This is a genomic window from Terriglobia bacterium (assembly GCA_020072845.1).
In the GTDB taxonomy this organism is placed as follows: domain Bacteria; phylum Acidobacteriota; class Terriglobia; order Terriglobales; family Acidobacteriaceae; genus JAIQGF01.
The window spans coordinates 230,687-288,357 of record JAIQGF010000009.1; the positions used below are offsets into that span (position 1 = coordinate 230,687).

General features: G+C 62.2%; 48 protein-coding genes and 1 pseudogene (2 of these 49 running past the window's edge). 35 read left to right on the forward strand and 14 right to left on the reverse strand.

Annotated elements, in window-relative coordinates; all coding sequences use genetic code 11:
• Window positions 1-868 carry the 5' portion of a bifunctional UDP-N-acetylglucosamine diphosphorylase/glucosamine-1-phosphate N-acetyltransferase GlmU gene (gene glmU, locus LAN70_10140; GenBank protein ID MBZ5511515.1) on the reverse strand. It extends 587 nt beyond the left edge of the window, so 868 of the gene's 1,455 nt are visible here — the first part of the coding sequence; its start codon is at window positions 866-868; the stop codon falls past the left edge of the window.
• A 386-nt stretch (window positions 869-1,254) separates the two neighbouring features.
• On the opposite strand from glmU, the gene LAN70_10145 reads away from it, so the two are divergent.
• Complete coding sequence (locus LAN70_10145; GenBank protein MBZ5511516.1) at window positions 1,255-2,007, forward strand: hypothetical protein; 753 nt, start codon at window positions 1,255-1,257, stop codon at window positions 2,005-2,007.
• A 653-nt stretch (window positions 2,008-2,660) separates the two neighbouring features.
• Here the strand turns inward: LAN70_10145 and LAN70_10150 are convergent.
• The 5 genes from LAN70_10150 to LAN70_10170 all read right to left on the reverse strand — a co-directional run bounded on the left by LAN70_10150 (window position 2,661) and on the right by LAN70_10170 (window position 5,834).
• Window positions 2,661-2,861, reverse strand: coding sequence for a hypothetical protein (locus LAN70_10150; GenBank protein ID MBZ5511517.1), 201 nt, complete (start codon window positions 2,859-2,861; stop codon window positions 2,661-2,663).
• Window positions 2,862-2,866: 5 nt separating this feature from the next.
• Complete coding sequence (locus LAN70_10155) at window positions 2,867-3,445, reverse strand: Zeta toxin family protein (protein ID MBZ5511518.1); 579 nt, start codon at window positions 3,443-3,445, stop codon at window positions 2,867-2,869.
• Window positions 3,446-3,530: 85 nt separating this feature from the next.
• Window positions 3,531-4,595 carry a uridine diphosphate-N-acetylglucosamine-binding protein YvcK gene (yvcK, locus tag LAN70_10160; GenBank protein MBZ5511519.1) on the reverse strand — a complete coding sequence of 355 codons (1,065 nt, stop codon included), beginning with the start codon at window positions 4,593-4,595 and terminating at the stop codon, window positions 3,531-3,533.
• A 6-nt stretch (window positions 4,596-4,601) separates the two neighbouring features.
• Window positions 4,602-5,186 carry a hypothetical protein gene (locus LAN70_10165; GenBank protein MBZ5511520.1) on the reverse strand — a complete coding sequence of 195 codons (585 nt, stop codon included), beginning with the start codon at window positions 5,184-5,186 and terminating at the stop codon, window positions 4,602-4,604.
• A gap of 213 nt (window positions 5,187-5,399) precedes the next feature.
• On the reverse strand, window positions 5,400-5,834 hold the full coding sequence (locus tag LAN70_10170; protein ID MBZ5511521.1) for a hypothetical protein: 435 nt from the start codon (window positions 5,832-5,834) through the stop codon (window positions 5,400-5,402).
• 174 nt (window positions 5,835-6,008) lie between these two features.
• Between LAN70_10170 and lepB the strand changes: the two genes are divergently transcribed.
• The 20 genes and pseudogenes from lepB to LAN70_10270 all read left to right on the forward strand — a co-directional run bounded on the left by lepB (window position 6,009) and on the right by LAN70_10270 (window position 29,534).
• Window positions 6,009-6,569 carry a signal peptidase I gene (lepB, locus tag LAN70_10175; GenBank protein MBZ5511522.1) on the forward strand — a complete coding sequence of 187 codons (561 nt, stop codon included), beginning with the start codon at window positions 6,009-6,011 and terminating at the stop codon, window positions 6,567-6,569.
• A 56-nt stretch (window positions 6,570-6,625) separates the two neighbouring features.
• Window positions 6,626-7,243, forward strand: coding sequence for a nuclear transport factor 2 family protein (locus LAN70_10180; protein ID MBZ5511523.1), 618 nt, complete (start codon window positions 6,626-6,628; stop codon window positions 7,241-7,243).
• A gap of 126 nt (window positions 7,244-7,369) precedes the next feature.
• On the forward strand, window positions 7,370-8,503 hold the full coding sequence (gene carA, locus LAN70_10185; protein ID MBZ5511524.1) for a glutamine-hydrolyzing carbamoyl-phosphate synthase small subunit: 1,134 nt from the start codon (window positions 7,370-7,372) through the stop codon (window positions 8,501-8,503).
• Window positions 8,504-9,820 (forward strand): hypothetical protein, encoded by a 1,317-nt coding sequence (locus LAN70_10190; GenBank protein MBZ5511525.1) that lies wholly within the window; start codon window positions 8,504-8,506, stop codon window positions 9,818-9,820.
• A gap of 6 nt (window positions 9,821-9,826) precedes the next feature.
• A pseudogene (carB, locus tag LAN70_10195) lies at window positions 9,827-13,114 on the forward strand (carbamoyl-phosphate synthase large subunit).
• A gap of 103 nt (window positions 13,115-13,217) precedes the next feature.
• Window positions 13,218-14,312, forward strand: coding sequence for a DUF1028 domain-containing protein (locus LAN70_10200; protein MBZ5511526.1), 1,095 nt, complete (start codon window positions 13,218-13,220; stop codon window positions 14,310-14,312).
• Between the two features lie 378 nt (window positions 14,313-14,690).
• Entirely contained in the window at window positions 14,691-15,734 is a 1,044-nt protein-coding gene (locus LAN70_10205) for a dihydrodipicolinate synthase family protein (protein MBZ5511527.1), read from the forward strand.
• Between the two features lie 119 nt (window positions 15,735-15,853).
• Complete coding sequence (locus LAN70_10210) at window positions 15,854-16,624, forward strand: TetR/AcrR family transcriptional regulator (protein MBZ5511528.1); 771 nt, start codon at window positions 15,854-15,856, stop codon at window positions 16,622-16,624.
• Between the two features lie 29 nt (window positions 16,625-16,653).
• Window positions 16,654-17,469, forward strand: a complete 816-nt coding sequence (locus LAN70_10215) for an enoyl-CoA hydratase/isomerase family protein (GenBank protein ID MBZ5511529.1) — start codon at window positions 16,654-16,656, stop codon at window positions 17,467-17,469.
• 140 nt (window positions 17,470-17,609) lie between these two features.
• Complete coding sequence (locus LAN70_10220; GenBank protein MBZ5511530.1) at window positions 17,610-19,079, forward strand: aldehyde dehydrogenase family protein; 1,470 nt, start codon at window positions 17,610-17,612, stop codon at window positions 19,077-19,079.
• Between the two features lie 123 nt (window positions 19,080-19,202).
• Window positions 19,203-20,378 carry a phenylacetate-CoA oxygenase subunit PaaI gene (locus tag LAN70_10225; GenBank protein ID MBZ5511531.1) on the forward strand — a complete coding sequence of 392 codons (1,176 nt, stop codon included), beginning with the start codon at window positions 19,203-19,205 and terminating at the stop codon, window positions 20,376-20,378.
• A gap of 89 nt (window positions 20,379-20,467) precedes the next feature.
• Window positions 20,468-21,256 carry a CoA-transferase gene (locus LAN70_10230; protein ID MBZ5511532.1) on the forward strand — a complete coding sequence of 263 codons (789 nt, stop codon included), beginning with the start codon at window positions 20,468-20,470 and terminating at the stop codon, window positions 21,254-21,256.
• Between the two features lie 13 nt (window positions 21,257-21,269).
• Window positions 21,270-22,058, forward strand: coding sequence for an enoyl-CoA hydratase/isomerase family protein (locus tag LAN70_10235; protein MBZ5511533.1), 789 nt, complete (start codon window positions 21,270-21,272; stop codon window positions 22,056-22,058).
• 82 nt (window positions 22,059-22,140) lie between these two features.
• Window positions 22,141-23,046 (forward strand): CoA transferase subunit A, encoded by a 906-nt coding sequence (locus tag LAN70_10240; protein ID MBZ5511534.1) that lies wholly within the window; start codon window positions 22,141-22,143, stop codon window positions 23,044-23,046.
• Window positions 23,047-23,094: 48 nt separating this feature from the next.
• Entirely contained in the window at window positions 23,095-23,418 is a 324-nt protein-coding gene (locus LAN70_10245; protein MBZ5511535.1) for a sulfurtransferase, read from the forward strand.
• A 78-nt stretch (window positions 23,419-23,496) separates the two neighbouring features.
• Entirely contained in the window at window positions 23,497-23,994 is a 498-nt protein-coding gene (locus LAN70_10250) for a (2Fe-2S)-binding protein (GenBank protein MBZ5511536.1), read from the forward strand.
• The gene (locus LAN70_10255) at window positions 23,991-26,636 is read left to right on the forward strand and encodes a molybdopterin-dependent oxidoreductase (GenBank protein ID MBZ5511537.1); all 2,646 of its coding nucleotides are present in this window, start codon (window positions 23,991-23,993) and stop codon (window positions 26,634-26,636) included. Before LAN70_10250 ends, LAN70_10255 begins: the two co-directional genes overlap by 4 nt.
• On the forward strand, window positions 26,636-27,613 hold the full coding sequence (locus LAN70_10260) for an FAD binding domain-containing protein (protein MBZ5511538.1): 978 nt from the start codon (window positions 26,636-26,638) through the stop codon (window positions 27,611-27,613). The genes LAN70_10255 and LAN70_10260 overlap by 1 nt, the downstream gene beginning before the upstream one ends.
• 157 nt (window positions 27,614-27,770) lie before the next feature.
• Complete coding sequence (locus LAN70_10265; protein ID MBZ5511539.1) at window positions 27,771-28,613, forward strand: amidohydrolase family protein; 843 nt, start codon at window positions 27,771-27,773, stop codon at window positions 28,611-28,613.
• Window positions 28,614-28,691: 78 nt separating this feature from the next.
• Complete coding sequence (locus LAN70_10270; GenBank protein ID MBZ5511540.1) at window positions 28,692-29,534, forward strand: amidohydrolase family protein; 843 nt, start codon at window positions 28,692-28,694, stop codon at window positions 29,532-29,534.
• A gap of 96 nt (window positions 29,535-29,630) precedes the next feature.
• Here LAN70_10270 and LAN70_10275 read toward each other — a convergent pair whose 3' ends face one another.
• The gene (locus tag LAN70_10275; GenBank protein ID MBZ5511541.1) at window positions 29,631-31,736 is read right to left on the reverse strand and encodes a S46 family peptidase; all 2,106 of its coding nucleotides are present in this window, start codon (window positions 31,734-31,736) and stop codon (window positions 29,631-29,633) included.
• A 287-nt stretch (window positions 31,737-32,023) separates the two neighbouring features.
• Between LAN70_10275 and LAN70_10280 the strand changes: the two genes are divergently transcribed.
• The 3 genes from LAN70_10280 (at window position 32,024) to mnmA (ending at window position 35,793) form a co-directional block, all read left to right on the forward strand.
• The gene (locus tag LAN70_10280) at window positions 32,024-33,160 is read left to right on the forward strand and encodes a citrate synthase (GenBank protein ID MBZ5511542.1); all 1,137 of its coding nucleotides are present in this window, start codon (window positions 32,024-32,026) and stop codon (window positions 33,158-33,160) included.
• A gap of 264 nt (window positions 33,161-33,424) precedes the next feature.
• On the forward strand, window positions 33,425-34,594 hold the full coding sequence (locus LAN70_10285) for a cysteine desulfurase (protein ID MBZ5511543.1): 1,170 nt from the start codon (window positions 33,425-33,427) through the stop codon (window positions 34,592-34,594).
• Between the two features lie 86 nt (window positions 34,595-34,680).
• Window positions 34,681-35,793, forward strand: a complete 1,113-nt coding sequence (gene mnmA, locus LAN70_10290; GenBank protein MBZ5511544.1) for a tRNA 2-thiouridine(34) synthase MnmA — start codon at window positions 34,681-34,683, stop codon at window positions 35,791-35,793.
• 9 nt (window positions 35,794-35,802) lie between these two features.
• On the opposite strand, the gene LAN70_10295 is transcribed toward mnmA, so the two are convergent.
• Together LAN70_10295 and LAN70_10300 are read right to left on the reverse strand one after the other, a co-directional pair.
• The gene (locus tag LAN70_10295; protein ID MBZ5511545.1) at window positions 35,803-36,087 is read right to left on the reverse strand and encodes a type II toxin-antitoxin system RelE/ParE family toxin; all 285 of its coding nucleotides are present in this window, start codon (window positions 36,085-36,087) and stop codon (window positions 35,803-35,805) included.
• Window positions 36,077-36,328, reverse strand: coding sequence for a ribbon-helix-helix protein, CopG family (locus LAN70_10300; protein MBZ5511546.1), 252 nt, complete (start codon window positions 36,326-36,328; stop codon window positions 36,077-36,079). The genes LAN70_10295 and LAN70_10300 overlap by 11 nt, the downstream gene beginning before the upstream one ends.
• A gap of 134 nt (window positions 36,329-36,462) precedes the next feature.
• Between LAN70_10300 and LAN70_10305 the strand changes: the two genes are divergently transcribed.
• The 6 genes from LAN70_10305 (at window position 36,463) to LAN70_10330 (ending at window position 45,029) form a co-directional block, all read left to right on the forward strand.
• Window positions 36,463-36,813 (forward strand): hypothetical protein, encoded by a 351-nt coding sequence (locus LAN70_10305; GenBank protein ID MBZ5511547.1) that lies wholly within the window; start codon window positions 36,463-36,465, stop codon window positions 36,811-36,813.
• A 233-nt stretch (window positions 36,814-37,046) separates the two neighbouring features.
• Window positions 37,047-38,450, forward strand: a complete 1,404-nt coding sequence (locus LAN70_10310; GenBank protein ID MBZ5511548.1) for a dipeptidase — start codon at window positions 37,047-37,049, stop codon at window positions 38,448-38,450.
• A 446-nt stretch (window positions 38,451-38,896) separates the two neighbouring features.
• Window positions 38,897-42,862, forward strand: coding sequence for a chromosome segregation protein SMC (gene smc, locus LAN70_10315; GenBank protein ID MBZ5511549.1), 3,966 nt, complete (start codon window positions 38,897-38,899; stop codon window positions 42,860-42,862).
• Window positions 42,863-43,138: 276 nt separating this feature from the next.
• Window positions 43,139-44,056 carry a phosphoribosylaminoimidazolesuccinocarboxamide synthase gene (locus LAN70_10320; protein ID MBZ5511550.1) on the forward strand — a complete coding sequence of 306 codons (918 nt, stop codon included), beginning with the start codon at window positions 43,139-43,141 and terminating at the stop codon, window positions 44,054-44,056.
• A gap of 72 nt (window positions 44,057-44,128) precedes the next feature.
• Window positions 44,129-44,704: a CvpA family protein gene (locus tag LAN70_10325; GenBank protein MBZ5511551.1), complete on the forward strand. Its 576-nt coding sequence runs from the start codon at window positions 44,129-44,131 to the stop codon at window positions 44,702-44,704.
• A gap of 79 nt (window positions 44,705-44,783) precedes the next feature.
• On the forward strand, window positions 44,784-45,029 hold the full coding sequence (locus LAN70_10330; GenBank protein MBZ5511552.1) for a histidine kinase: 246 nt from the start codon (window positions 44,784-44,786) through the stop codon (window positions 45,027-45,029).
• A gap of 215 nt (window positions 45,030-45,244) precedes the next feature.
• Here LAN70_10330 and LAN70_10335 read toward each other — a convergent pair whose 3' ends face one another.
• On the reverse strand, window positions 45,245-46,525 hold the full coding sequence (locus LAN70_10335) for a hypothetical protein (GenBank protein ID MBZ5511553.1): 1,281 nt from the start codon (window positions 46,523-46,525) through the stop codon (window positions 45,245-45,247).
• A 350-nt stretch (window positions 46,526-46,875) separates the two neighbouring features.
• Here LAN70_10335 and LAN70_10340 point away from each other — a divergent pair, with 350 nt between their 5' ends.
• The 5 genes from LAN70_10340 (at window position 46,876) to LAN70_10360 (ending at window position 50,339) form a co-directional block, all read left to right on the forward strand.
• On the forward strand, window positions 46,876-47,601 hold the full coding sequence (locus LAN70_10340) for an SDR family NAD(P)-dependent oxidoreductase (protein MBZ5511554.1): 726 nt from the start codon (window positions 46,876-46,878) through the stop codon (window positions 47,599-47,601).
• A 176-nt stretch (window positions 47,602-47,777) separates the two neighbouring features.
• Complete coding sequence (locus LAN70_10345; GenBank protein MBZ5511555.1) at window positions 47,778-48,080, forward strand: YtxH domain-containing protein; 303 nt, start codon at window positions 47,778-47,780, stop codon at window positions 48,078-48,080.
• Between the two features lie 17 nt (window positions 48,081-48,097).
• Window positions 48,098-48,598 carry a hypothetical protein gene (locus LAN70_10350; protein MBZ5511556.1) on the forward strand — a complete coding sequence of 167 codons (501 nt, stop codon included), beginning with the start codon at window positions 48,098-48,100 and terminating at the stop codon, window positions 48,596-48,598.
• Window positions 48,599-48,809: 211 nt separating this feature from the next.
• Window positions 48,810-49,643, forward strand: coding sequence for a hypothetical protein (locus LAN70_10355; GenBank protein MBZ5511557.1), 834 nt, complete (start codon window positions 48,810-48,812; stop codon window positions 49,641-49,643).
• A gap of 174 nt (window positions 49,644-49,817) precedes the next feature.
• Window positions 49,818-50,339 carry a DUF421 domain-containing protein gene (locus tag LAN70_10360; protein MBZ5511558.1) on the forward strand — a complete coding sequence of 174 codons (522 nt, stop codon included), beginning with the start codon at window positions 49,818-49,820 and terminating at the stop codon, window positions 50,337-50,339.
• A gap of 6 nt (window positions 50,340-50,345) precedes the next feature.
• On the opposite strand, the gene LAN70_10365 is transcribed toward LAN70_10360, so the two are convergent.
• The 4 genes from LAN70_10365 to LAN70_10380 form a co-directional block, all read right to left on the reverse strand.
• A complete protein-coding gene (locus LAN70_10365) occupies window positions 50,346-53,735 on the reverse strand; it encodes a CPBP family intramembrane metalloprotease (protein ID MBZ5511559.1) in 3,390 nt (1,129 codons plus the stop codon).
• A 133-nt stretch (window positions 53,736-53,868) separates the two neighbouring features.
• Window positions 53,869-56,184 (reverse strand): response regulator, encoded by a 2,316-nt coding sequence (locus LAN70_10370; GenBank protein ID MBZ5511560.1) that lies wholly within the window; start codon window positions 56,182-56,184, stop codon window positions 53,869-53,871.
• Between the two features lie 3 nt (window positions 56,185-56,187).
• The gene (locus LAN70_10375; GenBank protein ID MBZ5511561.1) at window positions 56,188-56,778 is read right to left on the reverse strand and encodes a YfiR family protein; all 591 of its coding nucleotides are present in this window, start codon (window positions 56,776-56,778) and stop codon (window positions 56,188-56,190) included.
• A gap of 8 nt (window positions 56,779-56,786) precedes the next feature.
• A protein-coding gene (locus tag LAN70_10380; protein ID MBZ5511562.1) for a TonB-dependent receptor crosses the window boundary here: on the reverse strand, window positions 56,787-57,671 show its 3' end. The gene runs 1,107 nt beyond the window's last position; the window shows 885 of its 1,992 coding nt (coding positions 1,108-1,992); its start codon lies beyond the right edge, outside the window; its stop codon occupies window positions 56,787-56,789.

The window sequence follows — 57,671 nt, forward strand, 5'->3', positions numbered from 1 at the left end:
CTCCGACCTCGACCTCGGCATCAATCACGCAAGTTTCCGGCCGGAAAATGGTCACGCCCGCGGCCATAAGCTGGGCGCACTTGCGCGCCCGTATCTCGGCGTCCAATTGCGCCAATTCCGCGCGGTTGTTTGCCCCCGCGACTTCATGCTGATCGGCGGCCTTTTTCGCCAGCACCTTGGCACGCTTGCCGGCCAGAATACCGGCGGTATCGGTCAGGTAATACTCGCGATGCGGATTGTCGGTACGCAATTCGTCGAGGTGCTCGAACAGCGGCTGGGTGGCGAAGGCGTAGATCCCGGAATTGGATTCGCGGATCTTTTGCTGCTGCGGCGTGAGCTTCTTCTGCTCGACAATGGCTTCGACCTCGTCCACCGAGCGCCCCGCCTTTTTCTTGCGGACAATGCGTCCGTAGCCGGTCGGGTCAGGGAAGTCGGCGGTCAGAATGGTCATGGCCGCTTTATTCTTGCGGTGAAAGTCGAGGATTCCGGCAATGGTCTCGGGGCGGAGCAGGGGAACGTCGCCGGAGAGCACCAGCACGTCGTCGTACCCGGCCAGCGCCTGGCGCGCCGACATGATCGCGTGCCCGGTGCCAAGCTGTTCCGCCTGCAACACGAACTGCACGCCGGTGCCCGCCATGGATTCGCGCACGCGTTCCGCCTCGTGCCCGATGATGACGAAAATATCCTGCGCCGGCAGCACTGCCTTGGCCGCCTCCACCACGTAGTGCAGCAGAGGCCGTCCGCCGATCTGGTGGAGGACCTTGGGATGCCTGGACTTCAGCCGCGTGCCCTTGCCAGCGGCCATGATGGCGATGGCGAAGCGCGGCGCGGCTTGCGGCTTGCGGGAAGATTGCTTGCGCGAAACCATGGCACCCATCTTATCGCGAGCGATTGGATTTAGGAGTGGGGAATTGGCCGAAGTTCTGCCTCAAGTTCAATTGTTAGCCGTTTGACCGACAAGGGCAGAGGAAGCGAACAATGGTTTCCGAGTCGCCGAAGCGATTCCATTTGGTCTTTGCCGCTGAGGTAGTGTCGGGCATAATCTGATCAACTAGAGGGTTGTCACGTCGCGTGGCTAGGAGGCGCGTCTAGGTAATGCCGGAGCTTCAATGTGCGGGTTGCGGGCGAGCACTCACAGTCCAACAAGAATTGTCGCCGGGAGCAACGTTTTGGTGCGCGGGGTGCAGCAGTTCACCGATCGGAAGACGCCGGCTGAAGGGAAACGTCAATTCCGCCAAGAATGCAGCACTGCGTGTGCGCCTGCGGCCATTCCTGACTCTGGCGTTGAAGGGAAATGAGGCGGAATGGTTCGGCCTGGCACGGGATCTGGGCATTGATGGCGCTGCCATTGAAGCACTCGTCACTGTGGTGCAGGCCGGCAGATGGCGAACCTCGACCGCCCCGACGTGGTATCTAAAGACTAATGTATCGCGCCTGGCGCGCGACGTGGAAGATCCATTTGATACGGATGGTCGCCGGCGGCCCCACGGTCGGCAAGTTGCATTTTCGGAGTTGCTTTCGCCGGATGCCCCGCAAAGCGCCAGCGCAGAAGATGCGGCACTTGCTGCGGCATCTCCTGCAGGCCAATTAGTTGCGGTTTCGCTCGATGACCGACGCATGGGCAAGATTTGGACAGAGATCCGCGAGCAGGCGGCGCTTCTAAGACCTGACGAAATTCCTGCAGCGAACGAAGCCTTGGCCCAGATCCAAGACGTGGGGGTACGTGAGGTGCTGTGCGCCAAGGCTCTGGGGCTAACCCGGGAGGAATTCTTATCTGACGTCTGCGGTTCAGAGCGGAAGCGAAGACAGGCAGCGTGGAGGCGAGCGAGCCGAAAGGGACCGCCGGACGCGCTGAGGACGTCATTGCGTCGTCGTTCCCGTGGGCGCGTTGAGGCCTCACCCGAATTTGAGGATCGTGCCTGGGAAGAGCGCCAATCGGAGTCGATCGATGACAGCACAGGCTGCGGTGGCGGCTATCGGATCCCCCCTCATTCGCGTTCAGAATGAGTTTTCGCCATTGGGAAAATAAATTTCCGGAAAAATGTCCCCAAACAAGCTGATTGCTTGTGTAGATAGTGAGAAGAAGCAGAGAAGGGCACACCACATGGTGTGCCCTTTGCTTTGGTCTGGTAGAAAATCATCCGAGTAGCTGCCGGGAAGTCAGGTTCGGCGGCTCTTCTTCTGCTCAACGCAACCCAACCCATGGCTCAAGTGTTGAAGATCATCAGAGACTTTGAGCAAATCGCCATCGCCCTTTGCCTAACATTCTGCACGGTCAGCCTAGTGGCCCGTCTGGCGTGGAGTGAGTATAAGCGGTGGCGGTCTCTGAATAATTCCCGGAAATCCAAGCGGAATATTTCCCTGTAAGCACATGTTGACTCTTTAAGGGGGAGAGTTCCGTCCCCCGCGACAAGTGTCTCTAGGCGCTGGGTCCGCGTAAACGACTCACTGCCAGTAACTTAGCGAAATGGGAAGCCGAGTTTCCCGCCTGTACCCGAATTGATGCGCGATTTACCCTCTTGACCTTGCGCTTTCCGGCCGCCTTACCTGCCCGCTTGCGTGTCACCAGTCGCAGAAGGTCCGCCGCGATGGTGTGGTAGGCGTGCCGGGCGACGGAACGGTTAGTGGACTGCGAATGGACCAAGAGACTAGCGCGCTTTTCAGGCGCGACCTGGGCGTTTGGAGGTGCGCCGTGAGCGGGCGCGCAAAGTCGTGGCCGACAGTTCGACGACTTTGCCCCCGGACCAGATGTAAACCGGCAGACCCTCGCGGGTGCGTTCGGCAATGGCCTTCTTGACCGCCGCCTTCAATGCCAATAGCGCACGCTGTTCGAGCGGCAGTGCCAAGACGTTGTGAGGCAAGTTACTCACCTTCCTTCGTAACGCGAAATCAGGTCGCGGTAAAGCTCCTTCCGCATTATACGGAGCTTTCCCCGCTTCTCAAGCGCGATGATGTCTGGTGCGGCGCCCGAGTTGTCAAACAGAATCCAGGAGTCGGCCAGGACTCGATAGTGCTGGAAGAAATTCCTCATGGAGCGCTCGAATCGCCGGCGAACGACTGCCGCCGGCACATCATGACCGCCCTTCATCACGCGGCCTCTCACTCTTGACAACGCCAGTTCAACTGTAGGCACCCACAAAAAGAACAAATGCGCAGCGTAGCGACGCTTCTTGAGATCACGGATCAGGTTGAGATGGGTTCGGCCTGAGAGCGTCGTCTCAAAACCAAGGTCTACGGACCGCGTGGCCAGCAACTCGATCTCGCCGAGCATCAGCCGCCCGGCCCGGAACGCCGCTGCCTCCGGCGAAAACGGCGACACGCCCTCGGCGATCAGATCGGCATTGACGAAGTTCCTGCAGTTGGCATAGAGCGGTAGGAATTCGCGCGCGAAGGTCGTCTTGCCGGCACCGTTTGGACCAGCGATGATGTAAACGTTGAAACTCACAGCGGTTTTCCAGACTGCAATCCAATGCTACTCGGTGCGCGAAACACGTTCGCGGGTCTGCCTGTCCCGCCATGAAAGCGTTGGCCTAAAGCCTGACTATGCGCGTTCTGGCCGCCGTACCCTTCCGCTTGCGCGTTCCCACTTGCAGAAGGTCTGCCGCGATGGTGTGGTAGGCGTGCCGGGCGACGCCGTATTCCTCGAACAGGTAATCGCCAAAGATGGGCCGCACCCCGAGCTTCTCCAACTCCTCGGCGTCGACGTGGATTTGTGAAGCCCCTTCCAGCGCGTACTTGGCTTTCATCGCGCGTGACGCCGACGTGCGGTTCACGAGCGCGTAATCGAAGATGGCGCACCCGGCGTGATGGTAGATAGCGCGAACGTGCTCGGCCGCCGACAGCCCCAGGCTTTCGTTGGCCTGCGTCATCAGGTTGCAGACGAAGATCTTCACCGCGCGCGAATGGGTGATCGCTTCCGGAATCCCGTGGACCAGCACGTTGGGAATCAGGCTGGTGAACAACGAGCCCGGCCCGATGCTGATCACGTCGGCCTGCGCCAGCGCGTCCAGGGTTTGCGGCATCGGCTTGACGTCAGCGGGCACCAGTTCCAGGCGGACAATGCGCTTCTGGCTGCGCGTGATGCTGGTCTCACCTTGCACGCGCGAGCCATCGTCCATGACGGCTTCCAGTTCAACATTCGAGGTGGTGGCAGGGAAAATGTGTCCGCGGGTGGTCAGAATGGCCGACGAAACTCTGACCGCCTCGGCGAAGTCGCCGGTGACCCCGGCCAGCGCCGCCAGGAACAGGTTGCCGAAGCTGTGTCCGTCCAGCGCCGATTCGCCGTGGAACCTGTACTGGAACAGACGCGAGAGCAGCGCCTGGTCCTCCGAAAGTGCCACGATGCAGTTGCGGATGTCGCCCGGCGGCAGGATGTTGAATTCCTTGCGCAACCGCCCGCTGGAGCCGCCGTCGTCGGTGACCGTGACCACCGCGGTCAACTCCGTGATCGCGGTGCCCCGCCGCGGTTGGCCGGGACGCTGGACGTACTCGCGCAGTCCTTTGAGCAGGGTGGAAAGGCCGGTTCCGCCGCCGATGGCGACCACCTTCAACTCGCGGTTGCGTGCGGAAGTTGTTCTCGTGGCCGGGGTCTTCATCACTACCTAGCGCCGCCCGTTTCCTTGGGGAGCTTCGTCCACCTCAGGATAGATCAATTCGGTGAAACGGGGGTCGTCGGCGAGGTTCTGAAAATCGGAGTCGTTGCGCGCCTGGAAACGGTTGCCGGGATTGAGGCGGATGGCCTCCGCCAGCCCGCGCAGCGAATCTTCAAAATGTCCGGTGAGGCAATTCAGCACCGACAGCCCGTACACCGCATAGTCGGCCTTGGAATTCTGCTTGAGAATTTTTTCCAGGTGCTCGCGCGCCCCAACGTAGTCCCCGATATTCATCAGCGACACGGAATAGTCGTAATGTTCCTCCGGGGTCTTGAAGGTGGTCGCGTTGCGCGCCATGCGCTGATTGCAGGTGTTCAAATGCACCGCGGTGCGGTCGGCCAGTTCCCGGGGGCCGGAGGCCATGACCTTCTGAAACAGGGCCTTGGCCTTCTCGAATTTATGCTCCTGCATGGCCTTCAGGGCGACCTGGTAGTTTTCCACAGCCTGTGCAAAACGTGGATCGGCCATGGGCGAGGTTTTCGCCTGGACCGGGATACTCATCTTGACAACGCGCCCACCCTTAGTCGATTTCACGTTCTTCTTCTTGAGGTTAGGGGAAGAACGCTTAACCTTAGCTGCGGGTTTTTTCTTCATCGAGTTGCACCTGCGCAACTGCCGACGTGGACCGCTATGGTATAGCCTGTGGAAAAGGCTAAGCCAAGAGAGCAGGTTTATATACGAGAAAAGGCGGTGCGCGTCAACTCGCTCCGGCCACTAGCCGCTGGCCTCGACATTTGCGACCGGCCACTACCGGATGGAAGCCGCCGTTTCCAGGTCAATTCTCTCCCACTCGCCGCGGATGATGCCGTCACGGATTTGCGCCGGCGTCTTGTTTTGCCGGCTCATCCCGTAGGCGTAGAAAGCCTCTTTCATGCAGGCATCGCAATGGGCGGCATGGGTGGATTCGAAGCAGCTATGCAGGCTGGTGTGACCGACCGAGCGGTCGCAATGGCAATAACACGGCTGCTGGTAGAGGACATTGGGGATCTTCTCCGCCACCTCGTAGGCGCGGACCTGAACCGGGTACTTGAAACTCGGTCCCCAGCGTTCGGGAGCGGGCAGGATCGGCGGCAGCTTGGCGCCCTTGGCGGGCGGGGCCGTGTGATGCGCCGGAACATCGCCTTGCGCGAACATCGCCATGGCTATCAGGGCGACCAAGGGGAGGGACCAAACTCGTTTCATCGCACCATCCTCGCTCAGAATTGTACTTCAGATGCTCGAAATCGCGCACCGGCTTCAAGCCTCTAATCCGCATTGGTTTGTCAGAAGAGCTAAGAGCCAAGAGCTAAGAGCTTAAGGGCGGTTTTCGTGCAACTTTTCCTCTCCGGCAGCACTCCGTATAGACTTACCAGGAGCATGGAACCATCTTCTCAATCCGTGGTGCGCAGCGGCCGGCCCGCCCGAAGCACGCTCTCGCTGCTGATGTGGGGGCGCGACCTGTTCGTATCGCTCATCATCTCTGCCTTCATCATCGTCTTCCTCTACCAGCCGGTGAAGGTGGAGGGCACCAGCATGCTCCCCGGCCTCGACGACCAGGAGCGCATCTTCATCAACAAGTTCGTGTATAACTTCGAGCCCATCGAGCGCGGCGATGTGGTGGTGTTTCGCTATCCCCGCGATCCCTCCAAGAGTTACATCAAGCGCGTGATTGCCGTTCCCGGTGACAGCGTCCGCATCGAAGACGGCCAGGTGTACGTCAACGGGCGCCGGCTGCGCGAGCCTTACGTACCCGCCGAATTCGCCGACGACCGCTCGGTATCTGACACCGCGGTCCCGCGCGGCTCCTATTACCTGCTCGGCGACCACCGCAGCTCGTCCAGCGACAGCCGCGACTTTGGCCCGGTCAGCCGCCGCGATATCTACGGCAAAGCCGTCTTCGGCTACTGGCCCGTGGATCGCATGGGAGTGGTGAAATAGATTTTAGCCACAGAGGGCACAGAGGAAGGACCGGCAGAAACATTGCCGATTGTCGATTGCAAGACCGGACCGCTGAAAAATCGGCAATCGACAATCTGCAATCAAAAATGATTTTGCTTTTTGCTTCCTCTGTGCCCTTTGTGGCTAAAATTGCCATTCGACAATCGGCAATCGTTCAGGTACGCTCCGACGCCATGAAACGCGTGCTCCTCGCTCTACTTGCACTCACCCTATTCGCCACCGCGCAAACCTCTGCGAAGCCGCAGCCGCAAGCAAAAGCTCCCGCCAAGCTGTCGGGGCAACAGCTTCTCCTGAAGGCCGACCGCGCCTTTGCCCGCGACACTGCGGTGAAACGCCTCGAAGGCTGGATGGCTTACATGGCAGACGACGCCGTGCTGTTCTCCGACAAGCCGGTGGTCGGCAAGGACGCCATCCGCGCCTTTTACCAGTCTGCCTTCGCCAACCCGGACTTCGTCCTTTCCTGGCAGCCCACACGCGCTGAAATGTTTCGCTCCGGCGACACGGGGTACACCACGGGGCGTTACGAATTGCACGCCAAAGACGGCAAGGGCAACAAGGTGGTGCGCCACGGCTCGTACCTGACGATCTGGAAAAAACAGTCGGACGGGAGCTGGAAGGTGATTGCCGACGGCGGCGCCCCGGACAAGCATTGAAAACTTTTCGCGCTCGGTGATCCTCGGTGATCTCTGTGTCTCGGTGTTGAGATAAGCTGCAATTTCACAACCCCCGTTACGCCGCAAACCTGCTAAACTTGCGAAAATCCACTCCCCGGAGAGCTAATGCAGGCGATTTTGGCCCTGGAAGATGGCAGGATCTTCAAGGGCAAAGGCTTCGGTGCGCAGGGCGAATGTTACGGCGAAGTCGTTTTTAATACTTCCATCACCGGCTACCAGGAAATTTTCACCGACCCCTCTTACGCCGGCCAGATCGTGGTGCTCACCAATCCCGAGATCGGCAACTACGGCACCAACGACGACGACAACGAGGCCACTCGCCCCTATATCGAGGGCCTGATCGTGCGCGAGTTCTCGCGCATCAGCTCCAACTGGCGCTCGCAGCAGGTTGCCGACGAATACTTGGAGCGCTACCGCATCCCGGTGCTGGCTGACATTGACACGCGCGCCCTGGTCCGCCACCTGCGCGACCATGGCGTCATGCGCGGCGTCATCTCCACCATCGAAACCGACGTGGACAAGCTGATCGCCAAGGCCCGCTCCATCCCCAAGATGGACGGCACCGACCTGGCGAAGGTGGTTTCCACCAAGCAGCGCTACATTTGGGACACTGGCGAGCGCTCCATCGAGCCCACCGAAGTTGTCGGGGTGAAGGACGCCGAGCCGCAGCACCACGTTGTCGCTTACGACTTCGGCATCAAGCACAATATCCTGCGCAAGCTGGTGAGCGGCTGCTGCCGCGTCACCGTCGTGCCCGCAGAAACCAACGCCGAAGACGTGTTGGCGCTCAAGCCCGACGGCGTCTTTCTCTCCAACGGCCCCGGCGATCCCGAGCCCTGCACCTACGCCCAGGAAAATATCCGGCGGCTGATGGGTCGTGTTCCGATATTTGGAATTTGTTTGGGTCACCAGTTGGTAGGACTCGCCCTCGGCGGCAAGACCTACAAGCTGAAGTTCGGCCACCACGGCGGGAATCATCCGGTGAAGCAGTTGCAGAGCGGCAAGGTGGAGATCACGGCGCACAACCACAACTTCGCCGTCGATCCAGATTCGCTGCCTATGAGCGAAGTCGAGTTGACGCACATGGACCTGAACGACAACACGCTGGAGGGCCTGCGCCACCGCAACCTGCCGCTGTTCTCGGTGCAGTACCACCCCGAAGCCTCGCCCGGCCCGCACGATTCGCACTACCTGTTCAACGATTTCGTGGCGATGATGGAGGAGTGGAAGGGACGCTAAATGGGGTCGTATTCCGAGTTTCGGATCGCGTGTTATAACCTGATCTCCAACAAGAGCGAGGTTGTTCCTGTACTCATGACTGTATTCCGGGAATCCGACAAGGTCGTCGTCCCGGAGCGCGAAGATGAAGTGGGCGACTTGGTTCCCGGTGAGTGTCGTTACGTGACATCGGCGAAAATCGCTAAGCAGCGACTCGACATAATGGGCTTCTCGCTCAGAAACACGCGACAGGACTTTGAAGCGGAGAAGTTGGACGCCATTGCTGCCCTCGAAGAGGAGGTCCTCGACTACCAAAAGTGGGAAACTGATTCCGGCGAGCGGCACCCAGACGACGCCGTACCTCAACTCGTCCAGCGCCCCCAAAAGCAGTTGGAGGTTCTGCATTCACTGGGTTTCGCTGATTTTGTATCTGCCTTTCAATACATAAAGAGCCGGCCTGAATTGCTTGCGCCAGTAGCGCGTGTGAAGATTCCACCTGACGCACCGGCAGCTGCCAGGTATGTGCTCACAAGCGAGGACGACGGGTTCATCTACAATTATCCGTGCAGTGACATCAGGTATCTCGTCCGTACGTTCCTGGAAGGCTGCGACGATGCTGAGCAAGTAGTTCAGGATATTTCCGAACTGGTCAGTGGCGGGTACTACGATGTCGCCGACCGAGTTGCCGACAATGCGGTTCAGGCCCTTCTCTCCGAGTTCCCCATAAGCGGCACGATCATAGTGCTGACCGAGGGTTCAAGCGACAGTCAGGCACTCGAAAAAACCTTGCGCCTGCTGTATCCCCAGCTCGCTGATTACTACACGTTCATGGATTTTTTCGGATCCAATGCACAAGGGAGTGCAGGTACTCTCGTGAACACAGTTAAGGCTTTCGTCGGTGCTCGCATTAGCAACCGCGTCGTCGCACTCTTCGACAACGATGCAGCCGCCGAAGATGCACTCCGAGGGCTTTCGAAGACCACCATGCCAGAAAACATTCGTGTGCTGCAGTATCCCGATATTGATCTCGGCGATAAGTACCCGACGATTGGACCCAGTGGTTCGATCACTCTGATGAACGTGAATGGGTCCGGATGCAGCCTTGAGTTGTACTTTGGCGCGGACGTTCTGACGCAAGGAGGTGCGCTGGTGCCAGTTAGGTGGACTGCGTCGAAGGATGCCATTCGTAAGTACCAAGGTGAGATCGGCGACAAGCGCCGTCTGCAAGACCTCTATGCCGAAAAGCTGCGCCGTTGCGGCGATCCGGAGTATTTCGCGAATGCGGATTTCACTGCCATGAAAAAACTTCTCGAGCACCTGCTTGCTGTGTACCAGTAATTTCAAATGCCACGCCGCACCGACATCTCGAAGATCCTCATCATCGGTTCCGGGCCGATCGTCATTGGCCAGTCCGCCGAGTTCGATTATTCCGGCACGCAGGCCTGCAAGGCGCTGAAGGCGGAAGGCTACGAGGTGGTGCTCGCCAACTCCAACCCGGCGACCATCATGACCGACCCCGAAATCGCCGACCGCACCTACATCGAGCCGCTCACTCGGCCCTACCTGGAAGAAATCATCCGCGTCGAGTCCGAATTGTCTGGCGGGCGCGGCTTCGCCTTGTTGCCCACGGTCGGCGGCCAGACCGCGCTGAACCTCGCCGTCGAATTGGCAGACGCGCAGGTGCTCGAGAAATACAACGTCCAACTCATCGGCGCGCAGCTTACCGCCATCAAGAAGGCCGAAGACCGCCTGATGTTCAAGGACGCCATGACGCGCATCGGCCTCGACGTGCCGAAATCCGCGCTGGTCAACAATCTTCGCGACGGCCTGGAATTTTCCGGCAAAATCGGTTTCCCGGTGATCCTGCGCCCATCGTTCACCCTCGGCGGCACCGGCGGCGGCATCGCCTACAACCGCGAAGAGCTGGTGGACCTGCTGGCGCGCGGCCTCGACCTCTCGCCCGTGCATGAGGTCCTGATCGAAGAATCCGTCCTCGGCTGGAAGGAATTCGAGCTGGAGGTCATGCGCGACCTGCGCGACAACGTCATCATCATCTGCTCAATCGAAAATTTCGATCCCATGGGCGTGCACACCGGCGATTCCATCACGGTTGCGCCTGCGCAGACTCTGACCGACCGCGAGTACCAGCGCATGCGCGACGCTGCCATCCGCGTCATCCGCGAGATCGGCGTCGAAACCGGCGGCTCAAACATCCAGTTCGCCGTCAATCCGAGCAACGGGCGCATGGTGGTGATCGAGATGAACCCGCGCGTCTCGCGCTCCTCGGCCTTGGCCAGTAAAGCCACCGGCTTCCCGATCGCCAAGATTGCCGCCAAGCTCGCCGTCGGCTACACCCTCGACGAGATTCCCAACGACATCACGCGCAAGACGCCCGCCTGCTTCGAACCCACGCTCGATTACGTGGTCGTCAAGATTCCCAAGTGGCAGTTCGAAAAATTTCCCGGCGCGGATGAAAGCCTGGGGCCGCAGATGAAGTCGGTCGGCGAGGTGATGGCGATCGGGCGCACCTTCAAGGAAGCGCTGCTCAAGGCGGTGCGTTCGCTGGAAACCGGCAAGAAACCCGGCACCGAAGACATTGAGCCCAAGATCCTGATCCAGCGCCTGGTCACGCCGCATCCCGAGCGCCTCTCCTACCTGCGCTACGCGCTGCGCCAGGGCCACACCGTGAAAGAGCTGGCGAAGATGACCTCGATTGACCCGTGGTTCCTCTACCAGCTCAAGGAAATCACGGACGTGCAGCTTGAAGTCGAGAAGCACCCCATCGAATCTGTGCCGACGGGCGTGATTCGCGAAGCCAAGCGTGCCGGCATCTCCGACAACCGCCTGGCGAGCGCGTGGCGCGTTTCCAACGGGCGCGGCGCGGCGGAGAAAATCCGCTACCTGCGCAAATCACGCGGCGTCTTCCCCGTGTACAAGCACGTGGACACCTGCGCCGCCGAGTTTGAGAGCTACACGCCGTACCTGTACTCGACATTCGAGGACGAGGACGAGGCCGCGCCGACGGAGAAGAAGAAGGTCATCATTCTCGGCGCCGGCCCGAACCGCATCGGCCAGGGAATCGAATTCGATTACTGCTGCTGCCATGCGGCCTTCGCGCTGCGCGACGACGGTTACGAAACCATCATGGTGAACTGCAACCCGGAAACGGTTTCCACCGACTACGACACCAGCGACCGCCTCTACTTCGAGCCGCTCACGCTCGAAGACGTCATGGCCGTGTATGAGCACGAAGCGCAGAGCGGCGCGCCCATCGGCGTGATCGTGCAGTTCGGCGGGCAGACGCCTTTGAACTTGGCGCTGCCGCTGAAAGCCGCGGGTGTCCCCATCATCGGGACCTCGCCGGAGTCCATCGATCTCGCGGAAGACCGCAAGCGCTTCGGAAAATTGCTGGACGAGCTGCAAATCCCGCAGCCGCCGGGCGCGATGGCAACCTCCATCGAAGAAGCGGTGGCGGGGGCGAACAAAGTCGGCTATCCGGTGCTGGTGCGGCCGTCGTACGTGCTCGGCGGGCGCGCCATGGTGATTGCTTACGACGACGAGTCCGTCATCAAGTACATGAAGGAAGCGGTCGAGTACTCGCAGGAACGCCCGGTGCTGGTTGACCACTTCCTGGAAGCCGCCGTCGAGGTGGACGTGGACGCGCTCTCCGACGGCGAAGACGTGGTCATCGGCGGCATCATGCAGCACATCGAGGAAGCGGGCATCCACAGCGGCGATTCGTCCTGCGTGCTGCCTTCCGTGGATCTTTCCGCGGACGTGCTCGCCACCATGCGCGAGTACACCTTCCGCCTGGCGCGCGCGCTCAAGGTCATCGGATTGATGAACGTGCAGTACGCCATCCAGCGCCATGACGGCGACTCGAAAGTTTTCGTGCTCGAGGTCAACCCGCGCGCCTCGCGCACCGTGCCGTATGTGTCGAAAGCAACGGGCGTGCCGCTGGCCAAGATCGCCTCGCGGCTGATGACCGGCCGCAAGCTGCGCGAGTTCCTGCCCGACAACATCGAGCGCGCCGCCGACCTCGACACCGGGCCCTATTCCTACGTCAAGTCGCCGGTATTTCCGTGGTCCAAGTTCCCCGGCGTGGATACCGTGCTCGGCCCGTAGATGAAATCCACCGGCGAAGTCATGGGCATCGCCGACAATTTCGGCGAGGCCTTCGCCAAGGCGCAGATCGCCGCCGGCAACCGCCTGCCCACGCACGGCGCGGTGTTCATCAGCGTTACCGATCGTGACAAGCCGCAGGCTGTGCCCATCGCCAGGCGGTTCGTGGATCTCGGATTCAAGTTGTTTGCCACCAGCGGCACCGCGCGGGTGCTGGAAGAAGCGAAGTTGACGGTGGAGCGCGTGTACAAAGTCAAGGAAGGGCGCCCCAACGTCGTGGACCTGATCAAGGGCGACCGCATCCAGCTCATCATCAACACGCCGCATGGCGCCGAGCCCTGGTTCGACGAAAAATCCATTCGCCGCGCCGCCGTCACCCACCACGTCCAGACCATCACCACCCTGGCCGCCGCGCGCGCCGCCGCCGACGGCATCGCCGCCCTGCAACAGGGCCACACCAGCGTTCGCGCCCTCCAGGCCCTGCACGCGCAACGAGCGGCCGTGCGCTGAAACCGGGAGCTTAACCACAGAGGACACGGAGGAAAGGGAGGCGAATCACCCTTTTCGAGGGCTTGTCTCGCAAGTACAATCGGCTGTCTCCTAGGTGCTCCGAATGAAGAATCTTGTCTGTGTTCTCTTTGTTCTCTGTGGTTCCGCGTTTGGGCAGACTGTGTCCGCACAGCCGAGGGCGGCTGTGCCACACCGTCCGGTCCACACCTTCTCCATCGTTGCCCGCGATCCCGCCAGCGGACAGATCGGTGTCGCCGTGCAGTCGCATTGGTTCTCCGTCGGCCAGATTGTGCCATGGGCGGAAGCGGGCGTCGGCGCGGTGGCGACACAGTCGTTCGTTGACCCGAGCTACGGACCGCTGGGGCTGGACCTAATGCGCGCGGGAAAGAGCGCGCGAGAGGCCTTGCAAGCGCTGATGCACGCTGATAAGGCCTACGATGTTCGACAAGTTGCCATGATCGATGCCCAGGGTCGTGTTGCAGCGATGACTGGGTGCAAGGACATTCAAGCGGCCGGCCACGTCGTTAACGGGTCGACTACGCCGGCTGTGTACAGAGTCGAGGGGTCGCCATGCACGACGCATTGGGGTTTTGGCCGGGATTTCTCCACCGAAGCCAACCTCATGTCGAACGACAAGGTCTGGCCCGCCATGGCGAAGGCCTACCAGGAAGCCAAGGGAGATCTCGCCGACCGCATGCTCGCCGCGCTCGATGCGGCGCAGGCGGTCGGCGGAGACATTCGTGGCAGGCAATCCGCCGCGCTGATCGTGGTGGAAGGGAAGCGGCAGAATGCGCCGTGGGAAGGGCGCGTTTTCGATCTGCGCGTGGACGACGCTGCGGAACCGCTGAAGGAGTTGCGGCGCCTTGTCGTGCTGCAGCGCGCCTACAACCACATGAATGCCGGCGACCTGGCGGTGGGGCACAAGGACAACGAAGCCGCCCTACGCGAGTACGCCGAGGCGGAAAAAATCGCGTCTGACACGCCCGGCATCCTCCCCAGCCGGTTGGCGGAGATGATCTACTGGCACGCCGTGGCGCTGGTGAACATGAATCGCGTGGAAGACTCGCTGCCGCTGTTCAAGAAATGTTTTTCGATCCAAAAAAGCTGGGCGGAGCTGACCCCGCGCCTGCCCGCCAGCGGCCTATTGCCGAACGATCCCGCGTTAATCGAGCGGATTGTACAGCAGCAAAACCGTTAACCACGGATCGCCACGGATGAACACGGATCAGAACAAGGTCAAGCAGCCGATTACTGTTGCGCAGCAATGAGGCATTTGGTCTCCTATGCACACGACAGAACGCAGTAAAGAGAAGAAGAGGAATCTGAGATCACGGAGGAAGCCCGCAGAGGAACTCGATGTATTTCTCTCGCTTCGCGGAATTGCGGGGGACGTATTTGCCGAGCTTGGCGGAGGAGAAGCGTTCATCCGGGCAGAGAGGGAAGCTTTCTCGTCCGCTTGTGACGCAAACGAAGAACTTGCGGAGCAAAGCCGTAAACAAAAGTCCTAATAGATCGCGGAAGGCTACAATATTCAATCGAAGGCGTTCATACTGAACTCTTAGACGAGACCCCATTTATGCTGCTCCACGGAATTTTTCCTCCCATCACTACGCCGTTCTATCCCGACGGCGATATTTACTACAAAAAGCTCGAAGCCAATGTCGACCGGTACTCGAAGTCGCCGGTCGCGGGCCTGGTGGTGCAAGGCTCGACCGGCGAGGCGATCCTGCTCAGCGATCAGGAGCGGCGCGACGTGCTGAAGGCGGCCATGGAAGCGGCCGCGCCCCACAAGGTGATGATCGCCGGCACGGGCATCGAGTCGGCCATCGAGACGTTACGGCTGACCGAGTACGCCGCCTCGCTCGGGTACGACGCCGCCATGGTGCGCACGCCGCATTACTATCGTAGCCAGATCAACAAGCCGCAAAACATGCTGGCGTTTTATCGCACCGTGGCCGACCATTCGCCGCTCCCGCTGATCATTTACAACTTCCCGCAAGCCACCGGCTACGACATGCCCGCCGACGTCGTCATGCAATTGGCGGAGCACCAGAACATCATTGCCATCAAGGAATCCAGTGGCTCCGTCGAGAAGGTGCAGACGATGGTGGCGCACACGCGGCACATCAAGCGCGCCGTCGCCGTCACCGAAGTCCAGGAAGCGGTAACCGGACGGATGAAGAAGGCCGCCGGAACATCATCGGGAAGGCTGCCGATTGCGGGGCAGCCGTCGTCCGCCGCCGTGGCCGTGATGGGCGGGCTCAGGACGCGGCAGAAGGAAGTCGGGTTCCAGGTGATAGTCGGCGCGGCGCAGAAATTGGAGCCGTCGCTGGCCGTGGGCGCGGTGGGCGCAATCCTGGCGTTCGCCTGCGCGGCTCCGACCGCGTGCTTCGAGATCTTTGCCGCCTGGAAAGAGATGAATGAAAAGGTCGCGCAGGAGAAGCAGGCGCGCATTGCCGAGGCGGCGGCGAAGGTCGTCAGCGAGATGAGCATCCCCGGCGTGAAGTACGCCATGGACCTGAACGGCTACTACGGCGGCCTGGTGCGCCTGCCGCTGCTGCCGCTGACGGCGGAGGAGAAAGCCGAGGTCGAAAGGTTGATGGCGAATATTAAGAATTAGCGATTAGCAATTAGCAATCAGCTATCCCATCCTCCAACTGCTAATGGCTGCACATCTTGCGCCTGCCTCCGGGATCGAATAGTATTGAAACGAACGTCCGTTCGAGTCCGGAGAAGAGCATGGCAGGCCGGAAGAACAGCGGCGCGGGCCGCAAGCTCGAGCAGAATGGCGAAAGCAAGTTCGATCGCCGCCTGGGAGAAATTCTCGGACACGGGACGGAAGTTTTCTACACCAAAGGCTACGCCGGCGCCTCGATGCGCGACCTGTCGCGCAGCAGCGGCATGTCCCTTGCCGGCCTCTATTACTACTTCGAATCCAAGGAAAAGCTGCTCTACCTGATTCAGAAGCACACCTTTTCCACCATCATGGGCCAGTTGCAGGAGCGGCTCCGGGAGGTGAACGATCCCGAAGAGCGCGTCCGCGTGTTCATCCGCAACCACCTGGAGTATTTCCTCGCCAACCTGAAGGCGATGAAAGTGCTGTCGCATGAAGACGAGGCGCTCTCCGGGCCGCTCGCCGCCGAGATCGCGGCGATGAAGCGCGACTACTACCGCATCATCCGCGGCCTGGTGGAAGACCTGCGGCGCCAGAAGGGCAAAGGATTCAACGGCGAGGTCCCGTCGCGCGTGGCGGCGCTAAGCCTGTTCGGGATGATGAACTGGATTTATACGTGGCACAACCCGCGCCGGGACGCAGGCGCGCCGGAATTGGCGGGCGAGATGGCCGACATTTTCCTGCGCGGGCTACTGCAAGAAAAACCCCACCCTGTCTCGCCAAAACCGGGCGAGACAAGGGTGGGGCAACCTTCTTCGAAGCCGGGCTCTGTGGGGGGCGCGGCGGGGCAGAAATCCACTGGGCGCGGACAACGCTCCGCGTCATCCAATATCTGAGCGATCGAGAGCCGACAAAGGAGCTTAGGATGGCGAGCACCACTGAGACGGTTGCAGGCGCCAAACCGCTTGTGCAGTACCGCACCGACCGCGGCGTGGGGATCATCACCATGGACGATCCGCCGGCCAACACCTACACCTATGAAATGAACCGCCAGTTGGACGAGGCGATCCTGAAGGCGCGCATGGACAACGACGTGTACGTCATAGTCCTGACCGGCGCCGGGGACAAATTTTTCTCCGCCGGCGCCAACATCAAGATGCTGGCGAGCGTGGACCCGACCTTCAAGTATTACTTCTGCCTGCACGCCAACGAGACCCTGTTGCGGCTGGAGCACACGCCGAAGCTGGTGATTGCGGCGCTGAACGGGCACACCGTGGGCGGCGGGCTGGAGATCGCCATGGCGGCCGACCTGCGCATCGCGCGCCAGGATGCGGGCAAGATCGGCCTGCCGGAGGTCAACCTCGGAGTGCTGCCCGGCACCGGCGGCACCCAACGTCTGTCGCGGATGGTGGGGAAGTCGAAAGCCATCGAGCTGATCGTGACCGGAAACACGTTTTCGTTCGAAGAGGCCAAGGAGATGGGGATCATCAACGACATCTTCGAGCGCGAAAACTTCATGGAGAACGTGCTGGAGTATGCGCGGCAGTTCTGCCCGCCGAACAAGGCGTCGAAGGCGGTGGGGAACATCAAGCGCTCCATCCAGACCGGCTGGGAAATTCCCATGGAGTCGGCGCTGGCGGTGGAGCGCGAACTGCAAGCGCTGCTCTTCAACAGCCAGGACGCGAAAGAAGGTCTGGCGGCGTACGTGGAGAAGCGTCCGGCGGAGTTCAAGGCGAAATAGCGGTCGACGGTCGATAGTCGACGGTCGATGGCCAAAACAAGAGCAAAACCGAAGGCGGGCTCAGCCACAGAGGACACGGAGGATGTCTTGAAAGAAAAATCCTCCGCGCTTGCCTCTGTGACCCCGGTGGTTGAGGTGTTATGGCAACTGCGACGCAAGCGAAGATTGAGCCAGGGAAGCTGCTGATTGGCGGCGAGTGGCGGGAGGCGACGGGCGGAAAGACGTTTGAGACCGTCAATCCCGCGACCGCGGAAGTGCTGACCACGGCTGCGGAAGCGAGTGCGGCCGATGTGGATGCGGCGGTGCAGGCGGCGCGCAAGGCGTTCGACGACGCCAGCGGACCGTGGCGCAAAATGTCGGCCAGCGAGCGCGGGCGCCTGCTCTGGAAAATTGCAGACCTGGTGGAGCAGCACATTGACGAGCTTGCCGAGTTGGAGACGCTCGACAACGGGAAACCAATTTTCGAGTCGCGCTACGTTGACATGCCGATGGTGGCGGACGTCTTCCGCTACTACGCCGGGTGGGCGACCAAGCTCCACGGCGAGACAGTCAACATCAACGAGAGCGCGTTCACCTACACACTGCGCGAGCCGGTAGGGGTGGTGGGCGCGATTGTGGCGTGGAATTTTCCGCTGCTGCTGGCGAGCTGGAAGCTGGGCCCGGCGCTGGCTTGCGGCAACACCGTGGTGCTGAAGCCGGCCGAACAGACGCCGCTTACGGCGTTGCGCTTCGGCGAATTGTGCCGCCAGGCGGGATTGCCGGCGGGCGTGCTGAACATCGTGACCGGCGGGCCGGAGACGGGCAAGGCGCTGGTGCAGCACGCGCAAGTGGACAAGGTGGCGTTCACCGGGTCAACCGTGGTCGGCAAGGAGATCATGCGGTCGGCGGCGGACACGCTGAAGCGCGTGACGCTGGAGCTGGGCGGCAAGTCGCCCAACATCGTGTTTGCCGATTCCGATCTCGACAACGCCGTCAAGGGCGCGATCAATGGGATTTTCTTTGGCAAGGGCGAGGTGTGCTGCGCCGGGTCGCGCCTGTTCGTCGAGAAGAAAGTTGAAGACGAGTTCCTGACCAAGCTGGTGGAGAGAGCGAAAAAGCTGCGGCCCGGCGATCCTCTGGACCCCAAGACCAAGCTGGGCGCGATTGTCAGCGAGCAGCAGATGAAGACCGTTCTGGGGTATATCGAGGCCGGCAAGAGCGAGGGCGCGCAGGTGGTGATCGGCGGCAATCGCGTGCAGATCGGCAACGGCAAGGGGTACTTCATCGAGCCGACGATCTTCGGCGGTGTGCGTAACGACATGAAGATCGCGCAGGAAGAAATTTTCGGGCCGGTGCTGGCCACGCTCGCGTTCGACGACGTCGAGCAGGTGGCGGAGCAAGCGAATCGCAACCCGTACGGGCTGGCGGCGGCGATCTGGACGCGCGACATCAAGAAGGCGCACGCGCTGTCGCGGCGGCTGAAGGCAGGCACCGTCTGGATCAATACCTACGGGCTGATGGATGCGGCGCTGCCCTTTGGCGGTTTCAAGCAGTCGGGCTTCGGAAGGGAACTGGGCCAGGCCGCGCTGGAGAGTTATACGGAAGTGAAGAGCGTGTGGCTGAGCCTATAGTCGACGGTCCCCTCGACTGCGCTCGGGGCAGGCTTTGGTCGATGGCACAAGCAGATTCCTCGCTACGCTCGGAATGACAAGAGCAGAGAGAGCACTGCGAATGACAAGAGGTGAAGGGTTTTCATGCCGGGAAAAGTTTTGAAGATCGGGACGTTCAGCGACTGGGTTGGACTGTTTGACGAGTGGCGCAAAGACATTGGCGTCAACCAGGCCGAGGTTGCCGATTTCAAGTTCGACACGCTCTACGGCGCCATCGAGACCGACGAGATCCAGTTCGGACATTACATGGGCCGGCGCAAGTGGGAGAACCTGCGCCAGATCCCGACGCAGCAGATGCGCGACGCGCTGATGAACCTGATCGTGTACCAGGGCGACACGGAGTTCGCCAGCGTGGAGCAGCAGCGCTGGCTGTACGAGACCGCGCCCACCGATTACGACCGCAAGGCGCTGCTGCGGGTGTGGATCGAGGAGATGCGGCACGGCTGGCAGATGTGCGCGCTGCTGGTGGACCACTTCGGCCACTCGGGCAAGGTGGAGGCGCAAAAGATGCTGGAGCGGCGGGCGTTCGAAAACAAGCGCCTGCTGGGCGCGTTCAACGTGGACGTGGACAACTGGATGGATTTTTTCACCTACACGGATTTCGTGGACCGCGACGGCAAGTTCCAGTTGCAGATGCTGAAGTATTCGGCGTTCGCGCCGCTCGGACGCTCGATGTCGTACATGCTGCGCGAAGAGGCGTTCCACATGGGCACGGGCAACGACGGCCTGGCGCGCGTGGTCAAGGCCGGAAAAGTCCCGGCATGGCTGATACAGAAGTATCTGAACAAGTGGATTTCGGGATCGTACGACCTGTTCGGCACCGACCACTCGTCGTCGGCGCACTGGGCTTACGTGTGGGGCATCAAGGGGCGGTACGACGAGCTGAAGAATGCGCAGCAGCCGGACATGGAAGATCTGAACGACTACAACCGCAACCTGTACCGCGACGAGGTGGCGGGGCTGATCGAGCGGCTGAACAAGTATCTGCCGGCGGGCACGGAGCCGCTGCACGCGCCCAACATCAAATTCAACCGCGCCATCGGGCGCTGGGCGGGACAGAAATTCCATCCGAAGACGGGCGAGCCGATGGACGACAAGGCGTACGAGCAGCAACTCGATGAATTCCTGCCGACCGCCGCCGACAAACAATTGCTGGTGGACATCATCAAGAACGAGAAAAACTGGATTGCCGAAAAAACCGGCGCGCGCGACCCGCTGGAGACTATCGGGGAAGTGAGAAAGTCGGCGATAAATCTCTAGCAGTTATCGGTTGTCGGTTCTCGGTTATCGGTACCGGAGCCAAGAAACCGAGAACCGAAAACCGATAACCGATATCCGATACCCTCACGATGACTACTCCCGCTCACATTTCGGAGAGCGCCGGCTGCACGCTGGGCGAGTTGATGGTCGCCAGCGCAGCGCGCGAGATCCGCGATGGCGAAGTAGTGTTTGTGGGCATGCGGCTGCCGCTCATTGCGTTTGTGGTGGCGAAACGCACGCATGCGCCGAACGCAGTGGGGTTGTTCGAGAATGGCGTGATCCGCGCGACGCCGGCCCTGGAACTGATTTACACCATGGCCGATCCGCCCAATATCCTGGGCGCGACGCAATGCCTGGACATGCTCAGCGTGATGAGCCTGCTGCAATCGGGCAGAGTGGATTTGGGATTCCTGGGAGCGGCCGAGGTGGATCGGTTCGGAAACTTGAATTCTACTCGAGTCGGAGACCCGAGCCACACACGCGTTACGCGGCTTCCAGGTTCCGGCGGCGCGTGCGACATCGCGTCCCTCGCGAAACGATTTGTTGTGCTGCTGGAACATTCCAAGCGGCGGCTGCCGGAGAAAGTTTCCTATGTCACCAGTCCGGGCAATGGCGACGGTGCGGGGTGGCGTGAGCGCACCGGTCTGCCGCGCGGCGGGCCCAGTGCGGTGATCACCACCAAGGCGGTGCTGCGGTTCGGCGAAGACGGCGAGGCGCGGCTGGCGTCGGTGCATCCCGGCATGGTGATCGACGACGTCGTGGCGAACACCGGATGGAAGTTGCGCGTCCTGGACAATGTGGCGGAGACGCCTTCGCCGAGCGCGGCGGAATTGCAGGCCATTCGGGAGTACGACAAAGAAGGTTTCTGGACGAGATGAAAGAAGGTTGGTTATGGCCCTGCCGAATGCGACTTTGTCCTACAAGAAGCTGATGGTCTCAATGCAGGCGCCGGTGGCGCGCATCATCCTGGCCAACCCGCCGGTGAACGTGATGGATGTTCCGATGATGGAGGAGTTGCTGGCCGCGATGGAGCAGATCGAAGCGCGGGCCGACATCGCGGCCGTGGTGTTTGCGGGCAGCGACCGCGCGTTCTCCGCGGGGGTGGACGTGGGCGCACACACGCCCGACAAGGTGCGCGACATGCTGGTAAAAATGCACGCGGTGATGCGCGCGCTGGCCGACACCCACAAGGTGACCATCGCGGCCGTGCGCGGCAACTGCTTTGGTGGCGGCGCGGAGCTGGCCGCGATGTGCGACCTGGTGTTCACGACCGACACTTCGAACTGGGGATTTCCGGAAATTACGTTGGGATGTTTTCCGCCGGTGGCGGCGGTGGTGCTGTCGGCAATCGTGGGGCAGAAGCGCGCTGCCGACCTGATCCTCACCGGACGCCGGATCAGCGGCGAGGAAGCAATGCGCATTGGCTTGGCCAACGAGGCCGTGCCCGATGACGAATTATCGGAGCTGGTGGACGAGGCGGCGGAGCGGTTGGGCAAGCTGAGCGCCGCATCGCTGGCCATGACCAAGAAGGCGCTGTACTCGTGGGAGGCGATCCACTTCGACAAGGGCCTGGCACGCGCGGAGCAGATTTATCTGGAAGAGCTGATGAAGCTGGAAGACGCGCACGAGGGAATCGCGGCATTCATGGAGAAGCGGCAGCCCGTGTGGAAGGGGAGATGAATTTGCAATTGGTAATTTGTAATTTGCAAAGTAGGCGCATGCGTAAGCTGGAAAATTGCAAATTACAAATTGCAAATTACAGATGAGTAAGCTCGCGACAATGCGGGAAGCGATCTCGACGCTGGTGCCGGACGGGAGCAGTGTTGTGCTCGGCTGCCAGTTGGAGCAGATGATTCCGTTTGCCGCCGGGCACGAGATCATGCGGCAGAACAGGCGCGGGCTCACGCTGATCGGACCGATTTCCGACATCCTGTTCGACCAGATGATTGGCGCGGGGTGCGCGGAGCGCGTGATCGCCGCCTGGGTCGGGAATGTGATGATGGGCTCGGCGTACAACTTCCGGTGCGCGGTGGAGCGGGAAGGGCTGAAGGTCACCGACATGACCAACTTCACCGTCGCGCTGGCGCTGCAGGCAGCCGCGACGGGTGTGCCATTTCTGCCGACGCTGTCCGCGCTGGGGAGTGACGTAGCGCGGGATAACGAGTTCTTTGCCGAAATTGAGTCGCCGTTCGGCCGCGAGAAGCTGCATGCGGTGAAGGCGCTGCATCCGGATGTCACGATCGTGCACGTGCAGCGCGCGGACGCAGAGGGCAACGCGCACTGCTGGGGAAATTTTGGAATCATGCTGGAGGCGGTGAAGGCGGCGAAGCGCGTGATCGTGACGGCAGAGGAAATTGTTGCGCCGGAGGTGATCGCCAGCGACCCCAACCGCACCGTGATTCCCGGGTTCCTGGTGAGCGCTGTGGTGGAGGCGCCGATGGGAGCGCATCCGTCGCCGGTGCAGGGATATTACAAGCGCGACGATGCGTACTTCCGCCAATATCATGAGCAGACGAAGACGAAAACGGACTTTGATGCCTGGGCGCGGCGCTGGGTGTACGGCGCGGCGGACCGCAAGGCATATGTTGACCTGCTGGGCGAGTGCCGGGTGAAGGAACTTGGCGTGAAACGGCACGCGTATGCGGCGGCAGCGGATTTTGGATACTGAAACGGTCGACGGTCGATGGTCGATGGTCGACGGCAAGAACAGGCTGCGATGGAATTTGAAATTACTCCCGCGGAAGTGAAGCACAAGTTGGGAAGCGGCGAGCCGCCGGTGCTGCTCGACGTGCGTGAGCCGGTCGAGTTGCAGATGGCGCACCTCGAGGGCTCGGTGCATATCCCGATGGGAGAGATTCCCATGCGCGCCAACCAGGAACTTGATCCCGATGCGCACATCGTGGTCATGTGCCATCACGGCGTGCGCTCGCTGAACGTGACCAACTGGCTGCGGCAGCAGGGATTCGAGAAGGTTCAGTCCATGCGCGGCGGGATTGACCGCTGGTCGCGCGAAGTGGACTCGAAGGTGCCGACGTACTGAAGCTCTTAGCTGTCAGCTCTTAGCTCTTGGCCAGACGGGTTTCAGCTAAGAGCTAAAAGCTAAGAGCTAAGAGCTGGAATGAAAAAAGAACTCGTATCGCTAAAAATCAACGGGCGCGTGCACGAAATCGCCCTCGCGCCCAACCGGCTGCTGCTGGACGTGTTGCGTCAGGAGCTCGGGCTGACCGGATCAAAGCGCGGCTGCGACGATTCCTCGTGCGGCGCCTGCACCGTGCAACTGGACGGCGTGCCGGTGCTGTCGTGCGCGCTGCTGGCGGCGTCGTGCCAGGAGCAGGAGATCACGACCGTCGAGGGCATCGCCGAGCACGGTTCGCTGGCGGCGATACAGAAGGCCTATGGCGACTGGGGCGGCGCGCAGTGCGGCTACTGCACGCCCGGCTTCATGATGACCGTGGATCACCTGCTGACGGAGAATCCCAATCCATCGGAAGACGAGATTCGTGGCGCGTTGAGCGGCAACCTGTGCCGCTGCACCGGGTACATGCAGATGTTCCAGGCGATCAAGGCGGCAATCGAAGCGGAGCGGAAGGGAAGAGCGGCGGTGTCGACGAAATGAGCGAGTTCTCGACCATCGGCAAGCCGGTCGCATTCGTGGACGCGGCGGAGAAAACCACCGGCCACGGGAAATACACCGACGACCTCAGCGTCCCGGGAATGCTGATCGGGAAGATCCTGCATTCGCCGCACCCGCACGCACGGATCAAGAGCATTGACACGTCGCGAGCGCGGGCGCTGCCGGGCGTGGTGGCTGTGGTCACCGGCAAAGACGCGCCGACCACCTACGGAATTCTGCCCATCGGGCACGACGAGCACGCGCTGGCGCTGGACAAAGTGCGCTACGTCGGGGACAACGTGGCGTGCGTGGCGGCGGTGGACGAAGCCACGGCGGAAAAGGCGTTGGAGCTGATTGATGTCGAGTACGAACTGCTGCCGGCGTGGTTCGATCCTGAGCAGTCCATGAAGGCCGAGGCCGACTTTATTCACGAGAGCCGGCCGCACAACATCGAAAAGGAGTATCACCACACGTTCGGCGATCCGGACAAGGCGTTCGCCGATGCGGATTATGTGGCCGAGGCGCGCTACCTCGCCAACGAGGTGACGCACGCGGCGATGGAGCCGCACTCGACCTTGGCGGCGTTCGAGATCGACCCGCACACCGGAAAGGCGGGGCGGCTGACCGTGTGGTCATCCACGCAGGTGCCGTATTACCTGCAACACAAGCTCTCGCTGGTGCTGGACATGCCGATGTCGCAGATCCGCGTGATCAAGCCGCTGGTGGGCGGCGGCTTCGGCGGCAAGAGCGAGGTGATCCCGCTGGAAATCACGGCGGCGATCGCGGCGCGCGCGGCCAACGCTCCGGTGAAAATCACCTACACGCGCGAGGAAGTGTTCTGGGCGCACCGCGGGCGTCCGCGCACCATCATCGACCTGAAAATGGGTGCGAAGCATGACGGGCGGATCGTCGCAGTAGCAGCGCGCGTTATCCAGGACGGCGGCGGGTACTGCTCCTACGGTCCGGTGACAATTCTTTATTCCGGCGCGCTGCTGGGCGCGCTCTACGACATTCCCAACGTGCGCTATGACGGCTATCGCGTGCTGACCAACAAGCCGGCATGCGGCGCGATGCGCGGGCACGGGACGGTGAATGTGCGCTTCGCCTTCGAGTCGCAGCTGGACGAGATTGCAGCGGCGCTGAAGCTGGACCCGGCGGAGGTGCGGCGGCGCAATCTCTTAAAGCCTCCCTGCGTGACGGTGAACGGCCTGCGGGTGCTGAGCTATGGGCTGCCGGAGTGCATTGAGAAGGTTGTCGCGGCGTCGCGATGGAACGAAAGGCGTGTGGCCGTCGACGGTCGACAGTCGACGGTCGACAAAGCGCAGAAGCGCGGTCTCGGGATTGCTTGCTCGCACTACGTCAGCGGGGCATCGAATTCCATCATTCGTTCCGACATGCCGCACTCGACGGTGAACATCAAAGTGGACCGCGACGGGGGCGTGGTGGCGTACACGGGCGCGTCGGAAATCGGGCAGGGGTCGGACACGATGACGGCGCAAATTATCGCCGAGGTCCTGGGCTGTGACCTGGCGCGGGTGAAAGTGGTTGCCGCCGACACCGATCTCACACCGATTGATCTCGGGTCGTATTCCAGCCGGGTCACGTTTATGAACGGGAACGCGTCGCTGCGGGCCGCCGAGGACGTCAAGAAGCAAATCACGGCTGCGGCGGCGCGCAAACTGAATTGCGCGCTGGAAGACGTGGTGTTTCGCGGAGACAAGGTTTTCCGCAAAGGCGTTGGGACCGCGGGAGCTAAGGATTCGGAGGCGGAGATTCTCGAGCGCAAGGACGCTCCTCGTGGTCCCGCGGGCGAGGGCGCCCGCGCCACAGGTGACGTCAAAGTCCAGGGCCGCGTCGAAGGCCAGACCCTGCGCGGGTCGGTGCAGCAGAAGAGAAAAGAGGAAGGGCCGAAGGACCGGATGAGCTTCGAAGAAGCTGTAGTCGCCGCAATTGATTTCAGCGGAGCGCTCACCGGGACGGGATCGTACGCACCGCCTCCGGAAGCGCGTGGCGGGCAGTTCAAGGGCGCGGGAGTCGGGCCGTCGCCGGCGTACTCCTACTCGGCGCAGGTAGCCGAGGTCAGCGTGGACGAGGAGACCGGCGAAGTCACGGTGCACAAGATCTGGGCGGCGCACGATTGCGGCCGCGCTTTGAACCCGGTTGCGGTGGAAGGCCAAGTGATCGGCTCGGTGTGGATGGGCCTGGGACAGGCGCTGGAAGAAGAGATGGTGTGGAAAGACGGCCTGCTGATGAACCCCGGCCTGCTGGAGTACCGGTCGCCATCGGCGGCGGAGTCGCCGGAGATCGAGTGTTTCATTGTCGAGAGCATCGATCCCGAGGGGCCGTTCGGCGCCAAGGAAGCCGGCGAAGGCTCGCTGGCGGCGACGATTCCGGCGATCTCGAACGCGATCTACGATGCGGTCGGCGTGCGCTTGCGCGAGGCGCCATTCACGCCCGAGCGCGTGCTGGCCGCCCTGCGCGCGAAAAAAGGCGAAAAGAAGTTAGACATGACGCGCGATGTTGATCCCACCGCGCCCACGACGTTCCCGGAGCATGGCGGCGCGTTGTGCTTCAGAGGCAAAGGCCCGGCGCGACATCCACTCGATGTGGCGCGGGCGCCCTCGCCTGCGGAAGGGGACGATTAGTGGCACTCCCCGACTTCCAGCTTCTCCGTCCGCGCACGGTTGCTGAAGCGATCGAATTCCTCGCGAAACACGCGGCCAGCGCGCAGATCGTCGCCGGCGGCACCGATCTTGTCCCCTCGTTGGGGCAGCACCTTTTCGCGCCGCGCTTTCTGGTGGACATCCGCGGCATCGGCGAACTGCGCGGAATTCGCGAGCACGATGGCGGCCTGGAGATCGGCGCGCTAACGACGCTGACGACAATCGAGCGCTCGCCAGAGATCGCGCGCAGTTATCCCGTGCTGCATGAGGCAGCGAAGACGGTGGCGTCGCCGGTGCTGCGCAACATGGGAACGATCGGCGGGAACATCTGCCTGGATACGCGCTGCCTCTGGTACAACCAGTCGCTGCAATGGCGGAAGTCGTGCGGCTTTTGTATCAAGAAAGACGGCGACCTGTGCCACGTCGCGCCCGGCGGAACCAAATGCTGGGCGGCTTTCTCCGGTGACACGCCTCCGGCGCTGCTCTGCCTGGAAGCGGAGATTGAAATTGCAGGGCCCAAAGGCACGAGGCGCGTCCCGCTGAGCGAGTTCTACACCAACGTTGGCGACGCGCGCATGAGGCTGGGAAAAAACGAGCTGCTCACGGGCGTACTGCTGCCGGCGAAGACGGCCGGCTGGCGCGGCATTTATCGCAAGTTGAGGATACGCGGCTCGATTGACTATCCGCTCGCCGGCGTGGCCATCGCACTGAAGCGCGGCAACGGGCACGTCGTGGATGCCAAGGTTGCGATCACCGCGGTGAATCCGGCGCCACTGATGGTGAAGGGCGCAGCCGAGGCATTGACGGGCAGGGAAGTGAACGAAGAGCTGGCGCTGCACATCGGCGAACTGGCGGCGCGGACAGCGAAACCGCTCACGACATCAGCCCTCACGCCTGAGTACCGGCGTGAGATGATTCGGGTGTTCACGAAACGGGCGGTCTTGGAGGCCGCGCGGTAAAGCAGATTCCTCGCGGGCTTCGGCGCGGGGCGCCTCGGTCACGGCTGAAGCCATGACCTACCGAGCCCGCTCGGAATGACAAGAACATAGGGTGGTCGTATTGGCACGGCTAAAGCCGTGCCCTTCCACGCCTGGTGCCTGAAACCTGGAGCCTGCCTTGATCACCGACTGCCACATCCACATTCATCCGCCGGACCTGGTGCTGAAGCCCGGTGCACAGGCGTTGATGGAAGCGAGCGCCAACTACGAGCAGTCGCGCCAGTTCGCGCGCTCCCCCTCGACTTTCCTGAAGTACCTGGACAGTATTGAGGTGGACCGTGCGGTGCTGATCGGGTCAGTGTCGCCGGAGGTGATCGGGATCGATTCCAGCATCAACACGTTTTATGCCGAGTACGCGCGCACCGATCCGCGGCGGCTGATCCCCTGCGGCGGACTGCACCCGCGCCACGCGCAGAACTTCATGGCCGAGCTCGACAATTTTCTGCGGCTGGGCATTCGCGTCATCAAGATCCATCCCCCACACCAGCTTTTCTATCCCAACGAATACCTCAACGGGCTCACCGAACTCGAACTGCTCTACCGCGCCGCGGAGGTGAATGGAATTCCGGTGATGTTCCACACCGGCACGTCCATTTTCCCCGGGGCGCGCAACCGCTACGGCGATCCGATGTACATTGACGACGTGGCGGTGGATTTTCCGCAGATGAAAATCCTGATGGCGCACGGCGGGCGTCCGCTGTGGATGGACACGGCATTTTTTCTACTGCGCCGCCATCCCAATGTTTATCTCGATATCAGCAGCATACCGCCGCGGCAACTGTTGAACTGGTTTCCGCGGCTGGAGGAGATTGCGTACAAGACAATGTTTGGCAGCGATTGGCCGGGTCCCGGCGGCGTGGACATCCGCCGCAACATTGATGCGATCCGCGCGTTGCCGCTGTCGGATGCGGCAAAGCAGCACATTCTCAGTAAGACCGCGCTCGCGATCTGGCCGGAATGAGCAATTAGCGATTAGCAATTAGCGTATAGGGTTGAAAGCTGACACGTGCAGCCTGGAGCCTGCAGCCTGGAGCCTGTTTTGATCACCGACTGCCACATCCACATTCAGCCGCTGGAGATGTTCAAGCCGGAGGCGCTGCGCCTGATGAAGGCCAAGCGGCCGGAGTTCCCGCAGATCGAGGAGTTCTGCCGATCGCCGCGCGCCTTCCTTCACCACATGGACAAGGCGGGGATCGATCGCGCGGTGCTCATCAACTACGTGGCGCCGGAGGTGATCGGGTTCACGGCCGGCGTGAACCAGTTCGTGGCCGATTACGTGAAGGAAGATCCGCGGCGGCTGATCCCGTGCGGGTCGCTGCATCCACGGCACTCCGCGAACATCATGGCCGATGTCGAGCACCTGGTGCGGCTCGGGATCCGGCTGATTAAAATCCATCCGCCGCATCAATTGCTCTATCCCAACGACTACCTGCGCGGCGTGAATGAACTGGAAATCATTTACCGCGCCGCCGAGGCAAACGGCATCCCGGTGATGTTCCACACCGGCACATCCGTCTTTCCCGGCGCGCGCAACAAGTACGGCGATCCGATGTTCGTGGACGATGTCGCGGTGGATTTTCCCAAACTCAGGATCCTGCTGGCCCATGGCGGGCGCCCGCTGTGGATGGACACGGCATTTTTCCTGATTCGCCGCCACGCCAATGTCTTTCTCGACATCAGCGGCATCCCGCCGAAAACGCTGCTGAAGTATTTTCCGCGGGTGGAGGAGATCGCCTCCAAGACGCTGTTCGGCACCGATTGGCCCGGGCCGGGAGTGCCCGACATCCAACGCAACCTGGACGATTTCAGGGCGCTGCCGCTGAAGGCAGGGGCGCAGGATCAGATTCTCAGCAAGACGGCGCTCAGCATCTGGCCGGATTAGAAGCAAAAGAAAACCGCGGATCGCCGCGGATTTTCACGGATCAGAAATAGTCGATCCGTGTTGATCCGCGAGAATCCGCGGTTAGGTTTTTCGGTCCTATTTCTTTGCCGCAGTTCCCTCCAGTTCATCCACCAGGCGGGTGGCGCCGTAGATGCTGCGCAGCGCCTCCAGGATGCCCTGCGAATCCACGTGCAGCGAGCGCCCGATCGCGTCCTCGTACTGGAAGTTCCAGGGGAGCGACTGAATGTTGCCGTCGAAGATGATGCCGACCACCTCGCCCGCCTTGTTCACCACCGGGCTGCCCGAGTTGCCGCCGATAATGTCGGCGGTTTCGATGGTATTCAGCGGCGTGTTCAGCTTGATCTTCGATTTGTTCTGGAGCCAGCTCGCGGGCAGGTTGTAGGGCGGCTTGTTGTCGTGTTTGGCGGCGTGTTCAAACGCGCCGGCAAAGGTGGTGAAGAAGGGAAGCTTGGTCCCGGCGGGCACGATGCTGCCGCGCCCGTCTTCGGTAAAGCCCTTCACCGCGCCGTAGCTGAGGCGCAGCGTGAAGGTTGCGTCAGGATAGGTGTCGGTGCCGAGTTCGGCAAAGCGGATCTTCGACAAGGTCGCGCCGTTGCGCCGCTCCACCGCGTCCACCTGGTCGTCATACTGCTTGCGGTACTGGCGCGCTTCCGAATCAATGTTGCGCATGACGACGATCAGCGGGTCAGTGCTGGCGTTGACGGCCGCAGCGCCGCCTGCATAGAGCTGCTTGCGGAGGGTGACGTCTTCCAGCTTCGTGCCCTCGATCAGCGCCTTGGCTGCCTGCGTGGGGTCTTGGCCCTTGAGCACCCCGGCGACGGCGGGATCGTTGCCCAGATCGCTCTGCATCTGGCGAAGCGCCTCCGTCACGATGACGGTCTCCAGGTCCTTGTAGATGGGAGCGGTCGAGAACAGTTGCTGCTCGAGCGAAGGTAGCGCCGACTCGCGATACTCGCGCAGACGCTCGCCGTTCGGTTTCGGCTTTTCCGCCGCGGCACGCACCAGGATGCGGGCAATGCCGGCCAGATCGCCCCGCAGACCCTGCCGGCGCTCCAGATAGGTGAATGGCATGAAGATCTGTTTGTAGGTGCTCGCCGCCTGTGCGGCATCAGCCCAGGGATCGCCGAATTCCTGCTTCTTCTTGGCATCAGAGGCGACGCCCTGCTTCAGTTTGTTCTCCTCCTGTTGTCTTTCCGCCATCAGCTTCTTGTCGAGCAGGCCCGACTGGTACCCAGTGATCGCCTTCAGCGAATTCTCCATGCCGAAGATGTCTTCCTGGGCTCGGCGCGCGTTCTCGGGCGACTGGGCGGAGAAGGCCTTCAACGTCTTCACCATACCTTGCAGAGACTTCAGCCGCCACGGATAGCTGGTGTCGCGCAGGAACTCCAGTTGCGACATGGTCAGCAGGCGGCCGGTGGAGCCGGGATGGCCGGAGACGAAGATCAACTCGCCGTCGCTCACGCCGGCCTTCGAAAACTTAAAGGACTGGGTGAGGGTTGCCGGCTTATCGTTCTCATAAACACGGAAAAACGTGATGTCGAGGTCGTAGCGCGGATATTCGAAGTTGTCGGGATCGCCGCCAAAGAATGCGGCGTCGAATTCGGGCGCGAAGACCAGGCGCACGTCGGTGTACTTTTTGTAGCGATAGAGGTTGTACATGCCGCCGGCGTAGAGCGTGACCACGTCACAGCGCAGTCCGGTGGACTTGGTGCAGTCGCTCTCGATGGCCGACATGGCCGCGCGCTGCGCGGTGCCGGCCGCGGCGGCCGAAATGCCCGGCTTCACCGCCGCCTGGACTTTGGCGGTGACGTCTTCAATGCTCTGCAGGACGTTGAGTTCCAGGTCAGGGCACTTGGCCTCGTCCGCCTGCGTTTTGGCGTAGAAGCCGGTCTTCATGAAATCTTTGCCGCCGGTGGAAAGCTGCTGGACGCAAACCGCGCCGACGTGATGGTTGGTGAATGCCAGGCCGTGGGGCGAAACGAACGACCCGGACCCGCCGTTGTTGAAGCGCACCGACGACAGGCGCACGTGATCGAGCCACGCCTGCGTCGGCTCGAACCCGTATTTCGCCTTGACCCGGGCTTTTGGAAATGCGTTGAACAGCCACATGCCTTCGTCGGCCGGGGCGATGCCCGCCAAAATGACTGCAATGCCGAAACATAGAACTGCGCGTTTTAACATGCTCGATCTCCCATGCCGGTCCGGCATGAATGTGAGTTTCACAAGGTGAAAACCGGGTTGCCTCAGCCCAATTGCGCCGGGCCAGAATCACAAAACCCTCGAATATACGCTGGCGCGCGCTGCCCGGCAACGTCGCATGCGACTCGTCCCCACCCGTTCGCAACCACGTCCCGATTTGGAATTGCACGAAGTTTGCGGTATGGTACCCGGTACTCACGCCCATGTGTCAGCCGGGGGCCCTGCGTCGCCTGCGTTCGATCCCGCAGCAATAGGATTGCGAGGAATTTATGTCCAGCAGCACTCTTACGCCCAAAGGCTTGGAAGGCGTCATCGCGGCGGTTTCCAGCATTTGTTTTATCGATGGCGACCGCGGCATCCTGGCCTACCGCGGCATTGACATTCACGAGCTCGCCGACAATTCCACGTTCGAGGAAACCTGCTACCTGCTCTGGTTCGGCAAGCTGCCCAACCGAGCCGAGCTGCGCGAGTTCGCCCGGGCGCTCGCCGACGAACGTAAGCTTGATACCGCCATCATCAACCTGCTGCGCCAGGCTCCGCGGCACGCGCTGCCCATGGACGTGTTGCGCACGGCGGTTTCCGCTCTCTCTTTCTACGATCCCGAGGAGAGCCTCAACACCCCGGAAGCAAACCTGCACAAGTCGCTGCGGCTGACCTCCCAACTCGCCATGATCGTGGCTGCCTATGACCGCATCCGGAAAGGCCGCCCGGTTGTAGAGCCCGACCGTTCGCTGTCGCATGCCGCGAATTTCCTGCTGATGTTGAACGGCGACCCGCCGTCGAAAACCGCCGAGCGCGCCCTGGACATCGCCCTGATCCTGCATGCCGACCACGAACTGAACGCGTCCACCTTCGCGGCGCGCGTGACCGCCGCCACGCTGTCGGACATGCATTCGGCCATCACCTCCGGCATCGGCGCGCTCAAGGGGCCGCTGCACGGAGGCGCCAACGAAGCGGTGTTCAAGATCCTGGCAGAAATTGCCAAGGCCGGCGCCGACCCGGTGGAGCACATCAAGGGCATGCTGGCGCAAAAGAAAAAAATCCCGGGCTTCGGACACCGCGTGTATCACACCGAGGACCCGCGTGCCACGCACCTGCGTCAGATGTCGCGCGAGCTGGGCGAGTCCAGCGGGCAGGCGAAATGGTTTGAGTACTCCAGCAAGATCGAACAGTTCATGAAGGCCGACAAGAAGCTAAACGCCAACGTGGACTTCTATTCCGCCTCGACCTATTACACGCTGGGCATCGAGCTTGACCTGTTCACCCCGATCTTTGCCGTCTCGCGCATCAGCGGCTGGACGGCGCACGTGATGGAGCAGCTCGGGGACAACCGCCTGATCCGGCCTCGCGCCGATTACGTTGGCCCGGCGTACCCGCAGCGCTACGTTCCCATTGACCGGCGCTGATTCGACGATGGGAAGAAGAAGTTGGAGCGCGCTCGCCCGGGAGCGCGCTTTACTTTTGCGAAGATGAATCCCACCACGGAGGCACGGAGACACGGAGCAGATTTGGTAATTGGGTAATTTCGTAATTTGGTAATTTCAGAACCTCATTTGGACAGAGGCCGGGCCGAAATTACCAAATTACAGAATTACGAAATTACCAATTCCGATTGCTTCCGTGTCTCCGTGGTAGATCACTTGCCGCTGTGACGGCGTAAAATAGAGCCCATGCGCCGCGCCTATCTCGACAACAACGCGACCACGCCGCTGCTGCCGCCGGTGCTGGAGGCGATGCAGCCGTATTTCATCGAGCAGTTCGGCAACGCGTCGTCCATCCACCATCACGGCCAGCAGACGCGGGCGGCGGTGGAGCGCGCGCGCGAATCGGTCGCGGCCCTGCTCGGCTGCCGGGCCTCGGAAATTGTGTTCACCAGCGGCGGCACCGAGGCCGACAACCTCGCCATCTTCGGCATCACCCGCCCCGGCGATCACGTCATCACCAGTTCGATCGAGCACCATGCCGTGCTGAACGCCTGCAAGCGCCTGGAAGAAGACGCGATGGGATGCGAGGTGACCTACCTGCCGGTGGACGGCCAGGCGCTGGTTTCGCCCGATGACGTCAAGCGCGCGCTGCGGCCCAACACGCGTCTGATCAGCATCATGATGGCGAATAACGAAACCGGCGTGCTCCAGCCGGTCAACGAGATTGGCGCCATCGCCGCCGAGGCCGACGTTTATTTCCACAGCGACGCCGTGCAGGCTGCGGGCAAGGTGCCGGTTGACGTGAGCGCGATTCGCTGCGACCTGCTCTCCATCTCAGGACACAAGATCCATGCCCAGCAAGGCGTGGGCGCGCTGTACGTGCGCAAGGGAACGCTGCTGCAGCCGATGCTGTACGGCGGACGGCACGAGCGCGCGCGGCGTGCCGGAACAGAAAACGTTGCCGGGATCGTCGGCCTGGGCAAGGCGGCGGAACTGGCGCGCGCCGGGCTCGGCAATGGCGAGGTCGGCCGCATCGGCGCATTGCGTGATCGCCTCGAGCAGACCATCACCGAAACCATCGATTCGGTCGGTGTGAACAGCGCCGGTGCGCCACGCGTGCCCAATACCAGCAGCATCTATTTTGATTTCATCGAGGGCGAGGCGCTGGTAATTGCCCTCGACCTCAAGGGCATCGCCGTTTCCACCGGCGCGGCCTGCTCTTCGGGAGCGATTGAGCCCTCGCACGTGCTGACCGCGATGGGCCTCTCCCCCGACCGTGCCCGCGCCAGCCTGCGATTCTCCATCGGCAAGCAGAACACCAGCGAAGACGTGGACCTGCTGCTCTCCATCCTGCCCGCGACCCTTTCGCGGCTGCGTGAGCTGTCGCCCATTTACAATAAAGTACAAGCGGGGTGAGTCTTCAGTCGTCGGTCTTCAGTCGTCAGGGACCGCGACTGGAAAGTTCCATTTCCTCATTTCCGCTTGCTGACGACCGAAGACTGATGACTGAAGACTGTCCCATTGCCGTTGCCATGTCGGGCGGTGTGGATTCCTCCACCGTTGCGGCCATGCTGTGCGCCGAGGGCCGCCAGGTGATCGGTCTCACCATGCAGCTCTGGAACCAGCGCCGCCTGGCGGGTCACAACGGCATGCCGGAAACGGTCACGGGGCGCTGCTGCTCGCTCGACGACGTGTACGACGCCCGCCGTGTCGCCGAGACGCTCGGCATCCCGTACTACGTCGTCAACCAGGAGCGGCGCTTCGAGGACGAGGTGGTGCGCCCGTTCATCGGCGAGTATCTGTCCGGCCGTACGCCCATCCCGTGCAGCCTGTGCAACAACCACCTGAAGTTCGATCAGCTCCTGATCACGGCGCGCCAGATCGGCGCCGAGCAGCTGGCCACCGGCCACTATGCGCGAGTCGAATTCGACGCCGCGCGCCAGCGCTGGCTGCTGCGCCGTCCCGCCGATCTCGGAAAGGACCAGACGTACTTTCTGTTTGGCCTGACCCAGGAGCAGCTCTCGCGCACCTTGTTTCCGCTGGGAGACTTGCGCAAGTCCGAAGTGCGCGAGCTAGCGCGCCGGCACGGGCTGGCGCTGGCCGAGAAGCCGGATTCCCAGGAAATCTGTTTTGTCCCCGGCGGTGACTACAAGCAGTTCATTGACGCGTACCTGGCGGAGCAGGGCGAATCGCTGCCCGACACCGCGGGCGAGCTGGTCACAACCAGCGGAGAGGTGATCGGCACCCACGCCGGCATTCACAATTTCACGGTCGGCCAGCGTAAGGGACTGGGCGTGGCCACCGGCTCGCCGCTCTACGTTTTGGAGATCAACGGCGAAAAGCGCCAGGTGGTGGTTGGCGGCGGGGAAGAGCTGTACGCGACCACGCTGCGCGCTCGACGCCTGAACTGGATTGCGGTGGATGATCTGCGGCAGCCGATGCGCGTATCGGTAAAGATCCGCAACCGCCACGAGCCTGCGCCCGCCGTGGTCGAGAAGACCGGTGACGATGAAGTGCTGGCGACCTTTGACCAGCCCCAGCGCGCGGTTACGCCCGGCCAGGCAGCGGTGTTCTATGACGGCGACGTGGTGGTCGGCGGCGGATGGATTGTTTAGACGCCCATCCTAGAAGCTAGGCGGCCACCTTCGTTTCCCGTGAAATACACGCAGGATTTCCACGGCATAGCTACGAACTCGGTACGGAACTATATATGGGGTATCAGGTACAACGAGTTCGCGCGTTCCGGGAACCCGACCAGGTCGGCCAATAGCGGGATGCACCGCAAGTTGCGCGATTGATCTCTGAATAGCTGTTACGACCCTGGCTGCAGCAGCCGGATCATCGCGACTGATGTACTCAGCTTCCGCGTCTAGGTTATCCAGTGCAGCCTGCAACCATCTAACGCGCACGACCAGTCCACTTTCTCATCACCTTTTCCACTTGTTTTTCGCTCGCAAACTCGCCACGATCTGCTTCAACGAGAGCCTTCGAGATCTCTTCGACCTGCCATTCGTTCAAGGACACGTATTCACGAATTGCCTCGGCTGCCAAGAATGAGCGGCTGCGCTGCGTGGCCTTAGCTAGTTTGTCGAGTTGTTTTTTCAAGCGCGGGTCTAGACGCAAGGACAACACATTGGCTTCGCTGGACATGGTCGGTCTCCGCATGCGTATGTACTCTTCTACATCATACGTAAGCAAATGTAAACAATCCCAACACCGGTTCGTGCCCGAGATGAGGCCATGAGATGATCGGCGCGTGCGAGATGTAGGATAGTGACAAAGAAATGGGCGACGACTCCTTCTTCCGCCGCATCGCCGATGAAGCGCTCGATGACGAAACCGCGCGCCAGATCGCCGAGCAGCAGCGCGCTCTGGAACAGAATCCCGAGTGGGCGGAAGGGCACTATCACCTGGCGCAGCTTTTGCGCGTGCAGCACAAACGCGAAGCAGCGAAGCATCATCTGCTGATCGCGCTGGGAAAGAAACCTACGTTGGCGGACGCCCACGTCGCGCTCGGCGAAATCTACATTGCCGAAGGCGACTTTGACCGGGCGCGTGTGCACGCCGAATTTGCCGCCGCCTGCGGCAATCCCCGGTTGCTGGAGCAGATGCAGCGGCACGGGGAAATTGGGTAATTGGGTAATTTCGTAATTTGGTAATTTGTCAATTCGAGCAGTAACGCGTCGAACCAGCATCCAGTAGTCGCATTTACGAAATTACCAACTTACAAAATTACCAAATCAGAACGCATCGTTTCCGCCGCCAGCCAGCGCAACTCCGCTAGTCTCGCCGCGTTGTATACTTTTTAGTTTGGGTAACGGGTTTTGAGCTTCATAGCTGGCTTGCGCCGGCAGAGGAGAAGATCCAGATGGCTACAGCGACATCATCCACCGCACTTAGCTACGCTCGTGACAACCAAAAGCGGTTCCTGGAAGAGCTGAAAAACCTGCTTCGAATTCCCAGCATCAGCACGCTGGAGGAACACAACAAGGACACGGAGCGGGCGGCCAAGGTCTGCGCCGACGATCTGAAGCGCATCGGCTTCGAGCACGTCGAGATCATTCCCACCGCGACCAAGGAGCGCCCCAGCGCGCACCCGCTGGTGTACGCCGACTGGCTGCATGCCGCGGGAAAAACGACCGTGCTCTGCTACGCCCACTACGACGTGCAGCCCGCCGAGCCGCTGGACGAGTGGAAGTCCCCGCCCTTCGAGCCGACCGAACGCAACAACAACATCTATGCCCGCGGCGCCGTGGACGACAAAGGCCAGCTCTGGATGCAGTTGAAGGCCTTCGAATCGCTGATGAAGTCCGGCGACGGCAAGCTGCCGATCAACGTGCGCGTCATCCTGGAAGGTGAGGAGGAGGTAGGAGGCGAGTCCATCGCCGAATACGTTCGCAAGCACAAGGACAAGCTGAAGGCGGACTTCGCGCTTGTCACCGACACCGAACTGTTCGCGCCCGACATGCCCACGCTGTGCGTAGGCCTGCGCGGGCTGGTGTACACCGAAATCGAAGTGCAGGGTGCGGCCACCGACTTGCATTCCGGCGTCTATGGCGGCGCGGCCCCCAACCCGCTGTTCGCGCTGGTCGAGATCATCAGCAAGCTGAAGGATGCCGGCGGCAAAATCCTGATCCCCGGCTTCTATGACAAAGTGAAGGAGCCCAGCAAGGCGGAACTCGAAGCCTGGCAGCGTCTGCCGTTCGATGAAGAGGAATACCGCAAGAAGGAAGTCGGCTCCAGCATGCTGACCGGCGAGCCGGGCTACTCGGTGCTGTATCGCACCTGGGCGCGTCCGACGCTGGAGGTCCACGGCATGCCCGGCGGCTTCACCGCGCCCGGCGCCAAGACGGTGATTCCGGCGCGCGCTTCGGCCAAGGTTTCCATGCGCCTGGTCCCGGACCAGAACGAGGACGACATCCTAAAGAAGTACACCGACTTCGTGAAGCAGCTCACGCCGAAGGGGATCAACCTCAGCATCAAGGTGCACAGCAAGGGGCCGGCTTGCGTGGTTTCGACCGATAACCGGTACATCAAGGCAGCCACCGACGCCCTGCATGAAATTTTCGGCAAGGACACGGTGTACATCCGCTCCGGCGGCTCGATTCCGATCGTCTCCGATTTCGAGAACGAGCTGAAAATTCCCAGCGTCATGATGGGCATGGGGCTGCCCGACGACAACCTGCACGCTCCCAATGAGAAGTTCCATATCCCGAACTTCTACCGCGGGATTGAGTCCATCATCCGCTTCTTCCAGATCCTGGGGAAGTAACGCGGGAACCACAAACCACCGAAATGGGGGCGCAGCGGCGCCCCTTTTTGCTCGCCTGCCCACGGTCGCAGTGACGCTAGTTGATTATTGAAAAGCTAATGTAATTGCGCTAGGCTTACTCTGCTCTTGCGGTCCATCCTGCCGATCTCCTTTCCCATCTAAAAACAGGCGTTCGAAGTGCAACACGCATGTGCTGCAATGGCTGTGCAAGATGCTGGGTTCTTCCACAGGCCGCCACAATATATAGCGTTTTCTGTCTTGACGCCGGCCCTTCGCGACGGTACATTGACTCTAATTTCGTGGTACGCGGGATTGCCGGGCAGGGAATGTGGAGCGGCGTCTCTCTCAGCCGGAACGCGCCGCGTCGCCCGCAGTGGCCGTAGCGGGCTGTACGCAACGTTGTGGGACCAGCGAAAGGCCGGCCCCGCCAGTTGAAGGAGTGGACGTTGCTGAAACTCAAGAAGCTCCAGATCCTCGGGTTCAAGTCATTCTGCGACCGCACTGAACTGGGTTTTCACGGCGACGGCATCGCTGCCATCGTCGGCCCCAACGGTTGCGGCAAATCCAACATCTCCGACGCCATCGCCTGGGTTTTGGGCGAGCAATCGGCGCGCACCCTGCGCGGCGCGCGCATGGAAGACGTTATCTTTGCCGGCACGCGCGACCGCAAGCCCACCGGCATGGCCGAAGTTTCCCTCACCCTGATCGACCCTGACGTTTACGACGGGCCGGAAGCATTGGCCGAGCCGGAAATTGAAATTCACGACGAGATGTCGGAAGCGGACTGGGACGAAGCCGCGTTGCGCGAAAAAGCCGCCGTCGAGACCGACGAATACCTTTCCGACGTGCAGCCCGGCCAGGTGGACGAAGTCGACGGTCTACGGTCGACGGTCGACGGCCAAAACAGCGGTGCGCCCGAATCGAACCTGGGACCGCAGACCACCCCGGCCAACAGCTCCGCCGATCCTGGTGCTGAATCCGCCAACGCCATCGAGCAACCGTCAGCGACTTCCGAGTTGCCGCCGTCGACCGTCGACCGTCGACCGTCGGCCGTGGTTTTGAAAATCCGCCGCCGCAAGTTCAGGCCCAGCTTCAAGGCCGGCGAGATCGTGGTCACGCGCCGCTTGTTCCGCTCCGGCGACAGCGAGTACCTGCTCAATGGCAAGCTCTGCCGCCTGCGCGATATCCAGGACATCTTCATGGGCACCGGGCTGGGCCCGGAGTCCTATGCCATCATCGAGCAGGGAAGAATCGGCCAGATTCTCTCCAGCAAGCCCACAGACCGGCGCGCCATCATCGAGGAGGCGGCCGGGATTACCAAGTTCAAGACGCGCAAGCGCCTCGCCGAAGCGCGGCTCGAGGAAGCCAAGCTGAACCTGGCGCGGGTCAACGATATCTTCGAGGAAGTCACGCGCCAGATGAACTCGCTCAAGCGCCAGGCCTCCAAAGCCGAGCGCTACGCGCGCCTGCGCGACGAAATGCGCGGCAAGCTGCGCCTGGTGCTGGCCGGCAGGTTCGCGCAACTCCGCCGCGAGAGCGAAGAACTGGAAGCGACCCTCATCGGCCTCGGGGAAGAACTGCGTGCGAAAACGCAGGTGGTCGGCGAGCTGGAACTGGAGCAGGCCGAAGGCACGCAGCGCGGCTATGCTATCGAAACCGACGTGCGCAACAATGGCGAGCGCTTGTCGGCAATCACGCGCGAGATTGATCGCGCATTCTCGCGCCAGCGCACCAACGAGGAGCGCTGCGCCGAGCTGACACACCGCGCCGAATCCGCCGCCGCCGAACTCGCGCAGACACGCCTGCGCCTGGTGGGCATCGAGGCGGAACGGGAATCGCATCGCGGGGTTTTGCAAGCGGCCGAGGGCGAGGTGGCCGCCGCGCAGCAACAAGCCGCCGCGGCGCAGCAGGAAGCCACCATCGCCGCCGGCGTGCTGGCCGACATCGAGTGCCGCCAGGAATCACGCCGGGCCGCGATCATGGAAGCAGTTGCCGCCGCTTCCGCGGTCCGCGAGCAGCTTACGCGCGCGCAGGAGCACATCGCCGGCCTGGAACGCGAACTGCGCCGCCTGAATCACGAAATCGAATCCGGGCGGGCGCAGATTGAGACCTTCGGCGACCAGCGCGGGCAGATCGCCTTCGAGTTCGAAAATGCCTCCGAACGCGTGCAGGCGCTTGCCGAGGACATCGAGCAGACGCGCGCCGCGATCGGCGAGGTGCGCATGGCGGAGACCGAGTCCAAGCGCCGCCTCGATACCCTGCGCGCCGAGTACGCCACCGCGCTGGGCAAAAAGGGTTCGCTGGAAGCGGTGATTGCCGAGCACGGTTATTCCACCGATTCGGTTCGCCGGCTGTTCCAGTCCGGCGCGCTCAACAGCGGTTTTGCGCCGGTCGGGGTGCTCGCCGATTTCCTCGAAGTCGATGACCGCGTCGAGCACGTGGTCGAGGATTTCCTGCGCGACGAGCTCAACTTCATCGTGGTGAAATCCTGGGACGCCGCCGACGAAGGCATGCGCCTGCTGCGCACCGACGTCGAGGGCCGCGCTACCTTCCTGGTGCATCCCAATGACTCGCAGGCGCGCTTCTCGTTCGTGCTCGACGAGGCCGCGCACCATGCGCCCGCGCACGCGCAACTGGTTCGACCGTTGAAGCAGGCCATCCGCGTGCTCAACGGCTTCGGCAAATCCCTGGAAGTCATCCTGCCCAAGCTGCGCGACGGCTACCTCGTGCCCGACTCGGGAGTCGCGCGCGAGTTGGCCCTGTCGAACCCCGACGCATTCTTTCTCTCCGAATCGGGCGAGTGCTTCCACAATGTCACCGTGACCGGCGGCAAGCAGCGCAGCGAGGGCCCGCTGTCCATGAAGCGCGAGTTGCGCGACGTGCTGCGCGTGCTCGCCGAAATGGAACGGGCGCTGGGCGGCGAAGAGCGCAAGGCATTGATCCTGGCGCGCGAGATCGCCGACCTCTCCTCGCTGCTGGAGCGGCTGGAAACGGAGAAGCGCGAGGCCGACAGGGCCGCGCTCACCTCCGGTCATGACCTGCGCCAGTTGGAGAGCGAGGTGACGCGCATCGCCGAGCGGGTGGCGCTGGCGGAGCGCGAAGCGCTGAACATCACCGCCGAACGGGCGGCGAACGAGGCGCTGATTGCCGAACAACAGGCCGAACTTGGCGCTCGCGATGCCCGCCGTGCCGCGCTGGAGAACGAAGCCGCCGCGGCGCAGGAAAGTCTTGCCGGGCTGCGCGCCGCGCGCGATGCCGCCGCCCACGTTGCCTCCGAGATGAAGGCGCAAGTCGCGGCCGTGGAAGAGCGGCGCCGCGCCGCGTCGGCTGCGCTGTCCCGGGTTGCCACCATGTTCGCCGAGATCGCTTCGCGCGTGGAGTCGCTGGAGTCGCAGCAGCAGATGGCCGCCGCCGAACAGGCGCAGCGCGAGATCGAAAACCTGCAGATTTCCGAGCAACTGGATTTGCTGGGCGCGCAGAAAGAGCAGGCCGAAGCGCGCGAAGCCGAACTGCAGGCCGAATCCGAACAGGTGCGCGGCCGGCTGGTCGAAATCGAGCACCAGCTTCGTAGCGCGCGCCTGGAAATGGACTCGGTGCGCGACCGCCGCGGAGAACTGTCGGCGCAGGCCGCCAAGCTGCAGTCCGATCAGCAGCACATGGCGGAAACCTGCCTGAACGAGCTCGGTGTGGCCGCCGGCACGCTGCTCGCTGACGAGTCCGTTGCCCAGCTCGGCCCGGAACTGCTCGCCCTGGAGGAGACCGCATATCGCGAGCTGCGCGCGAAACTTGACAACATGGGCCCGGTGAACATGATGGCCCTGGAGGAGTATCAGGAGGCGGCGCAGCGCCACGGATTCCTGGAAACGCAACGCAAAGATTTGATGGACTCCATCGAAAATACGCAGAACGCCATTCGTGAAATCGACACCATCTCGCGCCAGAAATTCCAGGAAGCGTTTGCCGCCATCAACATCAATTTCCAGGCGGCATTCCGCAAGTTGTTCGGCGGCGGCAACGGATTCATGCGGCTCACCGACGAAGAGAACGCCGCCGACAGCGGCATTGACGTGGTGGCGTCGCCTCCGGGCAAGAAGCTGCAGAACGTGCTGCTGCTCTCCGGGGGAGAAAAAGCGCTGACGGCCCTGGCGCTGCTGGTCGGCATCTTCCAGTACCAGCCGAGCCCGTTCTGCATTCTCGACGAAGTGGACGCTCCGCTTGACGAAAGCAACATCGGACGCTTTACCGAACTGGTGCGCGAGATGAGCGATACCACCCAGTTCATCCTCATCACGCACAGCAAGAAGACCATGAGCATTGCGCCGGTCATGTACGGCGTCACCATGCAGGAGCCCGGAGTTTCCAAGCTGGTCTCGGTGCGCTTCCACGAAAACGCGCAGGCGGCGACCGCGTAGACGCGCCGTATCGCGGTGCGGAGAGAGCGCGGCGGAACTTGGCGCGACCAGAAGATTACGGCAAGATTACGGGAGCGGGGGGAAGCTCTTTCCGATTTTCCACATCATGATCCGCTAAATCCCTTCCCCAGAGCCTGTTTCGCGGGAACGCCTCTCCTGTCAATGATTATTCTTCGCGGAGGAAATCGCGTCGCACGCAATTGTGACGCGAGGCGTTGACAAAAAAACGTAGGCGGCTAGAATACGCGACGTTCTTTTGCGCAACAATTTTCCGTCGTGGCTCACTCCCTACAAGACGTCCTGCTGCACACCGACTTTCCGGACTTGGAGCTTTATGCCAGCGGAAAGGTGCGGGACCTCTACCGCGTGGACAACGAGCACCTGCTGTTGGTGGCGACCGACCGCATTTCCGCTTTCGATTACGTGCTCGCCACCGGCATTCCCAACAAGGGCAGCGTCCTGACCCAGCTTTCTCTTTTCTGGTTCGACTTCCTCAAGGACATCGTCCCCAACCACCTGGTCACCGCCGAGGTGGAGCGCTATCCGCAGCACCTGCGCAAGTACCAGGCTCATCTGCGCGGCCGCTCCATGCTGGTGGTCCATGCCGACATGGTTCCGGTGGAGTGCGTGGTGCGCGGCTACATTTCCGGTTCGGCGTGGAAGGAATACCAGAACAAGGGCTCGGTGTGCGGCATCACCCTGCCCTACGGCTTGCGCGAATCCGACAAACTGCCGCAGCCGATCTTTACGCCGGCAAGCAAGGCCAACACCGGCCATGACGAAAACATTTCCTTCGCCGAGATGAAGAAGATCGCCGGGGCCGCGTTGAGCGAGCAACTGCGCGACCTGAGCCTGCGCATTTATCAGGCCGCCGCCGACTACGCCGCCGCCCGCGGTATCCTCATCGCCGATACCAAGTTCGAGTTCGGACGCACCGCCGCCGGCTTGGTGCTGGCCGACGAAGTCTTGACGCCCGATTCGTCGCGCTTCTGGCCCGGCGACGCGTATGCGCCCGGCCGCGGCCAGGAGTCGTTCGACAAACAATACGTGCGCGATTACCTGGAGAAGATTCGCTGGAACAAGCAGCCGCCGGCTCCCTCGCTTCCGCCCGAGGTGGCCGACAACACCAGCGCGAAATACATGGAAGCGTTTCGCCGGCTTACCGGGCGGGACTTGCAGGTGCAGGCGGCCTGATGGTTGGCGGGCCGGTTGGAGCGCAGGAAATCTGCGGTTGAGGTGAGAGCAAGCGTTGTCGCGAGGGCCCGCATGACCGGACTGGATTGGCTGATCGTTGCCATCGTTCTGTTTTCTGTGCTGGTCGCGGCTTCGCAAGGGTTCATGCACGAAGTGTTTTCCCTGGCCGGGGTGGTCGTAGGATATCTGCTCGCGGCCTGGGGATACCGCCAGGTGGCGAACTGGTACGCGCCGTATGTGAAGACGCCCTGGGTGGCCGATCTGTGCGGGTTTCTGACGATCTTTTTTGTTGTCGTCCTGCTGGCGGGAGGTATCGGCCGGATCGCGCGTTTCGGCATGAAGGAAGCCGGACTGCGCTGGTTCGACCGCGTTTTGGGCGGGATGTTCGGGCTGGTGCGCGGCGTCCTGATCGTGATGATCTCGTTGCTCGCGCTGGCATCGTTCTCGCCCGGGTCAACCCTGCTGGCGCGATCGCGCACGGCGCCGTATCTGCTGGTGCTGGCGCGGGCCGCCGTCTGGGTTGCACCGTCGCAGGTACGGCAACAGTTTCGTGCCGGCATGGACGCCATCGCCAACATCCGCGAAGGCGCGCCTCCGGCGGCGAATCATAATGCCGCGCCCGGACCGCCCGCGGTCCCGGCTAAGTAAAACGAACGGACAGTCATAAACGGACAGTCATAAAAGGAGAGGTCCCGTGAAAGACCAACTGGAATCCCTGGTCATGCAGATGTACAAAAGCGGCATTCTTTATTCCGAAGCCGTCCGCGAATTCAAGAAGCGCTTTATTCTCACGGTCCTTCAGGAGAACCAGGGAAACCAGTGCAAAGCTGCCCGCAATTTGGGCATGCACCGCAATACGCTCTCCCGCACCATCGCCGAACTCAAGGTTGACGTTCGCAGCCTGCGCGACGGCGCCCGGCGCCCCCCGCGCAGTGCCCGCCCCCTCACCATGGAGAAGAAAGCGGCGCGCTAGTCATTGGGTACACAGCTTGCCCTGAGCGAAGTCGAAAGACGCGCGGTTGGTCCGCACGCGCGCCGATTCGCAGGCTCCCGCGCCACACGGGGGCTGCTGACAGTCATTGCGCGAGTCCTGAGGCGGCCACCGCCCTCGGTCGCGGCTACCTGCTGCGGAAACAAAAAGGGCACGGCGTTTCGCCGTGCCTGTATCTGGCTGGACCTGACCAAAAACTATTGCTTCTTGCGCACTGGCGGCTTGTGCGCCGGCGGCTTGGGCGGCGCACCGATAAATGCGCCACTGGTCATGTGAATCATGAACGGGCTGACATCGTAGGTCGCCGGCGTGCCTTGCACCTTGGACATAGCGCCCTGCTTCGGGACTAGCGCTGCGGCAATCGGCGCTTCGAACGTCAATTCCACGTCCGCCTTGTTGTTCTGGATATCGTCCACCGTGGCGGCCAGCATCACCGAGTTCCTGGTCGTGCTGATCACCTTGCCCTCAAACGCAATCGGTTTGCCCTTGATGGCACTCCACACCTTGTCGGCGGCTGGTTGATTGCCCGAGGTGAGGATCAGCTGAAATTCATCGAACGACATCTGATCCACCGGTTTGGTATTCGCCAGGTTGGCGGCTTGCTCGGCCGGCGTCGGCGCCGGTTTGACGGTGAATCCCGCGGGAGGTTCTGCGGTGGTCTTGGTCTGCGCCATTAACTGGTCCCAACCATCGTCGCCGGCGTGATAGATCGTGTACGCGCGCTTGCCGTAGGCCGTAATCTGCGCCTGGGCCGGTGTGCCGGCAGCCAGGTTCGCAGAGCGCGCGATGTACCACAGTCCGCGGACGTCCTGCGGTTTCTGCTGCAGGTACGCCAGCGCCAGCGGGTACACGTTGCGCAAATCGTTGGGCTGCCCCTGCGCGGCCATTGTCAGATACTTCTGCGCATTGGGGTAATCCTTCTGCTGTAGCGCCGCCATGCCCGCCGCTCCGGCGAAGATCACCTGGGTCTGCCCCTTTAGTTTTTCCCAATCCTCCGCGGTCAACTCCGCCGGTTTGGGCGCGGTCTGGCTTGCCTGCAGGCCCTTCTGCGCGTACTGAGCCGCCTGCTGCAGCGACTGGGCGGCATTCGACCCGCCCGCTTCCGCCTGTTGGCGGTAGATGTAGGTCATGAGCGCCAGAGCTCGCAGATTGGTGGGATCGGCTTGCAGCACACGATCGGCCGTTTCCAGCACCTTCTGCATATTGCCAAGCTGCTGGTAAGTGGCCATCAGCAATTCCAGCCCGCTCACCTTGACCACGCTGTTCGGGTACTGCTGCAGGAACGTGTCCAGCGCCTGCGCCTTGGCCGCGGGATCGGATTGGTTCAGCGCGGTGACGTAAGCGTTGTACTCGGCCGGGTCCTTGATCGTCGGCCCGGTTGGCGCGGCTTGTCCACCCTGTGCCTGCGCGTCGGCGCCGGTCGGTGCCATGGCCACGGCGGCGAATACCAGCACAAGGATGATGAGCGACTTCTTCATGCGATGGCTCCTTACTTCGATTCCTGGAGAAAATAGCGACGTCGCCCACGCACGCCAGCCGGCTCGCGCAGACGACACGCGCAGTTTGGAAGGCCTGCGCGCGCCCGGGCCCGGAAACGGCAAATTCTTACTACCGCCTGCCCCGATTCCGCTTCTCAAGAGAGCAGGAAACTCAGCGGAAAGGGATTATAAGAATGTACCTCGTACAAAGGCAAGTTACGTTACGATTACGGCTCTTCCCGCCAGATTTGATGCGGGTTCTGATGCGGGTTTTCCGGCTGCTGGATACATGGCAGGCCGCGCCGGCCTGCTGAATCGGCCTCCGGCGCGGCTACGAGGAGCTGGGCACGATGAACGACGGCACGAAACCTCTGCGCGACAAAGTAGCCGTGGTCACAGGCGGTGGCCGCGGCATCGGATACGCCATCTCGGCCCGCCTGGCGGAAATGGGGGCGACCACCGTCATCTGTGGTCGCTCGCCGCAAACACTCGATGCCGCCGCACAACAGATTCGCTCCGCCGGCGGACCGTGCGAGGCCATCGTCTGCGACGTCGCCCAGCTGGCCTCGGTGGAGGCGCTCGCCGCGCGCGTGCAGCAAAGCTTCGGCCGCACCGACATCCTGGTCAACAACGCCGGCGTCGGCGATTTCAGCCGCCCTCTGCATCAGCTTCCGCCCGACGACTGGGAGCGCATCCTCAACACCAATCTGCGTGGCGCGTTCTACGCCATTCGCTGCTTCGCGCCCATGATGATCAGCGCCGGCCGCGGCGACATCGTCAACATCTCCTCCATCGCCAGCAAAAACCCGCTGCCCAACGGCGCCGCCTACGCGGCTTCGAAGTGGGGCTTGAACGGCCTGAGCTACTCCGTGGCCGAAGAACTTCGCCGCTATAACATCCGTGTGAGCGTGGTTTGTCCCGGCAGCACGCAATCGGAACTCGGCCCACACGCCGGCAAGGACCCGCTCAAAATGTTGCGTCCCGCCGACGTCGCCCACGTGGTGGCGATGCTGGTTACACAGGCGCCGCAGTCTTTCGCCAGCGAAGTCGTTCTGCGGCCGACGCAGAAACCGTGATCAAGACAGGGAAATTAAGAATTCAGAAGTCAGAACAACATCCGCCGCGAAGGTCTTACCATTCTGCATTCTGACTTCTTAATTCTTCATTCTCACGGCCATGGCCGCTTGCCGCTTGCCGCTGACTGCCACGAGTGCTAACATCGCCAGTTTCAGGAAATGTTTGGGAGGATTTTATGTCCGATAGAGACGGAAACGGCTTTCTCTGGTTCCTGGCCGGTTTGGGGATCGGCGCCGCGATTGGTGTTCTTTATGCTCCGGCCTCCGGCCGCGAAACCCGCGAAACTCTCGCCAGCAAGGCGGAAGAGGGACGGAACCGTGTCGTTGAGCGCGCCCAGCGCGCCCGCGAACAGGCCAGTGAGTGGGTAGAAAAAGGCCGCGACGTCGTCAGCCAGCAGAAGGAGCAGTTCAAGTCCGCCTACGACGCCGGCCGGCAGGCATATCGCGAGGCCACCGAGGGCGAAGGGAAAAGCGTCTAGCGCGCCCGCCGACGATTATGGAGACGCGCTTTACAGTTCTGCTCATTGAAATCGGCGTGGCTCTGGCGTTGCAGATCGGTATCCTGCTCGCCATTCTGTTCACCGTGAAGAAGAGCTCCGCGCGCATGCAGGCGCTGGCCGAAGAGGTCCAGCGCCGTGCCCTGCCCACACTGGACGCAGCCCAGTCGCTGCTGACCACCACCAAGCCCAAGATTGAGGAGTTGATCGCCAACGCCACTGCCACCACCGCGACCATCAAGGGCCAGGTCGAGCGGCTGGATGCCACGGTCAACGACGTGATTGACCGCACGCGCTTGCACGTCATCCGCGCCGACGAACTGGTCACCCGCACCATGGACCGCGTCGAAGAAACCACCGAACTCGTCCATCACACCGTGATCTCGCCCGTGCGCCAGGTCGCCGGCATTGTGCAGGGCCTGACCGCCGGCCTGGGCACGCTGCTCGGCCGCCGTACCCGCAACCACGCCGGCCAGCCGCAAGACGAGATGTTTATCTAGCGATTTCGCAAAGAAGTTGGAGCGCGCTCGCCCTCGAGCGCGTTTTTTTGGCACGCCTATCGTCGCGTGTGGCACACGCGAACCTCTCTGCAACACTCGGCGCCATGCTCGCGGCTCCGGTGTCGCAACTCGCAACTCCGCTACGGGTTCATTGACAGTACAGAGCTTATGCTCAACAATTGAGCATCCTTCGAGTGAATTCAGGAGAGTTATGCCCGACGAACATGAGGACAAAGGTGTAGATGCAGGCTCCACCGGCAACCTGCTGCGCAATGTGATTTTGGGAGTTGCCATTGTTTACGTAGCGGTCTCGCTCTACTTCATTTTCGATTCGCGCGGCCGCATCGACAGGCTCGAGGCTGCTCAAACCGCCGCCAAGGCGGAGAATGCGCAGCTTCTGAAGCGGCTCGGCATCGCCGAAACCAGTCTCAAGGCGGAGAACCAGGTGCTGGCGGAAAAAGTCGGCTTGACGCAGAAGGAAATCGCCTCGCGTTCGGCCGCTCTTCAGCGCCAACAGAGAGAGGCCGAACAGCGGCTCAGCGAGCAAACCAAGCAGCAGGTGGGCGCGGTCAGCGGGGAAGTCGCCGGTGTCAAGACCGAGCTGGGCGGCGCCAAGAGCGACATCGCCACCACCCGGTCCGATCTGGAGGCGACCAAGTCCAAGCTGGAACGCGTCATGGGCGACCTCAACGTGCAGAGCGGCCTGATTGCTCATACCCGCGACGACCTGGAAACCCTCAAGCACCGCGGCGATCGCAATATCTACGAGTTCTCGCTGCAGAAAGGCGCGCGGCCCACGCCGGTTTCCACGGTGAGCCTGCAACTTAAGAAGGTGGATGGCAAGAAAGGCAAGTACACGCTCAATGTGATGGCCGACGACCGCACGATTGAGAAAAAAGACCGCACGCTGTACGAGCCGCTGCAGTTCTACAGCGGACGCGACCGCTTCCTCTACGAAGTCGTCGTCATGACCGCCGACAAGAACAAGATCTCCGGCTACTTGAGCACGCCCAAAGGCGCGCCGGTTCCAGCCGTCAAGCAGTAGTCAGTGATGTGGCACACACGCCCTGGCGTGTGCCGCTGAGGATCAACCGCAAAGGTCGCCAAGGCCGCCAGGATTATCTCCTTTGCGTTCCTTCGCGTCCTTTGCGGTTTGATGTTTCGCGTTCCTGGCGTACACTCGCGGCCAACTCGCGACTCGCGACTCACAACTCGAAAAATGTATCCAGGCGGCGCAGTCCTCGTTCAAATCGTCCTTCGCACGCTGGTCATCTACCTCGTGGTGCTGCTCGGGGTTCGCCTCAGCGGCAAGCGCGAAGTCGGCCAGATGACTCCCTTTGACCTCACGCTCCTGCTGCTGATCAGCAACTCGGTGCAAAACGCCATGACCGGCCCCGATAATTCGCTGCTCGGCGGCATCGCCGCGGCGGCCACGTTGCTGGTGGTGAATTACCTGGTGGCGGAGGTTTCGGGCTTGAATCGCCGCTTCCGGCGCGTCATCCAGGGATCGCCGACGCTGCTGGTGCATAACGGCCAGGCGATCGAGTCGCACATGGCGCGCGAGCACGTCTCGCACGACGAACTGACGCGCGCCCTTCGCGAGCATGGCATCGGCAACTTGAGCGACGTCGCGCTCGCCGTGCTCGAGGTGGATGGCTCCATCAGTTGCCTCAAGTACGACGACGTCAACCCGGCGGCGCAGCCGCATAAGCGGCTGAAGTTTCTCCACAAAAACCAGTAGGCGCGCTCAATCACCCGACGCGGCCGCGCTCGCCGTGCGATCTGGCGAGGCGGTTCGCATGGCAACCAGCGGCCAGGCGACAAGTACGACTGCCGCCCCCGCCGCCAGCCAGCCGTTGGCGCGGAATAAAGTGTTGGGTTGTTGTAAGAGTTCCGCCGCGGCCATGACCAGGCCGGGCAGCGCAGCGAGCAGGAAGTACGCGAGCGGGTTGAAGCGAACGACCTTCTGCACGCCCAGCCAGACGACACCCAGCAGCACAATCTCGATGAGCAGGCGCTTGGCGAAATCTGCCGGGCTGCCCCAATCGCCCACCAGCGCAAGCGCTGCGCCCAACAGGAGCGCCGAACGCATCCATCGTTGTTGCAGGTGGCACGCGATAAAACCCGCGGCCAGTCCGACCGAGGCCGTCAGTAACAGACCCGCGCTGAGCGCGTGGCCTACCGCATTTCCGGCCGGCACATAGCTGTCGAGGTGCGACGGCAACGCGGCGGCGAGCGAGCGCGTGAGGGTCGGCCACGCTCGCGACGCGACCTCCGCCAGCCGATCCAGTCCCGCCAGGGCCGCGGTTCCGCCTACGCCCACGATCAGAGCGTCGCGATAGTAGCTGGCAGGAAGCCCGCGCCAGCCGCTGAGTTTCTCCTCGCCAAAGGCGCGCGCCAGGAAAAACCATGCCAGCCCGAGGAGGAAGAATGCCGAAGAGTAGCCGAAGAGCACGGCGACAAACAGCGAAACGCCGGTGATCGCCTCGAAGGTGCGCAGCGGAACCGCTGTGGGATAACTGGCCAGGATGTTGGGCAGGCTGTTCAGCGTGACCAAGGCTGTCCCGAACAGCGCGGCCAGGGCCCAAATCGCCAGCCGCCGCCAGGGAACCGACTGCTGCCGGAGGTTCTTGAAGAACAGGACGAGCGCGGCGCCGCCGAGTCCGGCGAAGAAGACGATGCGCCACACGATTCTCAGCACTCGTGGCAGCGTGCGCTTCTGCTGATCGCGCTCCCACTGCTCCGGAATCTTGAAAAACACGCGATAGCCCGACACCTCGTCGCCCTGCACCTGGACTTCGGCGCGGACATAAGCGGCGTCCGTTCCCGATCCCGCCGACGGCTGCTTCTCCTCCCAGACAAAGCGGTGATCGGTGCGCGCCGGGCGTGCGTCGGCCGACGAATCCACCAGCTTCCACTGGCTCAAATCGAGTTTCTTCTCGTCGCGCAGGTACTTTTCCGCAAGCGCCTGCGCCTCTTCGCGCGACAGCTTGGCTCCGGGAGCTTTTTCCTCGAGGGTATGGTGTAGCGAGTGAATGCCGCCGTCCGGCCGCACGATGACCGCGTACTCTTCGGTTTCGCTATCGCGGAAGTAACGCACGCGCCACAGCGCCAGCGGCACTTTTTCACCATAGAGACGATTCGCTCCTGCGATGCCCACCTTCCGCCGCAGGAACTCATTCACGTACTTGTCGGACCGGTCCGCCAGCGCGGTCGCGCGGTGATAGCGCTCGGGATGGATGCCGCGGGCCCGCAGAACGGCATCGCCGCGCTCCGCCGCCTGCCGGGCATTCACGCGAAAGCGCAGGAAATCGCCGATCTCGTGCGGTTTCGCCAGGACCACCAGCAGCACTCCCACCACGCCGCAGCCCACCACCAACTTGATGCGCGATGACGTCAGCGCTTCCACCGGTGCGGTCTGCCGTTCCACCGCTACCGCGATTGGGGCGGGCTGCTCCGTCAGAGCCTCGGCGCGATTCAACAGCGCTTCGTCAGGCTCGAATCTCCTGCGCGCCAGGTAGAAACCTCCGGAGATCAGCAGCGGAACCAGCGCGCCGGCGGCGACCAGTGCTCCCGACGCGCGGAAATATGCGTTGCCCGAGCGCAGCAGGAACAGGCTGATCAGCGCCGCATCCACCGTGTAGTGCCACACCAGCGTGGCCAGGATGCCGTAGCGCAGCATCACCACGCCGGCGACGATCCCAATCAGGCCGACCTCGATGCCGCGGATGTAGCCAGGCTGCTGCGGATAGGTGGAGTGCAGGAAGCCCCAGAAGAACGCCGGCAACACCACGGCCAGGACGCGCGACCTGGTCAGCCGCATGAGGAAGGGAATGGCGAATAGCCGGAACAAAAACTCTTCGCTGGTGGCGGCGTACACTCCGATGGTCAGCGGGTACAACCAGGGGAAATGCGTGCTCAAGACATCGGTGTAGGGAATGTCCTGCGGCGCCCAGACGCCGATCCGGCTGCCCAGCAAGTAAAAGAGCACGACGAAGCCGATGTGTCCGGCGGCCATGCCCAGGCCGATCACGCACGAGCGGAAGAATTCCTTGGTGCGGATGCCGGGCAGCGTCCACGCCGCGCTCAGGCGCAATTGGTCCGGTTGAGAAGCGCGGTACAGCGGTTCGGCCGCGGCCACGGTCAAGGCCACCATTAACCCGAGCGCGATGCTGCCTGCGGCGGCCAGCGCCAAGTGCTGCACCACAAACGACAAATAGGACGAGTTGGTGTCGTAGCCGGCGCGCGTGACCGGCCAGTTGTTCGCCGTCATGGCGAAGAACAGCACCGCCAGTACGGCCCCAAGCTGGAGCGCGCCCTTCCAGCGGATGATGCCGCGGCGGCCGAGATCGAACAGCACCCATAGCATGGCGCCGTTCAGGAACAAGTAGGGAATCAGCGCGAGGCTGCCGTAGAAGGTGTTGCTCGACCGCAGCTTCTGATAGCTCCGTTCCCACTCTTCCGGCACTTTCAGGAATTCGCCGGAACCTCCGGGACGGTCGCCCTGGACGCTGACTCGCAGGCGGTAGGGCGCGCCGTCTGCCCGCTGCGGCGCCTTGAAGCCGCGCCGCTCCCAGGTGAAACTCCAGTCGCTCCGATTGGGACGGTCGTTGGAGTTCGCCTCGGCGGGAAGAAAATCATAGTCAGCGAAATCGGCGTACTGCGTTCGGGCAAAAGCTTCCGCGACCGCCTGCGCCGCATCGCGCTCCAGCCGCGCGCCGGCACGCGCCTCCTCGATGACATGGGAGAAGCTGACAACGCGTCCCGCGGGAGTGACCCCAACGTGAAACTCCTCCTGCTGGCGCGGGCGGAAGAAGCGGACGTCCCATTGCCACACCACCACCGGTCCGGCCATGAGCTTGTTGGCCTGCTCCAGGCCGACTACGCGCTCCAGGTATGTCTTCGCGTTTTCGTCAACGTGGAAAACGATGCTGGTTTCGTAGCCTTCGACCGGCATGCCATTGGCGGCGAGAAATTTCCGCGCGGTTTCCAGAGCCTCGGCCTTGGACACTTTCAGGTCAAGCGCAGCTTCCGGAAAGGCGGCATGGAAATAGCGGAACGCGACCACCGCGCCGACGATGCCGATGACGATCCACAACAGCAGGGTTCGGAGATCTTTGCCTTCGAGACGGGACAATTGGGGCTCCATAAAAAGGCAGAATGCGCAGGAATCGTAATCTGCTCAATCGGCGCGGTCAAACCTTTGTCACTTGCGATCTGCTGGGGCGAGGCGCTCGGCCCGAACCGGCGGCGAAGTCCTCACCTAGAGTTCACCTTTCAACCCGCGTGGCTGCGACCGGGGCGGCGGCGCCCGCCGGGTCGGCGATGGCCTGCTCCAGTGCCGCCAGGCTGACCGGCTTGGAGATGTAACCGTCCATGCCCGCCTCCAGGCAGCGCTCGCGGTCTCCGCTCATCGCGTACGCCGTCATGGCGACGATCGGGATGTGCCCGCCGCTGCTCTCCTCCTGTTCACGGATCCGCCGCGTGGCCTCCAGGCCATCCATCTCCGCCATCTGCACGTCCATGAAGATCAGGTCGTAGGCCGACTGCTGCCACTTGGCGATCGCCTCGCTTCCGTTCTCCGCCAGCACCGCGCTGTGGCCCAGTTTTTCCAGCAGCCTCACCGCCAGCTTCTGGTTCACCAGGTTGTCTTCGGCAACCAGAATGCGCAACGAGCGTCCCTTGGGTGCGGCCGCGGCCGGTTGGCGCGGCGCGAGCACGGGCGCCGGCGCTTCCCCGAGCGCGCTGCGGATGGCGATCAGCAACTCCGCCGGCTTGATCGGCTTGATCAGGTAATGGGCCACCCCCAGCTTGCGGCAGCGTACCGCGCTTTCGGTCTGATTGGCGGAGGTAAGCATCATGATGGTCGCCCCGTCGAAGTGCGGATTGGCACGGATCAACTGGATGACCTCGAAGCCGTCCATGCCCGGCATTTGTTCGTCCAGCAGGATCAGGCGGAACGGCCGTTCCGTGGTCGCGGCTTTGGCCAGCGCGCGCAGCCCGGCCTCGCCGGACGCCGCGCCTTCGGGCCGCATCTTCCAGTGGCGCGTCATTTCTTCCAGGATGCGCCGATTGGTCTCGTTGTCGTCGATGATCAGTACGCGTAACCCGGCGAGATCCTCCATCTCCAGCGGGGTGGGTTGTTCCACGCCTTGCGGAATAGTGAACTCGCCGGTGAAGTGGAAAATCGATCCGGTACCCGAATCGCTCTCCACCCAGATCTTGCCGCCCATGAGCAGCACGATGCGGGTGGAGATGGCCAGCCCAAGCCCCGTCCCGCCGTAATGCCGCGTGGTCGAAGTGTCTGCCTGCTCGAAGGCCTGGAAGATTTTCTTCTGTTTCTCCGGGGGGATGCCGATGCCGGTGTCCCTGACGGTGAAGTGCAGCGTGAGGCGGTTGCCCTGTTCTTCTCCCCGCACGTTGACGACGACTTCGCCGGCGTCGGTGAACTTGATGGCGTTGCCGACCAGATTGAGCAGAACCTGCCGCAGCCGCACCGGGTCGCCCACCAGTTCCGGGGGCACCGACGGTTCCATGCGATACGCCAGCTCCAGGCCTTTGCGGTGCGCGGCAATGGCCGAGGTCTTCATCAGGTCGCCCAGCAGCCCCCACATGTTGAACTGCACGGAATCGAGCACGATTTTTCCGGCTTCGATTTTGGAGTAATCCAGGATGTCGTTGATGACCACGAGCAGGGAATCGGCCGAAGATCTCACGAGGGTGAGAAACTCGCGTTGCTCGGCGGTGAGATCGGTAGTGAGCGCCAGCTCGGTCATGCCGATGATGCCGTTCATCGGGGTGCGAATCTCGTGGCTCATATTGGCCAGGAATTCGCTTTTTGAGCGGCTGGCCGCCTCGGCTGTGTCCCGGGCTTCGGCCAGCTCCTTTTGGCCTTCCTCGATCTGGCGCAACATGCGGTTGCAGCCTTCGACCAATTGCCCGATCTCATCGGAGCCCCGGGGCACGGCGCGCAGCGAGTAGTCGCGCGAACGCGAGACCACTCCCATCAGGGCCGCCAGTTCGCCGATTGGGTGGACAATGTATTTCCGCAGGACATTGCCGACCATCGCTCCGGCCGCCAGCGAGCTCAGCAGGAACGCCAGGGTGATCACGGTGAAGCGGTCCCGGCGCGCCCGCATCGACTGCAGGTTGGACCGGATGTAGATGGTTCCGCGCTGGCGTCCTCGCAGCACCACCGGCTGCACGAACACGGCGCCGCCAGCCACCAGGGCGCCGCCGGTCTGGGCCGACGGCTGCTCCGGGCAGCTCTGTCTTTGGTTTCGACCGTACTTGGCGATGACTTGTCCCAGCAGGTTGTAAGTACACGCGCTTTCAATGCCGGCTTCGGCGGCCAGCGCGGCCAGCACCTCCGCCGCGGCCTTGTCATCTTCGAAGGTCAGCGCCGCCGTGCTGTTGTCGGCCACGATCTTGCTCAAGGTCGCCAGTTGGTCAAACGCTTCGCGCCGGGAATCGCGGTAGTCATAGGCGAGAAACGCGCCCGCCAGCATCAACAGGGCCGTGATCATGGTGATCATGATGATCAGCGTGAACTTCTGCCCCACCGGGATGTTGTGCAGGCTTCTCATGGCTCAGTCTCTCCAGAACTCGTCCGGAACCGCCGTTGACATGCTCATCAGCTTGGCGCTGATGCGCAGGCGCGCCCGTTGCGCGGCGTTCGGATTGACCAGCAGACGCAGTTTGTTGCCTTGCGCCTCGAACCCGATCACGCCTCCCATGCGCACGAATGCCTCTCCGTCGCCGATCGTCAGCACGCTGGCCCCTTGCAACTGGGCCAGGGCCTCCCGCATGCGCGTGCCGTCCGGGTACGCCAGGAACAGGACATGGCAGGCGCGCAGTTCGTTGCGTCCATGCACCACGCGCATCTCAATGCCGGAAGCTCGTGGCCCCTGTTCCTTGAAGAAGGATTGCAGTGCGGTTTCCATCGGCCCTTCGCCGGCGAAGCCCACCACCAGCCGCTCGCCCGCTCTCGCCGCCGGCCATTCCACGAAGGGGATCAGGTTGAAAACGAAGGCGGCTTTGAGCTGGTGCTCCTCGGGGAGCGAATGTTTGCCCTGCGCGGATGCCGGCGAAGATAAAATTCCGGGCCCGAGCGCGAGGGCGACTGCGCCCAACACGATCGCGCGTAGCATGCCGGCGAATTGCGAGCTTGTGTGTCCCATGTTCCCGGCTAATCCCGTGAAAATGCGCGCGCGATCTTGATGCGGAAGCCGCGCCCATCCTGCAGGATGCGCTGCTGTCGCAGGTACGAGCCCACCGGATCGTAGTTGCTGCGGTCGAACAGGTTGTAGCAGCTTGCCGAGATGTCGAATCCCAGCAGCGGCTTGCGGTTCGACACCGTGATGTTGGTGATAAACCGCTCGGGAATTCGGTATCCCGGGTCGGTGTATTGCGGGCTGGCGTAGCGCAATTCAATCCCGCCCAGGAAGGTGCTGCCGATCGGAACTTGCACTTTCAGCTTGGCCAGGTGCAGCGGCGCATTCGGCAGCCTCTCATGCGTCTGCTGATCCTCGCCCTTCTGCAGCGTGTAGCTGAGGTCTCCCCGCCAGCCGTGCCGCTGCGCCTGGATCTCAAATTCCAAGCCCTGTCCCCGGTTCGAGTGGACATTCTCGTAGCGCATCGACCCGTTTGCCGGATTGACCGAGAGATCAATGAGATCTTCCATGTTGTTGAGGAACGCTTCCGCCGACACGCGCAGTTCAGGAGTCAGCGCGCGTTCCACGCCCATGTTGTGGCTCAGGATGGTCTCCGGTTTCAGCAACGGATTCGCCTGCAATAAAACGATATTGCCGAAAAACAGTTCGTTGGCCGAGGGCGCCCGGAAAGCACGACCAAAGATGTACTTCAAAGTGGTTTTTCCGTCGGGGTGATAGATGGCGGCAAAACGCGGGCTCACCGCTGTTCCGAAGGTGCTGTAGTGGTCGATGCGAACCCCGGTATTGAGCGACAGCCGCGAGGTCAGCGTGATCTCGTCTTGCGCAAAAACAGCATAGACGCTGGAGTTGCGGCGGTCATCCAGGAGGAGATCGGGAAAGATGTCGGCGCGCGCTTGCTG

Bases quoted from the DNA above. Each gene is read 5' to 3' on its own strand.
- LAN70_10170 (MBZ5511521.1), bottom strand. From the start codon at position 5,834: ATGAAACGAGTTTGGTCCCTCCCCTTGGTCGCCCTGATAGCCATGGCG.
- LAN70_10305 (MBZ5511547.1), top strand. From the start codon at position 36,463: ATGGGCGACGACTCCTTCTTCCGCCGCATCGCCGATGAAGCGCTCGAT.
- LAN70_10205 (MBZ5511527.1), top strand. From the start codon at position 14,691: ATGCTGCTCCACGGAATTTTTCCTCCCATCACTACGCCGTTCTATCCC.
- LAN70_10190 (MBZ5511525.1), top strand. From the start codon at position 8,504: ATGGGGTCGTATTCCGAGTTTCGGATCGCGTGTTATAACCTGATCTCC.
- LAN70_10230 (MBZ5511532.1), top strand. From the start codon at position 20,468: ATGACTACTCCCGCTCACATTTCGGAGAGCGCCGGCTGCACGCTGGGC.
- LAN70_10300 (MBZ5511546.1), bottom strand. From the start codon at position 36,328: ATGTCCAGCGAAGCCAATGTGTTGTCCTTGCGTCTAGACCCGCGCTTG.
- LAN70_10375 (MBZ5511561.1), bottom strand. From the start codon at position 56,778: ATGGGACACACAAGCTCGCAATTCGCCGGCATGCTACGCGCGATCGTG.
- mnmA (MBZ5511544.1), top strand. From the start codon at position 34,681: ATGACTGAAGACTGTCCCATTGCCGTTGCCATGTCGGGCGGTGTGGAT.
- LAN70_10200 (MBZ5511526.1), top strand. From the start codon at position 13,218: ATGAAGAATCTTGTCTGTGTTCTCTTTGTTCTCTGTGGTTCCGCGTTT.
- LAN70_10335 (MBZ5511553.1), bottom strand. From the start codon at position 46,525: ATGAAGAAGTCGCTCATCATCCTTGTGCTGGTATTCGCCGCCGTGGCC.
- carA (MBZ5511524.1), top strand. From the start codon at position 7,370: ATGCAGGCGATTTTGGCCCTGGAAGATGGCAGGATCTTCAAGGGCAAA.
- LAN70_10330 (MBZ5511552.1), top strand. From the start codon at position 44,784: ATGTACAAAAGCGGCATTCTTTATTCCGAAGCCGTCCGCGAATTCAAG.
- LAN70_10280 (MBZ5511542.1), top strand. From the start codon at position 32,024: ATGTCCAGCAGCACTCTTACGCCCAAAGGCTTGGAAGGCGTCATCGCG.
- LAN70_10360 (MBZ5511558.1), top strand. From the start codon at position 49,818: ATGTATCCAGGCGGCGCAGTCCTCGTTCAAATCGTCCTTCGCACGCTG.
- LAN70_10225 (MBZ5511531.1), top strand. From the start codon at position 19,203: ATGCCGGGAAAAGTTTTGAAGATCGGGACGTTCAGCGACTGGGTTGGA.
- LAN70_10275 (MBZ5511541.1), bottom strand. From the start codon at position 31,736: ATGTTAAAACGCGCAGTTCTATGTTTCGGCATTGCAGTCATTTTGGCG.
- LAN70_10210 (MBZ5511528.1), top strand. From the start codon at position 15,854: ATGGCAGGCCGGAAGAACAGCGGCGCGGGCCGCAAGCTCGAGCAGAAT.
- LAN70_10255 (MBZ5511537.1), top strand. From the start codon at position 23,991: ATGAGCGAGTTCTCGACCATCGGCAAGCCGGTCGCATTCGTGGACGCG.
- LAN70_10285 (MBZ5511543.1), top strand. From the start codon at position 33,425: ATGCGCCGCGCCTATCTCGACAACAACGCGACCACGCCGCTGCTGCCG.
- lepB (MBZ5511522.1), top strand. From the start codon at position 6,009: ATGGAACCATCTTCTCAATCCGTGGTGCGCAGCGGCCGGCCCGCCCGA.
- LAN70_10215 (MBZ5511529.1), top strand. From the start codon at position 16,654: ATGGCGAGCACCACTGAGACGGTTGCAGGCGCCAAACCGCTTGTGCAG.
- LAN70_10350 (MBZ5511556.1), top strand. From the start codon at position 48,098: ATGGAGACGCGCTTTACAGTTCTGCTCATTGAAATCGGCGTGGCTCTG.
- LAN70_10250 (MBZ5511536.1), top strand. From the start codon at position 23,497: ATGAAAAAAGAACTCGTATCGCTAAAAATCAACGGGCGCGTGCACGAA.
- LAN70_10340 (MBZ5511554.1), top strand. From the start codon at position 46,876: ATGAACGACGGCACGAAACCTCTGCGCGACAAAGTAGCCGTGGTCACA.
- LAN70_10240 (MBZ5511534.1), top strand. From the start codon at position 22,141: ATGAGTAAGCTCGCGACAATGCGGGAAGCGATCTCGACGCTGGTGCCG.
- LAN70_10345 (MBZ5511555.1), top strand. From the start codon at position 47,778: ATGTCCGATAGAGACGGAAACGGCTTTCTCTGGTTCCTGGCCGGTTTG.
- LAN70_10310 (MBZ5511548.1), top strand. From the start codon at position 37,047: ATGGCTACAGCGACATCATCCACCGCACTTAGCTACGCTCGTGACAAC.
- LAN70_10325 (MBZ5511551.1), top strand. From the start codon at position 44,129: ATGACCGGACTGGATTGGCTGATCGTTGCCATCGTTCTGTTTTCTGTG.
- LAN70_10355 (MBZ5511557.1), top strand. From the start codon at position 48,810: ATGCCCGACGAACATGAGGACAAAGGTGTAGATGCAGGCTCCACCGGC.
- yvcK (MBZ5511519.1), bottom strand. From the start codon at position 4,595: ATGAAGACCCCGGCCACGAGAACAACTTCCGCACGCAACCGCGAGTTG.
- LAN70_10235 (MBZ5511533.1), top strand. From the start codon at position 21,270: ATGGCCCTGCCGAATGCGACTTTGTCCTACAAGAAGCTGATGGTCTCA.
- LAN70_10370 (MBZ5511560.1), bottom strand. From the start codon at position 56,184: ATGAGAAGCCTGCACAACATCCCGGTGGGGCAGAAGTTCACGCTGATC.
- LAN70_10220 (MBZ5511530.1), top strand. From the start codon at position 17,610: ATGGCAACTGCGACGCAAGCGAAGATTGAGCCAGGGAAGCTGCTGATT.
- LAN70_10245 (MBZ5511535.1), top strand. From the start codon at position 23,095: ATGGAATTTGAAATTACTCCCGCGGAAGTGAAGCACAAGTTGGGAAGC.